Source organism: Streptomyces sp. B93 (assembly GCF_018070565.1).
Classification (GTDB): Bacteria; Actinomycetota; Actinomycetes; order Streptomycetales; family Streptomycetaceae; genus Streptomyces.
Genome location: NZ_JAGPXL010000050.1, coordinates 1 through 47778, shown reverse-complemented (window position 1 = coordinate 47778; position 47778 = coordinate 1). Strand labels below are relative to the sequence as shown.

At 73.3% G+C, this 47778-nt stretch carries 39 protein-coding genes, 2 pseudogenes and 1 riboswitch; of the genes and pseudogenes, 24 read left to right on the top strand and 17 right to left on the bottom strand.

The genetic code is table 11. The features are described 5' to 3' along the window. Positions 1-221: 221 nt before the first annotated feature. Both KBY47_RS31160 and KBY47_RS31155 read right to left on the bottom strand, forming a co-directional pair. A complete protein-coding gene (locus tag KBY47_RS31160) occupies positions 222-980 on the bottom strand; it encodes a hypothetical protein (protein WP_210927074.1) in 759 nt (252 codons plus the stop codon). Between the two features lie 142 nt (positions 981-1122). Next, on the bottom strand, positions 1123-2805 hold the full coding sequence (locus KBY47_RS31155) for a PucR family transcriptional regulator (protein WP_210927072.1): 1683 nt from the start codon (positions 2803-2805) through the stop codon (positions 1123-1125). A gap of 357 nt (positions 2806-3162) precedes the next feature. Here KBY47_RS31155 and KBY47_RS31150 point away from each other — a divergent pair, with 357 nt between their 5' ends. The 5 genes from KBY47_RS31150 (at position 3163) to KBY47_RS31130 (ending at position 9800) form a co-directional block, all read left to right on the top strand. Further along, positions 3163-4053, top strand: a complete 891-nt coding sequence (locus tag KBY47_RS31150; RefSeq protein ID WP_210927070.1) for a xanthine dehydrogenase family protein subunit M — start codon at positions 3163-3165, stop codon at positions 4051-4053. Next, positions 4053-4580, top strand: a complete 528-nt coding sequence (locus KBY47_RS31145) for a (2Fe-2S)-binding protein (protein ID WP_210927068.1) — start codon at positions 4053-4055, stop codon at positions 4578-4580. The genes KBY47_RS31150 and KBY47_RS31145 overlap by 1 nt, the downstream gene beginning before the upstream one ends. A 3-nt stretch (positions 4581-4583) precedes the next feature. Further along, entirely contained in the window at positions 4584-6968 is a 2385-nt protein-coding gene (locus KBY47_RS31140; protein WP_210927066.1) for a xanthine dehydrogenase family protein molybdopterin-binding subunit, read from the top strand. Between the two features lie 169 nt (positions 6969-7137). Beyond that, positions 7138-8595 (top strand): NCS2 family permease, encoded by a 1458-nt coding sequence (locus KBY47_RS31135; protein WP_210927064.1) that lies wholly within the window; start codon positions 7138-7140, stop codon positions 8593-8595. A 53-nt stretch (positions 8596-8648) separates the two neighbouring features. Then, complete coding sequence (locus KBY47_RS31130; RefSeq protein ID WP_210927062.1) at positions 8649-9800, top strand: XdhC family protein; 1152 nt, start codon at positions 8649-8651, stop codon at positions 9798-9800. A 9-nt stretch (positions 9801-9809) separates the two neighbouring features. Here the strand turns inward: KBY47_RS31130 and KBY47_RS31125 are convergent, their stop codons facing one another. Then, positions 9810-11435, bottom strand: a complete 1626-nt coding sequence (locus KBY47_RS31125) for a hypothetical protein (RefSeq protein WP_210927060.1) — start codon at positions 11433-11435, stop codon at positions 9810-9812. Positions 11436-11574: 139 nt separating this feature from the next. On the opposite strand from KBY47_RS31125, the gene KBY47_RS31120 reads away from it, so the two are divergent. From KBY47_RS31120 to KBY47_RS31110, 3 genes are all read left to right on the top strand, one after another. Continuing rightward, complete coding sequence (locus KBY47_RS31120; protein ID WP_210927058.1) at positions 11575-12993, top strand: hypothetical protein; 1419 nt, start codon at positions 11575-11577, stop codon at positions 12991-12993. Positions 12994-13120: 127 nt separating this feature from the next. Further along, positions 13121-13984 carry a hypothetical protein gene (locus KBY47_RS31115; RefSeq protein ID WP_210927056.1) on the top strand — a complete coding sequence of 288 codons (864 nt, stop codon included), beginning with the start codon at positions 13121-13123 and terminating at the stop codon, positions 13982-13984. Next, entirely contained in the window at positions 13981-15519 is a 1539-nt protein-coding gene (locus KBY47_RS31110) for a hypothetical protein (protein WP_210927053.1), read from the top strand. Before KBY47_RS31115 ends, KBY47_RS31110 begins: the two co-directional genes overlap by 4 nt. 4 nt (positions 15520-15523) lie before the next feature. On the opposite strand, the gene KBY47_RS31105 is transcribed toward KBY47_RS31110, so the two are convergent. Beyond that, positions 15524-15964, bottom strand: a complete 441-nt coding sequence (locus tag KBY47_RS31105; protein ID WP_210927051.1) for an SRPBCC family protein — start codon at positions 15962-15964, stop codon at positions 15524-15526. Positions 15965-16137: 173 nt separating this feature from the next. On the opposite strand from KBY47_RS31105, the gene KBY47_RS31100 reads away from it, so the two are divergent. From KBY47_RS31100 to KBY47_RS31085, 4 genes are all read left to right on the top strand, one after another. Continuing rightward, positions 16138-17136: an SDR family oxidoreductase gene (locus KBY47_RS31100; RefSeq protein WP_308405359.1), complete on the top strand. Its 999-nt coding sequence runs from the start codon at positions 16138-16140 to the stop codon at positions 17134-17136. 147 nt (positions 17137-17283) lie between these two features. Beyond that, the gene (locus KBY47_RS31095; protein WP_210927050.1) at positions 17284-18942 is read left to right on the top strand and encodes a carbamoyltransferase C-terminal domain-containing protein; all 1659 of its coding nucleotides are present in this window, start codon (positions 17284-17286) and stop codon (positions 18940-18942) included. Beyond that, a complete protein-coding gene (locus KBY47_RS31090) occupies positions 18939-19937 on the top strand; it encodes a glycosyltransferase family 2 protein (RefSeq protein WP_210927048.1) in 999 nt (332 codons plus the stop codon). Before KBY47_RS31095 ends, KBY47_RS31090 begins: the two co-directional genes overlap by 4 nt. Further along, on the top strand, positions 19934-20470 hold the full coding sequence (locus tag KBY47_RS31085; RefSeq protein ID WP_210927046.1) for an HAD-IIIA family hydrolase: 537 nt from the start codon (positions 19934-19936) through the stop codon (positions 20468-20470). Before KBY47_RS31090 ends, KBY47_RS31085 begins: the two co-directional genes overlap by 4 nt. Before the next feature lie 167 nt (positions 20471-20637). On the opposite strand, the gene KBY47_RS31080 is transcribed toward KBY47_RS31085, so the two are convergent. Then, the gene (locus tag KBY47_RS31080) at positions 20638-20832 is read right to left on the bottom strand and encodes a hypothetical protein (protein ID WP_210927044.1); all 195 of its coding nucleotides are present in this window, start codon (positions 20830-20832) and stop codon (positions 20638-20640) included. A 50-nt stretch (positions 20833-20882) separates the two neighbouring features. Between KBY47_RS31080 and KBY47_RS31075 the strand changes: the two genes are divergently transcribed. From KBY47_RS31075 to KBY47_RS31040, 8 genes and pseudogenes are all read left to right on the top strand, one after another. Next, positions 20883-21869, top strand: coding sequence for a glycosyltransferase family 9 protein (locus tag KBY47_RS31075; protein ID WP_210927042.1), 987 nt, complete (start codon positions 20883-20885; stop codon positions 21867-21869). Further along, positions 21866-22804, top strand: coding sequence for a glycosyltransferase (locus KBY47_RS31070; protein WP_210927040.1), 939 nt, complete (start codon positions 21866-21868; stop codon positions 22802-22804). Before KBY47_RS31075 ends, KBY47_RS31070 begins: the two co-directional genes overlap by 4 nt. Then, positions 22801-24021, top strand: a complete 1221-nt coding sequence (locus KBY47_RS31065) for a glycosyltransferase (RefSeq protein ID WP_210927038.1) — start codon at positions 22801-22803, stop codon at positions 24019-24021. The genes KBY47_RS31070 and KBY47_RS31065 overlap by 4 nt, the downstream gene beginning before the upstream one ends. After that, positions 24021-24617, top strand: coding sequence for an SIS domain-containing protein (locus KBY47_RS31060; RefSeq protein WP_210927036.1), 597 nt, complete (start codon positions 24021-24023; stop codon positions 24615-24617). The genes KBY47_RS31065 and KBY47_RS31060 overlap by 1 nt, the downstream gene beginning before the upstream one ends. Then, positions 24610-25950, top strand: a pseudogene (gene rfaE2 / locus KBY47_RS31055) (D-glycero-beta-D-manno-heptose 1-phosphate adenylyltransferase); the annotation flags it as partial. The gene KBY47_RS31060 and the pseudogene rfaE2, both read left to right, overlap by 8 nt. A gap of 212 nt (positions 25951-26162) precedes the next feature. After that, positions 26163-27152: a glycosyltransferase family 9 protein gene (locus tag KBY47_RS31050; protein ID WP_210927034.1), complete on the top strand. Its 990-nt coding sequence runs from the start codon at positions 26163-26165 to the stop codon at positions 27150-27152. Positions 27153-27427: 275 nt separating this feature from the next. After that, complete coding sequence (locus KBY47_RS31045; RefSeq protein WP_210927031.1) at positions 27428-28315, top strand: glycosyltransferase family 2 protein; 888 nt, start codon at positions 27428-27430, stop codon at positions 28313-28315. Then, the gene (locus tag KBY47_RS31040) at positions 28312-29208 is read left to right on the top strand and encodes a glycosyltransferase family 2 protein (RefSeq protein ID WP_210927029.1); all 897 of its coding nucleotides are present in this window, start codon (positions 28312-28314) and stop codon (positions 29206-29208) included. Before KBY47_RS31045 ends, KBY47_RS31040 begins: the two co-directional genes overlap by 4 nt. A 47-nt stretch (positions 29209-29255) precedes the next feature. Here KBY47_RS31040 and KBY47_RS31035 read toward each other — a convergent pair whose 3' ends face one another. The 3 genes from KBY47_RS31035 to KBY47_RS31025 form a co-directional block, all read right to left on the bottom strand. Continuing rightward, the gene (locus KBY47_RS31035) at positions 29256-29534 is read right to left on the bottom strand and encodes a DUF3040 domain-containing protein (RefSeq protein WP_210927027.1); all 279 of its coding nucleotides are present in this window, start codon (positions 29532-29534) and stop codon (positions 29256-29258) included. A gap of 113 nt (positions 29535-29647) precedes the next feature. Further along, positions 29648-30601, bottom strand: a complete 954-nt coding sequence (locus tag KBY47_RS31030; protein ID WP_308405358.1) for a polysaccharide pyruvyl transferase family protein — start codon at positions 30599-30601, stop codon at positions 29648-29650. Positions 30602-30656: 55 nt separating this feature from the next. After that, complete coding sequence (locus KBY47_RS31025; RefSeq protein WP_210927025.1) at positions 30657-31106, bottom strand: MarR family winged helix-turn-helix transcriptional regulator; 450 nt, start codon at positions 31104-31106, stop codon at positions 30657-30659. A 106-nt stretch (positions 31107-31212) separates the two neighbouring features. Between KBY47_RS31025 and KBY47_RS31020 the strand changes: the two genes are divergently transcribed. Together KBY47_RS31020 and KBY47_RS31015 are read left to right on the top strand one after the other, a co-directional pair. Continuing rightward, positions 31213-31650, top strand: coding sequence for a PaaI family thioesterase (locus KBY47_RS31020; protein WP_210927023.1), 438 nt, complete (start codon positions 31213-31215; stop codon positions 31648-31650). A gap of 116 nt (positions 31651-31766) precedes the next feature. Further along, on the top strand, positions 31767-32636 hold the full coding sequence (locus KBY47_RS31015; protein ID WP_210927076.1) for an SDR family oxidoreductase: 870 nt from the start codon (positions 31767-31769) through the stop codon (positions 32634-32636). Between the two features lie 37 nt (positions 32637-32673). On the opposite strand, the gene KBY47_RS31010 is transcribed toward KBY47_RS31015, so the two are convergent. Continuing rightward, entirely contained in the window at positions 32674-34743 is a 2070-nt protein-coding gene (locus KBY47_RS31010) for a SpoIIE family protein phosphatase (RefSeq protein WP_210927021.1), read from the bottom strand. Positions 34744-35039: 296 nt separating this feature from the next. Here KBY47_RS31010 and KBY47_RS31005 point away from each other — a divergent pair, with 296 nt between their 5' ends. Next, positions 35040-37490: a SpoIIE family protein phosphatase gene (locus tag KBY47_RS31005; RefSeq protein ID WP_210927019.1), complete on the top strand. Its 2451-nt coding sequence runs from the start codon at positions 35040-35042 to the stop codon at positions 37488-37490. 2 nt (positions 37491-37492) lie between these two features. Here the strand turns inward: KBY47_RS31005 and KBY47_RS31000 are convergent, their stop codons facing one another. From KBY47_RS31000 to KBY47_RS30985, 4 genes are read right to left on the bottom strand one after another with little or no spacing between them, the layout of a single operon-like run. Beyond that, on the bottom strand, positions 37493-38344 hold the full coding sequence (locus KBY47_RS31000) for an energy-coupling factor ABC transporter ATP-binding protein (protein ID WP_210927017.1): 852 nt from the start codon (positions 38342-38344) through the stop codon (positions 37493-37495). Beyond that, complete coding sequence (cbiQ, locus tag KBY47_RS30995) at positions 38341-39090, bottom strand: cobalt ECF transporter T component CbiQ (RefSeq protein ID WP_210927015.1); 750 nt, start codon at positions 39088-39090, stop codon at positions 38341-38343. The genes KBY47_RS31000 and cbiQ overlap by 4 nt, the downstream gene beginning before the upstream one ends. After that, a complete protein-coding gene (locus KBY47_RS30990; RefSeq protein ID WP_210927014.1) occupies positions 39091-39429 on the bottom strand; it encodes an energy-coupling factor ABC transporter substrate-binding protein in 339 nt (112 codons plus the stop codon). It lies immediately after the preceding gene. After that, complete coding sequence (locus tag KBY47_RS30985) at positions 39426-40118, bottom strand: energy-coupling factor ABC transporter permease (RefSeq protein ID WP_210927012.1); 693 nt, start codon at positions 40116-40118, stop codon at positions 39426-39428. Before KBY47_RS30985 ends, KBY47_RS30990 begins: the two co-directional genes overlap by 4 nt. Positions 40119-40147: 29 nt before the next feature. Beyond that, a riboswitch (cobalamin riboswitch) is annotated at positions 40148-40335 on the bottom strand. Between the two features lie 216 nt (positions 40336-40551). Here KBY47_RS30985 and KBY47_RS30980 point away from each other — a divergent pair. Next, positions 40552-41466: an aromatic prenyltransferase gene (locus KBY47_RS30980; RefSeq protein WP_210927010.1), complete on the top strand. Its 915-nt coding sequence runs from the start codon at positions 40552-40554 to the stop codon at positions 41464-41466. Positions 41467-41572: 106 nt separating this feature from the next. Here KBY47_RS30980 and lepB read toward each other — a convergent pair whose 3' ends face one another. The 4 genes and pseudogenes from lepB to KBY47_RS30960 all read right to left on the bottom strand — a co-directional run. After that, on the bottom strand, positions 41573-42298 hold the full coding sequence (lepB, locus tag KBY47_RS30975; RefSeq protein ID WP_308405357.1) for a signal peptidase I: 726 nt from the start codon (positions 42296-42298) through the stop codon (positions 41573-41575). Between the two features lie 26 nt (positions 42299-42324). After that, positions 42325-42837, bottom strand: coding sequence for an SMI1/KNR4 family protein (locus tag KBY47_RS30970; RefSeq protein ID WP_210927006.1), 513 nt, complete (start codon positions 42835-42837; stop codon positions 42325-42327). A 95-nt stretch (positions 42838-42932) separates the two neighbouring features. Continuing rightward, positions 42933-43226: a DNA/RNA non-specific endonuclease gene (locus KBY47_RS37415; protein ID WP_374103135.1), complete on the bottom strand. Its 294-nt coding sequence runs from the start codon at positions 43224-43226 to the stop codon at positions 42933-42935. Positions 43227-43700: 474 nt separating this feature from the next. After that, a pseudogene (locus KBY47_RS30960) lies at positions 43701-47778 on the bottom strand (RHS repeat-associated core domain-containing protein); the annotation flags it as partial.

The following is a 47778-nucleotide window of genomic DNA, read 5'->3' as shown; positions in this document are numbered from 1 at the left end:
GGGCCGCGCCGGGGGGTGTCCGTCCTCGGAACCGCGCGGGCTGCCAACTGGGTCCTTACCGGGGTTTTCCGCGCGAACCACTGCGGGCGGACACCCCCCGACACGTCCCCTTCCGTCGTACGGCGACCGCGGGCCGTCGGCGGCTGATCGCCCCAGCTGCGGGCAGTCGTGCCGCTGGGGCCAACGGCCCGGGCCCGCACCCACGCCGGTTACCGGCGGGGTCAGGCCGTTGCTGCCGGTGGGGCGAGTTGGGTGGTGAGCCACGTGGGGACGCCGCCCAGGAGGCGGAACAGGCGGCGGGCCTCCTCGCGGAGGCGGGACGCCTCCGGTTCGGGTTCGGTGGCGGCGAGGGAGACCAGCGCGGGCGCCGTGCCGACGAGGTAGCCCAGCTCCTCCCGGATGCGCAGGGACTCCGAGAAGCCGTGCCGCGCCTCCGCGAGGTCACCGTCGCGCAGGGCGAGCCCTGCGAGGTGGCGCCAGGTGAAGGAGAGGAGGAGGGCGTCGGGGTGCGCCGTGGCGCCCGCGTGGGCGCGTCGGTAGGCCGCGCGGGCGGCCTGGGGGGCGCCCGTGAGGTTCTCGGCCAGCAGGCCCCGGCGGAAGTCGAGGACGGCGCGTCCCGGTGAGCCGGGAGGGATCAGCGCCGCCGCCCGCCCCAGCGCGGCACGCGCCTCGTCGGCGCGGTCGCGGACGCCGTGCAGCGTGGCGGCGTAGGCGAGCTGGCCGCGTTCGCAGGCCGCGGCGCCGCGTTCGTCGTCGGTGTGGGCGAGGGCCTCCGCGGTGCGCAGCGCGTCCTCGGCGTCCTCCCAGCCCTGTTCGGTGTAGAGGCAGCGTTCGACGAGGAGTGCCGCGCGTTGCAGCGCGGATCCCGCGGTGTCCGGGCGGAGGAGGGCCGCCGCGTCGGCCCAGCAGGCCCGCGAGCGCAGCCGCCATACCGCGGTCTGGAGGGGATCGTCTTCAGAGGTCGTTCCAGTACCGGACATGGCGGGATGCGCCACGTTGCCCTCCCCGAGCACGCCATCGAGCTGTTGAGTGGTGGCCGCATTCCAGCACCCTTCGGGGCACTGGGCCAAGGGGGCGGGTGAAGGAATTCACAAAGTGGGGGGAGATCCGGTCGATCAGGTTTCAGCTCATGCGCAGGGCCAGGAAGAAGTCCAGCTTGTCTTCGAGGCGGGACAGGTCACGGCCCGTCAACTGCTCGATGCGGCCCACGCGGTAGCGCAGCGTGTTGACGTGCAGGTGGAGCCGGGACGCGCAGCGGGTCCAGGAGCCGTCGGAGTCGAGGAAGGCCTCCAGGGTGGGGATCAGCTCGGCGCGGTGGCGGTGGTCGTACTCGCGCAGCGGGTCCAGGAGGCGGGCGGTGAAGGCGCGGCGGACGTCGTCGGGGACGAAGGGCAGGAGGAGGACGTGGGAGGCCAGTTCCTGGTGGCCCGCCGCGCAGACGCGGCCGGTGCGGGCCGCGGCCACCCGGCGGGCGTGCCGGGCCTCCTCCAGGGCGCCGCGCAGACCCTCCGCCGAGTGCACGGCGGCGGAGACGCCGAGGGTGAGACGGCCGTCGTCGTTCAGGCCGGCGGTCAGGGGGGCGCGGATCGCGTCCAGGAGGGTGTCGGCCAGGACGCCCTGTTCCGAGCCGTCGTGTTCCGTGGAGACCGCCGGGAGGGGCACCAGGGCGATCGCCTCGTCGCCGGTGTGGGCGACGGCTATGCGGTCGGAGGGTTCGGGGCCGGTGGTGAGGGGGTCGACGAGGATCTCCTCCAGGAGGGACTGGGCGGTGGGGCCCGTCTGGAGGGTGTCGTCCTGCCATTCGACCCGGGCCACGACCACCTGCCAGTGCGGGGCCGCGCCCAGGCCGGGGAGGAGGACGGGGGCGGCGACGCGCAGGCGGGCGGCGATCTCGGCGGGGGCGGCGCCCGTCTGGACCAGTTCCAGGACCTCCTGGGCGAGGCGGCGGCGTACCGTGCGGGCCGCGTCGCGGCGGTCGCGTTCCACGGCGATCAGCTGGGTGACGCCGTAAAGGAGGTCGAGGCGTTCCTCGGGCCAGTCGCCCGCGTCCGCCTCGACGGCGAGCAGCCAGTCCGACAGGACCGTCTCCCGGACGTCCCGGGATGCCTGGGAGGTCTGGGGGGAGCGGGGGGCGGTGCGGATGGGGAAGAGGGAGTAGGGGGTGGCGCCCAGGAGGACGCGGTGGGGGGCCCGGCGGCCCGTGCGGGTCGCCGAGAGGTGTTCCGCCGCCAGTTGGGCGCAGGTGTCCGGGGGGAGCGGAGGGCCGCCCACCTTCGGGCCCGCGATCAGGCGGCCGGTGGGGGAGAGGACCCACGCGCGCAGGTCCAGGTCGGAGCCTAGGAGGTCCAGGACCACGTCGGGGCCGCCGCCCGCGGGCCCCGAGGTCATCATGCGGCGGTGGCGGTCGACGACGGCGGCCAGGTCGCCCGCCCGTTCGCCGGAGACCTGGCGTACGACGTGTTCGGTGATCGTCGCGAAGGCGACGGACTCGTGGACCGCGAAGAGGGGCAGGCGGTGCCGGGCGCAGGCCACGATCAGGTCGTCGGGTACGTCGCCCAGTTCCGCCTCACCGGCCGCGAGGGCCGCCACCCCGGCCTGGGCGAGGATGCGCACGAAAGGGTCCGAGTCGGCGGCGTCGCGGCGCCAGGCGAGGCCCGTGAGGACCAGTTCGCCGCCGGAGAGGTAGCGGCTGGGGTCCCGCAGGTCCGTGGTCATCACGCCGCGCACGGTGCGGTCCAGCTCCTCCTCGCCGCCGAGCAGCCGCAGCCCCAGCGCATCGGTGTCCAGCAGTGCGCGCAGCCGCATGGTTGTCGCCGCCGTTCTTTGTCTCGAAACCTACGATGGATCTTGGGTGGGTGGGTGTGGGTGCGAGGACGGCCGGGGGCCGTCGGGCGTCGGCTCTCGAGGGGCCCCTGGTCAGGGGGCCGTCTCGCACGTTTCCACAGGAGAACGCGGAGGTTACTGATCGCCTCCGTTCATACGAATCTACAAGATGACCGCACTGGCCAGCCAACTCCTTCATGGTTTCCGTGACTGACCCGGGCGGAGGACGGCGCTGTGTACTGGCGTCACCGCGCGTGAACAGCACATGAACGAGCCTCGCCCGCCGCACACGGATTGGCTCAATCCGAATGACCCACGAGACGAAGAAGAGAGCCGGTCATGGACTTCCTTCGCCCCGCCAGTTGGGGGGAGGCGCTCGCCGCGAAAGCCGAGCACCCCACCGCTGTGCCGATTGCGGGTGGCACCGATGTGATGGTCGAGATCAACTTCGATCACCGTCGGCCCGACTGTCTGATGGACCTCAACCGCATTCCCGATCTCTTCGAGTGGGAGGTGGGGCAGGAGCGGGTGCGGCTGGGGGCCTCCGTTCCCTACAGCCGGATCATGGAGCGGCTCCGCGCCGAGCTGCCCGGGCTCGCGCTCGCCTCGCACACCGTCGCCTCCCCGCAGATCCGCAACCGCGGCGGCGTCGGCGGCAACCTCGGCACCGCCTCCCCGGCCGGTGACGCCCACCCGGCGCTGCTCGCCGCCGGGGCCGAGGTGGAGGTCGAGTCGGTGCGTGGCGTGCGGATGATCCCGATCGACCGCTTCTACACCGGCGTGAAGCGCAATGCGCTGGCGCCCGATGAGCTGATTCGCGCCGTCCACATCAAGAAGGCCGAGGGGCCCCAGCAGTACGCGAAGGTGGGCACCCGCAACGCCATGGTGATCGCCGTGTGCGCCTTCGGGCTCGCCCTGCACCCCGGGAGCCGTACGGTGCGCACCGGGATCGGCTCCGCCGCGCCGACGCCCGTGCGCGCGGTCGCCGCCGAGGAGTTCCTGAACGCGGCGCTGGCGGAGGGCGGCTTCTGGGACAACGGCAAGGTGATCACTCCTTCCGTCGCCCGGCAGTTCGCCGAGCTGTGCGCCGGTGCCTGCAACCCGATCGACGACGTGCGGGGCACGGCCGGTTACCGCCGTCACGCCGTGGGCGTCATGGCCCGCCGGACCCTGACCTGGGCCTGGGAGTCGTACCGCGGCACCGCCCGCGCCACGGAGGGAGTCGCCTGATGCGCGTCAATTTCACGGTCAACGGCCGTCCGCAGGAAGCCGACGACGTCTGGGAGGGTGAGTCCCTGCTGTACGTGCTGCGGGAGCGGCTCGGGCTGCCCGGGTCCAAGAACGCCTGTGAGCAGGGTGAGTGCGGTTCGTGCACCGTGCGCCTCGACGGGGTGCCCGTGTGCTCCTGTCTGGTGGCCGCAGGGCAGGCCGAGGGCCGCGAGGTCGTCACCGTCGAGGGGCTCGCCGAGTACGCCAGGCAGCGGGCCTGCGCGGCGGGTGGTACGCCGCCGGACCCGGAGGCCGGTGCGGAACTGTCGCCCGTGCAGCAGGCGTTCATCGACGCCGGCGCCGTGCAGTGCGGTTTCTGCACGCCGGGGCTGCTGGTCGCCGCCGACGAGATGCTGGAGCGCAACCCCAACCCGAGCGACGCGGACATCCGCGAGGCGCTGTCGGGCAACCTGTGCCGCTGCACCGGCTACGAGAAGATCATGGACGCGGTCCGGCTGGCGGCCGCCCGGCAGGGAGAGGCGGTCTGACCCATGCCGACCAACGGTGCACCCACGAAGATCACCCAGGCGTCGCGGACCAGGGGCGGCATCGGTGAGTCGACGCTGCGGCCGGACGGCACCCTCAAGGTCACCGGCGAGTTCGCGTACTCGTCCGACATGTGGCACGAGGACATGCTCTGGGGGCAGATCCTGCGGTCGACCGTCGCGCACGCCGAGATCGTGTCGATTGATACCAGTGAGGCGCTTGCGCTGCCTGGTGTGTACGCCGTCATGACGTACGACGATCTGCCGACCGAGGTGCGGCACTACGGGCTGGAGATCCAGGACACGCCTGTGCTGGCCCACGGCAAGGTGCGGCACCACGGGGAGCCCGTCGCCATCGTCGCCGCCGATCATCCGGAGACCGCACGTCGCGCCGCCGCCAGGATCAGGGTGGAGTACCGGGAGCTGCCCGTCGTCACCGACGAGGCTTCCGCCGTGGCGCCGGACGCCGTTCTCGTGCACGAGGATCGTGATGATCACCATGCCGGGCACGTGCCGCATCCGAACATCGTCCACCGGCAGCCCATCGTGCGCGGTGATGTGACCGAGGCCAGCAAGCGGGCCGATGTCGTCGTGCGCGGCGAGTACGTGTTCGGGATGCAGGACCAGGCCTTCCTCGGGCCCGAGTCCGGGCTCGCGGTGCCCGACGAGGACGGCGGTGTGCAGCTGTACGTCGCCACCCAGTGGCTGCACAGCGATCTGCGGCAGATCGCCCCGGTGCTCGGGCTGCCCGAGGAGAAGGTGCGGATGACGCTCTCCGGGGTCGGCGGCGCGTTCGGCGGGCGGGAGGATCTGTCGATGCAGATCCACGCCTGCCTGCTGGCGCTGCGGACCGGCAAGCCGGTGAAGATCGTCTACAACCGGTTTGAGTCGTTCTTCGGGCACGTCCACCGGCACCCCGCCAAGCTGTCCTACGAGCACGGGGCCACCAAGGACGGCAAGCTCACCCATGTGAAGTGCCGGATCGTGCTGGACGGCGGCGCCTACGCCTCGGCCTCTCCGGCGGTGGTGGGCAATGCCTCGTCGCTCGGGGTCGGGCCGTACGCGGTCGACGACGTGGAGATCGAGGCCATCGCCCTCTACACGAACAACCCGCCCTGCGGGGCCATGCGCGGCTTCGGCGCCGTCCAGGCGTGCTTCGCCTACGAGGCGCAGATGGACAAGGTGGCGAAGCGGCTGGGCATGGATCCGGTGGAGTTCCGGCAGCGCAACGCCATGAAGCAGGGGACCCTCATGCCGACGGGACAGCCCGTCGACTCCCCGGCGCCGGTCGCCGAACTGCTGCGCCGGGTCAAGGCGATGCCGATGCCGCCGGAACGGCAGTGGGAGTCCAGCGAGGGCGCCGACGTACGGCAGCTGCCCGGCGGTCTGTCCAACACCACGCACGGCGAAGGCGTCGTGCGCGGGGTCGGCTACGCGGTCGGCATCAAGAACGTCGGTTTCTCCGAGGGGTTCGACGACTACTCCACCGCCAAGGTGCGCATGGAGGTGGTCGGCGGTGAGCCCGTCGCCGTCGTGCACACGGCGATGGCCGAGGTCGGGCAGGGCGGTGTCACCGTGCACGCCCAGATCGCGCGGACCGAGCTGGGCGTCACCCAGGTCACCATCCACCCGGCGGACACCCAGGTCGGCAGCGCCGGGTCGACGTCCGCGTCCCGGCAGACGTACGTCACCGGGGGTGCCGTGAAGAACGCCTGCGAGATCGTGCGGGAGCGGGTACTGGAGATCGGACGCCGGAAGTTCGGGTCGTACCACCCGGCCTGGGCGACGGCCGAACTGCTGCTGGAGGGCGGCAAGGTCGTCACCGACGCCGGTGAGGTCCTCGCCGACCTGGTGGACGTACTGGAGGACGAGGCCGTCGAGGTGGAGGAGGAGTGGCGGCACCGGCCGACCGAGCCCTTCGACCTGCGCACCGGGCAGGGCAACGGCCATGTCCAGTACTCCTTCGCCGCGCACCGCGCCGTCGTCGAGGTCGACACCGAACTCGGGCTCGTCAAGGTCGTCGAACTGGCCTGCGCCCAGGACGTCGGCAAGGCGCTCAACCCGCTCTCCGTCGTCGGGCAGATCCAGGGCGGCACCCTCCAGGGCATGGGCATCGCCGTGATGGAGGAGATCGTCGTCGATCCCGTGACCGCGAAGGTCCAGAACCCCTCCTTCACGGACTACCTGCTGCCGACCATCCTCGACACGCCGATCATCCCCGTCGACGTGCTCGAACTCGCCGACGAGCACGCCCCGTACGGGCTGCGCGGCGTCGGCGAGGCGCCCACGCTGTCCTCCACCCCGGCCGTCCTCGCGGCGATCCGCGAGGCGACGGGGCTGGAGCTGAACCGTACGCCGGTACGTCCGGAGCACCTCACCGGTACCGCGTGACAGACCCTCCGGGCGGCGCACGGAACGTCACACACTCCGCGCCGCCCGGAGTACCCAGATCGTTCGTCTCGGGCCGTCCCCCGGGTCGTGCGGCCGAAGCACCATCCCAAATCCCGTGACCACGCACGTGGCACACGGGTGCCCCTGTGAACCTTGGGAGTAGGCCCACATGACCCAGCAGTCACTGGAGCCGAAGACCGTCTCGGACGACGCGGGTGCGGGAACCCGCGTCCCCGCCGGACGCTCTTGGCTCGACCGGTACTTCCACATGTCCGACCGTGGATCGACCCTCGCGCGTGAGGTGCGCGGCGGCATCACCACCTTCATGGCGATGGCGTACATCCTCCTGCTCAACCCGCTGATCCTGTCCGGTGAGGACGCGGCCGGGAACACCATGGGCCAGCAGGCCCTGATCACCGCCACCGCGTTCGCCGCGGCGCTCTCCACGCTGCTGATGGGGTTCGTCGGCCGGGTGCCGCTCGCCCTCGCCGCCGGGCTGTCCGTCTCCGGGGTCCTCGCCTCCCAGGTCGCGCCGCAGATGACCTGGCCGCAGGCGATGGGCATGTGTGTGATGTACGGCGTGGTCATCATGCTGCTGGTCGTCACCGGCCTGCGAGAGATGATCATGAACGCGATCCCGCTGGCCCTGAAGCACGCGATCACCATGGGCATCGGGCTGTTCGTCGCCCTCATCGGCTTCTACAAGGCCGGTTTCGTGCACCAGGGCGAGGGCACGCCGGTCACCCTCGGCCCGGCCGGTGAGCTGGCCGGATGGCCCGTGCTGTTGTTCGCCGTCACGCTGCTCGGCATCTTCATGCTCCAGGCCCGCGGCGTCCCCGGCGCCATCCTCATCGGCATCCTCGGCGGCACCGTGCTCGCGGTGCTCCTCAACGTGCTCGACGTCATCGACCCCGGGCAGTGGGCCGGGGGCGCGCCCGAACTGCACGGCAGCGCCGTGTCCATGCCCGACTTCAGCCTCTTCGGCGACGTCGAGTTCGGCGGCTGGGGCGAGGTCGGCGCCATGACGGTCGGCATGATCGTGTTCACTCTGGTCCTCGCCGGGTTCTTCGACGCGATGGCCACCATCATCGGCGTCGGCACCGAGGCCAGGCTCGCCGACGACAAGGGACGGATGCCGGGGCTGTCCAGGGCGCTGTTCGTCGACGGCGCGGGCGGCGCGATCGGCGGGGTCTCCGGCGCCTCCGGGCAGACCGTGTTCGTGGAGTCGGCGACCGGCGTCGGCGAAGGCGCCCGTACCGGCCTGTCGTCGGTGGTCACCGGGCTGTTCTTCGCCGCCTGCCTGTTCTTCACGCCGCTGACGGCGATGGTGCCCGGCGAGGTCGCGGCCGCCGCCCTGGTGGTCATCGGCGCCATGATGATGATGAACGCCCGGCACGTCGACTGGGCCGACCGCGCCACCGCGATCCCCGTCTTCCTCACCGTCGTGATCATGCCGTTCACGTACTCCATCACGGCCGGGGTCGCCGCGGGCGTCATCTCCTATGTGGCGATCAAGGCCGCACAGGGGAAGGCTCGGGAGATCGGCGCCTTCATGTGGGTGCTGACCGTCGTCTTCGTCGTCTACTTCGGCCTCAGCCCGATCGAGAGCTGGCTGGGCGTGCGCTGACGGCTCCCCGAACCCTTTTCCCACACCGCCACCGCTGACAAGGAGACCGAGAGATGCTGGACATCGCCGAGGAGCTGCACCGGTGGGTCGAGCAGGACCGTGACTTCGCCGTGGCCACCGTGGTCGCGGTCGGCGGCAGCGCCCCGCGCCAGCCCGGCGCCGCGCTCGCGGTCGACGCCGAGGGCACGGCGGTCGGCTCGGTCTCCGGCGGCTGTGTGGAGGGCGCGGTCTACGAACTGTGCCAGCAGGCGCTGACCGACGGGGAGCCCGTGCTGGAGCGGTTCGGCTACAGCGACGAGGGCGCCTTCGCCGTCGGCCTCACCTGCGGCGGGGTCATCGACGTCCTGGTGACCCCGGTGCGGGCCGGGGACGCGGTACGGGCGGTGGTGGCCGGTGCGCTGGCCGCCACCGCCGCGGGGGAGACGACCGCCGTGGCGCGGATCGTCTCCGGCCCCGCCGAACTGCGGGGGCGGGCCCTGGTGGTCCACGCGGACGGCTCCCACGACGGCGGCTTCGGCGGACACCCGGAGCTGGACCGCACGGTCGCGGCCGAGGCGCGCGCCTACCTGGACGCCGGACGCACCGGCACCCTGGAGATCGGCGAGCAGGGCTCGCGGTGCGGTGCGCCGCTCACCGTCCTGGTGGAGTCGTCCGTCCCCGCCCCCCGCATGATCGTCTTCGGGGCGATCGACTTCGCGGCGGCGCTGGTACGGGTCGGCAAGTTCCTCGGCTACCACGTGACGGTGTGCGACGCGCGGCCCGTCTTCGCCACCCGGGCACGCTTCCCGGAGGCGGACGAGATCGTCGTCGAGTGGCCCCACGAGTACCTGGAGCGCACCGACGTCGACGCCCGCACCGTGCTGTGCGTCCTCACCCACGACGCCAAGTTCGACGTCCCCCTGCTCCGGCTCGCCCTCAGGCTCCCCGTCGCCTACGTCGGCGCCATGGGCTCCCGCCGCACCCACCTCGACCGCAACGCCCGGCTGCGCGAGGTCGGCGTCACCGACCTGGAGCTGGCCCGGCTGCGGTCACCGATCGGTCTCGACCTGGGCGCGCGCACGCCGGAAGAGACCGCGCTGTCCATCGCCGCGGAGATCGTCGCCAACCGGCGGGGCGGCAGCGGGGCCTCGCTCACCGGTGCGCACACGCCGATCCACCATGACGCGCCGTCGGGTGCGGCGGGGCGGATCGGGTCGGTGGCCTGACGGGGCGGGTCAGGGCAGCCGCCCCTTGGCCTCGCGGACCGTGTCCAGCAGTTCCTCCAGGGCGTCGACGAGATCGCCGAGCACCTTGCGGCCCTTGAAGGCGTCGCCCCGGGCCATCGCCGTCTCCACGTCCCCCGCGCGGTCCGCCACCGCCCGCAACGGCCCCAGGACGTCACTGACCTCCTGGTGGGCGCCCGCGGACGCCATCAGCGCGTTGCGCAGGTCCGTCCCGAAGCGGGCGGCGCGCAGCCGGATGGCCATCGCCGTCGCCATCGGGATCTGCTCCAGCGGCGCCGCGGTCAGCTCGCGCAGGCGCGGCCCGAACGTCCCCCAGATCTCCAGGAGCAGCCTCCGCAGGGCCTGGTCGTCCCCCGGGGTGTCCTGCCGCGCGGGCGGCGGACCGACGTACGCCACGACCGGCGCCGCCGGCTCCGGGGCCGTACGGAGGGACACCGGGGCGCCCTCGACGGGCCGCCTCACCGCCACGTCGTCCAGGTACGCGCCACACGCCTCCGCGGCCAGCCGGAAGAACCACCAGCGGTCGCGGTCCGAGTAGCCCTTACGGCCCAGGAACATCAGCGCGCACGCCTGGAGCGCCAGGTACCACTGGCGCCGCCAGTCGCGCTGGATGCGGTGCCGCTCGCCCCAGCCGGACCAGGCGTCGTGGACCGTAGCCACCAGCGCCGCGAGCCCCTGCGGGACCAGCGTGCCGTCGCAGGGCGTGCGCAGCAGCCCGGGGACCAGCTCGGCGCGAGCCTCGTCGTCCATGTGCGGCAGGTAGGACGCGACCAGGCAGAGCAGCAGGTGTGCCGGGTCGCGGGCCAGCAGCGCGTCGGCGGCGAAGCGGGACAGGTCGATGAGCACGAAGTCGTCGTCCCCGGCCGCCGGTTGCCGCGGCACCATGATGTTGCCGGGGTGCAGATCGCCGTGCGCCCGGCCGCGCTGGGGGACGGCGACCTGGTGCCGGGCCAGGTCGGTGCCGGGGCCGAGGGCGAGGGGGTTGGGCACCGGCCGGTCGGCGCCGGGCAGCGACAGCCACGGCGGGCCCGAGGGCCCGGGGAGCAGGTGACCGGTGACCCACTTGAGCAGGGAGCCCTCGTCAGCGAGACGCCGGTCGAGGATGTCACCGACGAACTCCGCCGCCGTACGCTCCACCACCGTGGGGTCCTCCGGGTTCCAGCCCTCCAGCACCCCGGTGACGATCCGTGCGGCCAGGTGCGGCAGCCGGCGCCGGTCCGCGCCCGCCAGCGTCACCGCGTCCTCGTCACCGGCGGGCAGCTGGAACATCACCCAGGTGCCGTCCACCTTGTGCGGTTCCAGGGCGAGACCGACCAGATGCCCGTCCACGAAGGGCGCGTTCCATTCCGTCCGGGCCAGCAGCGCCGCCTTGTGCCGACCCGGCTCGCCGACCGTCTCGTCCGACGGCGCCAGCATCTTCACGATCATCCGGCCGCCCTGCCGCCCGGGGTCCAGCTCCCGCACGTAGGCCGAGACCAGTACGCCGCCGCTGCCGCCCGCGTCGATCGGGGTGACCGCCTTCAGCTCGCGGTGCGTCTGCCGCTCCCAGTCGGCCAGCGCCTTCCTGACGGCCTCGACGGCGGACACGTCCGGGGCGCCGGTGGAGGAACGATCCATGACCTCAGTATGCGGCGCCCCCACGCACCCGTACCCCGGGCCCCGCCCGCCGTGCCCGGGCGTGACAATTGCCGTACCGGACAAGGGGGATCACCACATGTCAGCTCGCGTACGACGACCACGTCCACGTCGGACACGGGTGCTCGCCGGCACGGTCGACGCCGCCACGCTGCGGGCCGCGATCACCGGGGCGGCGGACTCCGGCGCCGCGATCGCCCACGACGGCCTGCACGTCACCGGCGAACTCGACCTCTCCCACTGCCGCCTGGGCACGCCGCTCGCGCTGACCGGGTGCGTGTTCGACAGCCCGGTGCGGCTGACGGGACTCACGGCCCCGGCACTGGACCTGTCCGGCTCGACGATGCCCTCCCTCCACGCCGACCAGCTCGTCCTCGACGGGGAACTACGGCTGTCCGGCGCACGGCTGGGGGACGGGGAGTGCGAACCCCGGCCGCTGACCGAGCCCGTCGCGGGCGCCGACGGGGGCCGTGCGCCGCGCCGCCTGAGGGAAGGGGCCGCACGGGGAGTCGTCCAGCTCGCGGACGCCCGGGTCGGAGGCAACCTGCTCGTCGAGGGGACCACCGTGACGGGCGGCGGCCCCTGGTCGCTGCTCGCGCCCCGGCTGTCGGTCGGCGGTTCGCTGCACGCCCGCGAACTGCGCACGTCCGGCGCCCTGTACCTGCGCGACGCCCGCGTCACCTACGCCGTGAACCTGCACGCCGCCGACGTCGGCGGCATCGACGCCACCGGTCTGGTGTGCAGCGGCGGCTTCTACGCCGACTGGGGCTTCCGCAGCGCGGGCCAGGTGCTGCTGCGGTCGGCGGACGTCGGGGGCGTCGTCACCTTCCACGACGGCGTCCTCGCCGAACCGGCGGGCGCGCTGCTGCTCAGCAGACTGCGCACATCCCGGCTCCGGGTCGATCTGCGGCAGCCGCCGCACGGCCCGGTGGTCCTCCAGGACGCCACCGTCGACGTACTCGTGGACGCCGAGGACACCTGGGCGTCCCCCGGAGCCCTGCACCTGGAGGGCTTCACCTACCAGCGCCTGGAGAGCGCGCGGCCCGTCACGGTGCGGGCCCGGCTGGAGTGGCTGACCCGTGACCCGCACGCGGGCGCCGGGTCATTCGAACAGCTCGCGAGGTCGTACGAGGCGGCCGGTGACGAACGCGCGGCCCGCACCGTACGGCACGCCCGGGAACGGCATCTGCGGCGTCGGGACAGCCTCACCGGCCGGGTGTGGGGCGTCGTGCAGGACGCGTTGTTCGGGTACGGCTATGTGCCGCGGCGGGCGCTGCTGTGGCTGGTCTCGCTGGCCGCGGCGGGCTCGCTGTGGTTCGCGCGGCACCCGCCGCGCCCGGTCGGCGGGGACGCGCGCCGCGCCTGGGACCCCGTCCTGTACAGCCTCGACCTCCTGGTCCCCGTAGCGAGCCTCGGCCACCGCGGTGCCTGGGACCCGGTGGGCTTCGACAAGGCCGTGGCCGTCTTTCTCACCGTCTGCGGCTGGGTGCTGGCCACGGCGGTGATCGCGGGGGCGCGGCGGGTGCTGTCGCGAGGGTGAGCCGAGGCCGGGGCGCGGGGTGCCCGGTGCGAGTACGCTCGGAGCGGGCGGCGGTCTGTCGGTGACGGCACGTCAGCTTCGGTGGGCGGGGGCGGCGTTGCCGACGAGCGGGGGCCTGGGGCGGTTCATGGGGCACACGGAGTACTGGGTCGCGATCTCCCACGAGGGCACGCTGCTCGGCGGCGGCCTCCTCGTGACCAGGTCCTGCGCGCTGACCTCCACGGCCTGCCTGGGCGGGCGCCGGCCGGGCGACCCGGTCGATGTGCACACGGCGCAGGGCGACCTGTTGCCCGGCAGGGTCGACGAGGTCGCCGACGACGTCGGACTGGCCCTGATCTGCGTGCTCCCGGACCCGCACGTCGACTGCGCGACACCGCGGGCCGACCAAGTCGTCAAGGGCGACAGCTGGCACGCCCCGTTCCGGCCCGCCGTGACCGCGGCCTATCTGGACGGCACCGTGGACGAGGTGGCCCACGACCGGCGCAACGGCGACGGCCGCGCCGTCAGTGTCCTCGAACTCGCCAGCAGCCGACCGGTCGCCGAGTACGACGGCTACGCGGGCGGCCCGGTGGAACGGCGGACAGACGTGGCCGAACCGGCGCTCCTGGGCGTCGTACTCGACTCCGAGGCCGCCGCCCTGCTGCGGGACGGCACGGAGGGTGAGCTGGCCGCCTGTGCCATCGACAGCGCGTTCGGACTGTTCCGGGCCCTGTCCGCGCGGGCCCTGCTGGGCGCGCTCAGGGAGGGGCCCTGGTACCTCCCCGACGCCGCGCCCGCGCCCCGGCGCCCCGCCGAGCGGCGCCGCCCGGAAACCGGGCCGCTCCCGGACGAAGGGCTCGCCCGGTCCCTCGCGGCGACCCGTCATGTGCTGAGCGAGTTCAAGGACATGGCGGACGAAGGGCTGGTCGACCCGCTGTACGTGTCCCCCATGCAGGTCCGGTTGATGGAGTGGGTGGTGCGGACCGCGCAGGGTGAGGAGGAGGCGTTGTGATCGACTCCTTCTCCGCCGCGGCGGACTCCGCCGAGGAGGCGCTGCGCGATCCGACGGGCCTGCGGTTCACCCATCTGCCGGGTCTGATGGCGTTCGTCGCGGGCGTACGCGCCGACGAGTTCCCCGCCGACTGGGGTCCCGACGAACTCGCGGCCGGGGTGCGGCTGTGCCACACCCTGCACGGACTGGGGCTGCGGGGGGAGGCGGAGCGCCTGTTCGAGGTGTTCACCCGGCATCTCTCCGAAAGGGTGCTGCGCGGCGACGAGGTCCTCGGTCCGGCCAACGCCCTGGCGGTGCTGGGCGTGTCGCTCGGGCAGTCGCAACTCGGCTGGCTGGCCTTGCAGGCGGTCTTCGACAGCGACCCGCTGGCGGACGGGCCGCTGGTCGCCGTCGCCTCGGTGAATCTGGCCGCTCTGAGTCTGCTCCACGGTGATCTGGACGGCGCGGACGCGCATGCGCGCAGGGCACGGCAGGCGCTGTCGACCGCCGACCCGTACGAGGTGCGGGAGGCGCGCCGACTGCTGGCCGCCGTGGATCTGCAACTCGCCAGGGCGATCCGGGAACAGCCGGTCGACCGTGGGCTGCGGCGGATGCTGGGCCGTGCCCGGGGCGCGGGCGAGACCGCGCGCTTCGACGAACTCGCCGACAGTGTCGGGAAACTGCTGCGCGACCGGGGCGGGGAGAGTCCGGAGGCCTTTCTCGCCGTGGCCCATCTCGCCGTGGCGCGCGCCCAGACCGAGACCCGGGCGCCCGACGGGCGGCAACTGGAGGCGGCCCTGAGGGTCCTGGAGATCGCCGCCCTGCGACTCGACGCGATGCTGGGCGCCGACCATCCCAAGGTGCTCGCGGTGCGGGCCGATCTCGCGGCCGTGCAGGTGGAGGCGGCGCGGGCCGCCCGGTCCCCCGAGCGGCTGGAGCGGGCCGTGGGGGCGCTGCGGGCCGTCGTCGCACGGCTGGACCTCCGCCTCGGTCCGCGACATCCCCGGTCGGTGGCCGCGCTCGCCAACCTGGTCACCGCGCAGGTGGAGTCGGTGGTCGCCGCGGACGAGCCGGGGAAGGCGGAACGGACCGCGGAACTCCTCGCCGAGCAGGCCGCGCGGTCCGCACGGGTGCTCGGCGCGGGCCATCCGGTCACGCGCCTGGCCCGCGCCTCCTCGGCCACCTGCCGCCGTATGGCCACCGGGGAGGACGACGCCGGAGGGGGCTCCACCATGCTGCTGACCCGGCGGGACATGCCGGGGGAGTGGCTGACCGACGGCACGGCCTACCGCGCCTTCGAGGACGGGATGCGGGAGATGGGCGGGGACGAGGTGGTCCTGCCGTACCTGGAGGACTCCGGCCTCGGCGGGACCGGTCGGCCGACTGCCGTCGTCTACCACCGGGACGTGCCGTCCTGGAAGGGCACCTCCGGACTCACGGTGCACGATGCCCGGGTCAGGCGGTGGCTCAACGCCGTGAGTGTCGGCGTCGGCTCCGGTCTGGGGGCCTCTTTGCCAAGTGCTCAGAAAGAGCCGAGTGCTCAGAAAGAGTTCTGACGCCTCACGGCATCCGCAGCAACCGGTCCGCCGCCCGGCCGAAGACGATCTCGGACGTCCGCTTCAGCGCGGGATCGACGAGGCGGGGCAGGAAGCGCAGGCCGATCTCCTCGCGCCAGGTCACCCGTGACCGGCCGCCCGGTTCGGGTGAGACCTCGATCTCGGCCCAGCCGAGCACGGTCCGGCCCCGCTTCTCCAGGCGGCAGTGGCCCGGGGCGGTGGTCGTCGGGGGCTGCCAGTCCACGACCTCCATGCGGTCGTCGACGGTCAGGGGGCCGACGCCGGAGCGGGCGACGAACAGCGTGCCCGGGCCGGTGGGGGGTGCGGTGAGGACCGTGACGCGGGTGAGGGGGACGACGGCGCCGTGGCGGGTCCAGTCGGTGAGGCGGCGCCAGGCCTCGGGCGGGGGGAGCGGTGCCGTGCGGTGGAGGAGGAAGGTGGCCACGGGAGGAGCTTAGGCAGCGCGGGACGGTGCGGCGCGGGGCGGTACGGCGCCGGGGACGGATGATTCACCATCTGGTGCATAGATATCCAAAAGCGTTTCTTTCGATGCGGAAGGGTGCGGGTGGGGTACTCGCGGCGGCACTTCGGTGACCGCGCGACAGTAAGGAGCCACCCGTGAACGGACGTGCGAATGTGCGGGCGACCGCGGGGACGGAGCGCCCCGCGTGGCGGCGGGTCCTGGTGACGGGCGGCGCCGGGTTCGTCGGGTCGCACCTGTGTGCCCGGCTGCTCGGCACCGGTGCCGAGGTGGTGTGCCTGGACAACCTGTCCACCGGCGCCCGCGCCAACGTCGTCGACCTCGAAGGCCTACGCGGATTCGACTTCGTACGCGCCGACGCCACCGATCCCGCGACCTGGCGGGCCCTGTCCGGCCGCTTCGACCTGATCCTGCACTTCGCCTGCCCGGCCTCGCCCGCCGACTACCTGCGGCTGCCGCTGGAGACCCTCGACGTCGGCAGCAACGGCACCCGGCACGCCCTGGAACGGGCCCGGCGCGACGGTGCCCGGTTCCTGCTCGCCTCCACCTCCGAGGTGTACGGCGACCCGCTGGAGCACCCGCAGCGCGAGACGTACTGGGGCAACGTCAACCCGGTCGGGCCGCGCAGCGTCTACGACGAGTCCAAACGGTTCGCCGAGGCCCTGGTCGCCGCGCACCGCCGGGTGCACGCCACCGACGCGGCCATCGTCCGCATCTTCAACACCTACGGGCCCCGGATGCGCACCGGCGACGGCCGCGCCGTGCCCACCTTCGTCGCCCAGGCGCTGGACGGCGTCCCGCTGACCGTCGCCGGGGACGGCAGCCAGACCCGTTCGCTGTGCTACGTCGACGACACCGTCGACGGGATCCTGGGGCTCGCCGCGTCCGGTGCCCCCGGGCCGGTCAACATCGGCGGCGGTGACGAGATCACCATGCTGGAGCTGGCCCGCCACATCGTCGACCTCACCGGGTCACGGTCCCGCATCCGGTTCGTGGACCGCCCCGTGGACGACCCCGGCCGTCGCCGCCCCGACACCCGGCTGGCCCGGGAGCTGCTGGGCTGGCAGCCGCGCGTCGACTGGCGTGAAGGGCTGGAGCGGACCGTCGGGTGGTTCGCGCGTTCGGTCGCCGCCTGAGCGGTGAACCCCGCCAGCCTCAGTTGTCACAGAAGGTCACACAGCGGCTCATACAGGGAGAAGTTGTCTCCAAGTGTTTGAGACAGCCTCAAACTGGCACCCGCGTTAGCCGAGTCCCCCCGCATGTCGTACGGGACGGAGCCCCCCATGCGCATCCTTGGTATCAACGCCCTGTTCCACGACCCGGCCGCCGCCCTGGTCGTCGACGGCCGGACCGTCGCGGCAGCCGAGGAGGAGCGCTTCAGCCGCCGCAAGCACGGCAAACGCCCGGTGCCGTTCTCGGCCTGGGAGCTGCCCGAGCTGGCCGCCCGCTGGTGCCTCGCGCACGGCGGACTGCGGGCGGACGAGCTGGACGCCGTCACCTACTCCTACGACCCGGCCCTCGCCCGGCCCGCCCGTGACCTGGGCCTGAACGACCCGTGGGACCCCCTGCGCCAGGAGTACGCGCGCCGCGCCCCCGAGTTCCTCGCCGAGACGCTGCCCGGACTCGACCCCGAGAAGGTCGTCTTCGTACCGCACCACGTGGCGCACGCCGCCTCCGCCGGACCCGCCTGCCCGCACCCGGACAGCGCCGTCCTCGTCCTCGACGGGCGCGGCGAGGCCGCCTCCCACCTCGCGGGCCGCTACCAGGAGGGCACCCTGCGCACCCTCGCCGCCCAGTCGCTGCCGGACTCCCTCGGCCTGGTCTACGAGGAGCTGACCGAGCACCTGGGCTTCCTGCGCAGCAGCGACGAGTACAAGGTCATGGCCCTCGCCTCCTACGGCAAGCCGCGCTTCCTGCCCCAGCTGCGCCAGTACGTCCACGCCACCGGCGACGGCGGCTTCCGCGCACACGGCGTGGAGTGGGCCGAGCTGGCCCCCGCCCGCGCCCCGGGCGAGCCGTGGTCGCAGGACCACGCCGACCTGGCCGCCAGTACGCAGGCGGTGCTGGAGGAGACCCTGCTGGAGCTGGTGACCTGGCTGCACACCGAGGCGGGCGGCGACGCCCTCGCCATGGCGGGCGGGGTCGCCCTGAACTGCGTCGCCAACTCGAAGATCGCCGCGCGTGGCCCGTACCGGCACGTGTGGGTGCAGCCCGCCGCGGGGGACGCCGGGACCGCCCTCGGCGGCGCCCTGCACCTGACCCGCGACCCCCAGCCGATGCCCGGCGCCGACCTGGGGCGCGGCTGGAGCGACGAGGAGCTGCGGGCCTGGCTCGACACCGCCGCCGTACCGTACGAGCGGCCCGCCGACATCGCCGAGACGGTCGCGGAGGAGCTGGCCCGGGACGGCGTCGTCGCCTGGTTCCAGGGGCGGAGCGAATACGGGCCGCGCGCGCTCGGACACCGGTCGCTGCTCGCCCACCCCGGGCGCGCCGAGAACCTGGAGCGGCTGAACGGCGTCAAGGGGCGGGAGGAGTTCCGGCCGGTGGCGCCCATGGTGCTGGCCGAGCGGGCGCCGGAGCTGTTCCACGGGCCGATGCCGAGCCCGTACATGCTCTTCGTGCACGACGTCGTACGGGAGTGGCGCGAGCGCATCCCGGCCGTCGTGCACGTCGACGGCACCGCCCGCATCCAGACCGTCGACGAGCGGCGGGAGCCGCTGGTGGCGCGGATGCTGCGCGGCTTCGAGCGGCGCACCGGGCTGCCCGTCGTCGTCAACACCAGCCTCAACACCGCGGGGCGGCCCATGGTCGACGACCCGCGCGACGCCCTGGAGTGCTTCGGCTCGGCACCGGTGGACCTGCTGGCCATCGGACCGTACGCGGTGCGCCGGGGCCGGGCCTACGACGGGACGCGGGCCTACAACGGGGGAGGCGGGGCATGACCGACTACGCCGTGGTGATCCCCACCCTCGTGCGGGACACCCTCGCCGACTGCCTCGCCGCGCTCGCCGCCGCGACCGGTCCCAAGCCCAGGGAGATCGTGCTGGTCGACGACCGGCCCGACCCCGACCGGGCCGACCTCCAGCACCCGCTGAGCGTCCTCGGCGACCTGCGCGAGCGTACGACCGTGCTCCGGGGCGGCGCCCGGGGGCCCGCCGCCGCCCGCAACACCGGCGCCCGCGCCGTCACCGCCCCGTGGGCCGCCTTCCTCGACGACGACGTGCAGGTGGGTCCGCACTGGTGCGAGCAGCTCACCCAGGACCTCGACGAGGCGGGCCCCGACATCGCGGGCGTCCAGGGCGTGATCGCCGTACCCCTGCCGGGGGCGCGCCGCCCCACCGACTGGGAACGCAACACCGCCGCCCTCGCGCAGGCCCGCTGGATCACCGCCGACATGGCCTACCGCACCGACGCCCTCAAGCAGGTCGACGGCTTCGACGAACGCTTCCCGCACGCCTTCCGCGAGGACGCCGACCTCGCGCTGCGGCTGCTCGACGCGGGCTGGCGGATCCGGCAGGGCCGCCGCACCACCCGGCACCCGGTGCGGCCCGCCGACCGGTGGGTGTCGCTGCGCTCGCAGCGCGGCAACGCCGACGACGCGCTGATGCTGAGCCTGCACGGCCCCAACTGGTGGCACCGGGCGGTCGCGCCACGCGGACGGCTGCGCGGCCACCTCGCCGTCACCGGCGCGGGCGCCGCCGCCGTCGTACTGGCGCTGGCCGGACGGCGCGGGGCCGCCGGGGTGGCCGCCGCCGGGTGGGCGCTCGGCACCGCCGAGTTCGCCTGGTCGCGGATCGCGCCCGGGCCGCGCACCCGGTACGAGATCACCACGATGGCCGTCACCAGCGTGCTGATCCCGCCGCTGGCCAGCTGGCACTGGCTCAGCGGACGGTGGCGGTACCGGGACGCGCCGCCCTGGCCGGAGGTGGCGCGATGACCGTGCGGGCCGTGCTGTTCGACCGGGACGGCACCCTCGTCGAGGACGTCCCCTACAACGGGGACCCGGAGCTGGTGCGGCCGGTACCCGGCGCCTGGGCGGCGCTGCGGCTGCTGCGGTCGCGGGGGATCCGCACCGGCGTCGTCACCAACCAGTCGGGTGTCGCCCGAGGGCTGCTCACCGAGGCCCAGGTACGGCAGGTCAACGAGCGGATCGACGACCTCCTCGGGCCGTTCGACGTGTGGGCGGTGTGCCCGCACGGGCCCGACGACGGCTGCCACTGCCGCAAACCCGAGCCGGCGCTCGTGCTGTGGGCCGCGGGACGGCTGTGCACCGACCCCGCCGACTGCGCCGTGGTCGGCGACATCGGCGCCGACGTGGAGGCCGCCCGGCGCGCCGGAGCCCACGGCGTCCTCGTCCCCAACGGCCGCACCCGCCCCGCGGAGATGGCCGCCGCCGCCCACGTGGAACCCGACCTGACCGCCGCGGTCCGGGCCCTGCTCGCCCCCCAGCCGTCCGGGAGGCCGGTGTGAACGCCCTCATCGTCCGGCCGCGCGCCGACGTCGCTCCGGCGGTGCGGGCGCTGTTCGCCGGTCCCGCCGTCCGGACCGCGCCCGTGCGTGCCGGCCTCGCGTCGGCGGTGCGGGGCCTGGTCGGTGGTCCGGCTGTGCGGGTTGAGGCCGTGCGTGGTGGTCATGTCTCAGCGGTGCGGGCCTTGTTCGCCGGTCCGGCTGTCCTGGTTGGGGCCGTGCGCGCCGACGTCGCTCCGGCGGTGCGGGCGCTGTTCGCCGGTCCCGCCGTCCGGACCGCGCCCGTGCGTGCCGGCCTCGCGTCGGCGGTGCGGGGCCTGGTCGGTGGTCCGGCTGTGCGGGCTGGGGCCGTGCGTGGTGGTCATGTCCCGGCGGGGCGGGGCCCGCTTTCCGTCCTGAGCTTCGGGAGGTCGGTGTGAAAGCGCTCGTCGTGCGGCTGGACAGCTTTGGGGACGTGCTGCTCGCCGGGCCCGCCGTTCGGGTCGTCGCCGCGCGGGCCGACTCCGTGACCCTGCTGTGCGGGCCGCTCGGGGCGCCCGCCGCGCGGCTGTTGCCCGGTGTGGACGACGTCGTCGTCTGGGACGCGCCCTGGGCCGGGTTCGCGCCGCCGCCGGTGCGCCCGGCCGAGGTCGCCGAGCTGGTCGGCAGGCTGGACGCCGACACGGCGCTGATCCTGACCTCCTTCCACCAGTCGCCGCTGCCCGCCGCCCTGCTGCTGCGCCTCGCCGGGGTCGCGCACATCGCCGCGGACAGCGAGGACTACCCCGGGTCCCTGCTCGACGTACGGCACCACCGCGCCCCGCACACCCACGAGGTGGAGGCCGCGCTGGAGCTGGCGGCGGCGGCCGGGTTCCCGGCGGTCGACGACGGGCTGCCGCGGGTGCTGCCGCCGCCCGACACCACCGCACTGAGCGGTCCCGGGCCGTACGTCGTCGTCCACCCCGGCGCGAGCGTCCCCGCCCGTGCGTGGAGCGCCGGGCGGTGCGCCGAGGCCGTGGCGGAGCTGACGGCGGCCGGGCACCGGGTGGTGGTGACCGGCGGCGCGGGGGAGCGGGAGCTGACCGCGCGGGTCGCGGGCCCGCACGCGCTCGACCTCGGCGGCCGGACCGGCGCCGCCGAACTCTCCGGCGTCCTCGCCCGCGCCGCCGTCGTCGTCACCGGCAACACCGGCCCCGCCCACCTCGCCGCCGCCGTCGGCACCCCCGTGGTGTCCCTGTTCGCCCCCGTCGTCCCCGCCGAACGCTGGCGGCCCTACGGCGTGCCGTACGTCCTGCTCGGCGACCAGGACGCGCCGTGCGCCGACAGCCGCGCCCGCGAGTGCCCCGTCCCGGGCCACCCGTGCCTGGAGACGGTGACCGCCCAGGACGTCCTGGTCGCAGTGGAGAAGGTGATGCAGCAGTGAGGATCCTCATCTGGCACGTGCACGGCTCCTGGACGACGTCCTTCGTGCGGGGCCCGCACACCTACCTCGTCCCCGTCACCCCCGACCGCGGACCCGACGGCCTCGGCCGCGCCCGCACCTTCGACTGGCCGGACAACGTCGTCGAACTCCCCCCGGACCGGCTGCGGGACACGGACATCGATGTCGTCGTGCTCCAGCGTCCCCACGAACTCGCCCTCGTCGACCAGTGGCTGGGCCGCCGGCCGCCCCTGGTGTACCTGGAGCACAACGCCCCGCACGGGGACGTGCCCGACACCCGCCACCCCGCCGCGGACCTCCCCGGCGTCACCCTCGTCCACGTCACCCACTTCAACCGGCTGATGTGGGACAACGGCACCACCCCCACGGAGGTCATCGAGCACGGCGTCGTCGACCCCGGGCACCGTTGGACCGGAGAGCTGCCCCGGGCCGCCGTCGTCGTCAACGAACCCGTCCGCCGGGGCCGTACCACCGGCACCGACCTGCTGCCCGCCTTCGCCCGCGCCGCCCCCCTCGACGTGTTCGGCATGGGCACCGACCGGCTCACCACCCTGCCCGGACCCTGCCGCACCCATGAACTCGTGCAGGCCGACCTGCACACCGAGATGGCCCGGCGCCGCCTCTACCTGCACCCAGTGCGCTGGACCTCCCTGGGCCTGTCCCTGCTGGAGGCCATGCTGCTCGGCATGCCGGTGGTCGCGCTCGCCACCACCGAGGTCACCGAGGCGGTGCCGCCCGGCGCCGGGGTGGTCTCCAACCGGATCGACGTACTGACCGACGCCGTACGGGACTTCGTCGCCGACCCGCTGCACGCACGCGTCGTCGGCGACGGCGCCCGCGCGGCGGCACTCGCCCGCTACGGGCTGACCCGCTTCCTGGACGACTGGGAGCGACTGCTCAAGGAGGTGACCCGATGAGGATCGCCATGGTGTCCGAGCACGCGAGCCCGCTCGCCGCGCTCGGCGGCCCCGACGCCGGAGGCCAGAACGTGTACGTGGCCCGACTCACCGAGGAGCTGGTGCGCCGCGGCCACGACGTGACCGTCTACACCCGGCGCGACTCCGCCGAACTGCCGGCGCGGGTACCGCTGCCCGGCGGCGGGGTCGTCGAGCACGTGCCCGCCGGACCGGCCGCGCCCCTCCCCAAGGACGACCTGTTCGAGCACATGCCCGGCTTCGGCGCCTATCTGGCGCGCGCCTGGGACCGGGACCGGCCCGACGTGGTCCACGCCCACTTCTGGATGTCCGGCATGGCCGCCCAGATCGGCGCCCACCCGCACGCCATCCCGGTCGTGCAGACCTACCACGCCCTCGGCACCGTCAAGCGGCGCCACCAGGGCCGCCGGGACACCAGCCCGTACGAACGCATCGGTGTCGAGCGGCAGCTCGGCCGCACCTGCCACCGGGTCCTCGCCACCTGCACCGACGAGGTGTACGAACTCGCCGACATGGGCGTGCCGCCCCGGCAGGTGTCCGTCGTGCCCTGCGGGGTGGACGTCGAGCACTTCCGCCCCGGCACCCAGGGGGACCGCCGGGTCCCGGGCCGTCACGCCCGCCACCGGCTGCTCGCCTGCGGGCGCCTGGTCCGCCGCAAGGGCTACGACCAGGCCATCCGCGCCCTCGCCCGCGTCCCGCGCGCCGAACTGCTGATCGCGGGCGGCCCGCCGCCCGGACTCCTCGACACCGAACCCGAGGCCGAACGGCTGCTGCGGCTCGCCGAACGCCACGGCGTCGCCGACCGGGTACGGCTCCTCGGCGCCGTCGACCCGGCCCGGATGCCCGCGCTGATGCGCGGCGCCGACCTGGTGCTGTGCACCCCCGTCTACGAACCCTTCGGCATCGTCCCGCTGGAGGCCATGGCGTGCGGCGTGCCCGTCGTCGCCACCGACGTCGGCGGCCACCGTGACTCCGTCGCCGACGGCGTCACCGGACGGCTCGTCCCCCACGGCGACCCCGGCGCCCTCGCCGCCGTCACCCGGGAACTCCTCGCCGACCCCGGACTGCGCCACCGCTACGGCGACGCGGGCCGCGAACGCGTCCTCGCCCGCTTCACCTGGCAGCGGGTCGCGGACGGCGCCGAACAGGTGTACCGGCACAGCACCGTCGGGCACGCGATGTCGACGGAGGTGGCGTGATGAGCGTCGAGGCCAACGCCCTGGTCGCGCACTGCGATGAACTGAGCGACGCGATCGCGGAGTTCCGCGGGTCGGTGCCGGTCACCCAGCGGTGGGGCGAGGAACTCGCCGCGGTGCTCGGCGGCGGCGGACGGCTGCTCGCCGCGGGCAACGGCGGCAGCGCCGCGCAGGCCCAGCACCTCACCGCCGAGATCGTCGGCCGCTACCGCGCCGACCGGCCGCCGTTCTCCGCCCTCGCCCTGCACGCCGACACCTCCAGCACCACCGCCATCGCCAACGACTACGGAGTGGACGAGGTGTTCGCCCGCCAGGTCCGCGCCCACGGGCGCCCCGGCGACGTGCTGATGCTGCTGTCCACGTCCGGCGCCAGCGCCAACCTGCTGTCCGCCGCCGACGCGGGCCGGGCGGCGGGCCTGCGGGTCTGGGCGCTCACCGGGCCCGCCCCCAACCCGCTGCTCGCGGGCAGCGACGAGGCGCTGTGCGTGGCCGCCGGATCGACGGCCACCGTGCAGGAACTGCACCTGGTCGCCGTACACATGGTGTGCGAGGCCTTCGACGCCGCGCTGGACGGCACCCACGGGAGGTCACATGGCTGACCGCACGCCCCTCGTCGTGGTCGGGGACGCCCTCCTCGACCACGACCTCACCGGCACCGCCGAACGGCTCGCCCCCGACGCACCCGTGCCCGTCGTCGCCGACTGCGCGGAGCGGCTCCGGCCCGGGGGCGCCGCGCTCACCGCGTGGCTCGCCGCCCGTGACGGCCGCCCCGTCACCCTGATCACCGGCGTCGGCGACGACGGGGCCAGCCGAGCCCTGCGCGAACTGCTGCGTGGACGTGTGGAGTTGATCGCGCTGCCGCTGACCGGTCCGCTGCCCGAGAAGACCCGCGTGCTGGCCCAGGACCGGCCCGTGGTCCGGGTGGACCGCGGCGACGGCCGCACCCGCGAGGCCACCGACGCCGCCCGCGCGGCGCTCCGGAACGCCCCGGCCGTTCTCGTCTCCGACTACGGCCGCGGCGCCGCCGACGCCCTGCGCGACACCCTCGCCGCACACCCGCCCCTGGTCTGGGACCCGCACCCGCGCGGCGGCCCGCCCGTCCCCGGCACCCGCCTGGTCACCCCCGCCGAGAAGGAGGCCCGCGCCTTCGCCGGGGTCGGCGAAGGACTGCGGGCGACCGCGCACGGCGCCGCCGAGCTGGTACGGCGCTGGCGGGCCGCCGCCGTCACGGTGACCCTCGGCGCACGCGGCGCCCTGCTCTCCTACGGCGAGCACCCGCTGCTCGTGCCCGCGCCCGCCGCCCACCACGGCGACGCCTGCGGTGCGGGCGACCGGTTCGCCGCGACGGCCGCCGGACTGCTCGCCGACGGGGCGCTGGTCGAGGAGGCCGTCGCCGGAGCGGTCACCGCGGCCAGCGAGTTCGTCGGCGCCGGAGGAGCGGGCGCCGCGCTGCGCGGTGAGCGTCCGCCGCTGCCCGCCACCGACCCCCGCGCCTTCGCCGAACGGGTCCGTGCCACCGGCGGCACCGTCGTCGCCGCGGGCGGCTGCTTCGACCTGCTGCACGCCGGGCACGTCGGCCTCCTCCAGGCCGCCCGCCGCATCGGGGACTGCCTCGTCGTGTGCGTCAACTCCGACGCCTCCGTACGCCGCCGCAAGGGCGACGGCCGCCCCGTCAACCCCCTCGCCGACCGGGTCCGGGTGCTGCGCGCCCTCGCCTGCGTCGACACCGTCGCCGTCTTCGACGAGGACACCCCCGAACGCCTCCTGAGCGACCTGCGCCCCGACGTCTGGGTCAAGGGCGGCGACTACGCGGGCGCGGACCTCCCCGAGGCCGCGCTGCTGGAGGGATGGGGCGGGCAGGCGGTCCTGCTGCCCTACCTCGACGGCCGCTCCTCGACGGCACTGCTGGCACGGGCGCTGGACGGGGCCCGGGAAGGCGTCCCGGGGGGAGGCTCCCCGACGGGGGCGCGTGACGGCGTGGCCTCGTACGGTCGTTCTCGCGGAGGCCCGCGGCCCGGCGTGCCGGAGGGTGTCCCGGCGCACGGCGGGGAGCGGGCCGGGACCGAGGCCGGCTCCCCGACGGGGCGCCGAGCGACGCGGGACGGCGTGCTGCCGTACGGCCGCCACCCGGACGGGGGCGCATCATGAGCGCCCGTCGCCCCCGGCTGCTCGTCCTGCGTGCCCTCGGGCTGGGGGACCTGCTCGCCGGGGTGCCCGCGCTGCGGGGGCTGCGGCGTGGCTTCCCGGAGCACGAGGTGGTGCTGGCCGCGCCCGCCGAACTGGCGCCGCCGGCAGCGGCGACCGGTGCCGTCGACCGGCTGCTGCCCGCCGCCGCGCCGGGCCGCGCCGTGCCGGAGGCGCTCGCCTGGAGCGGCCCGCCGCCCGATGCCGCGGTGGACCTGCACGGCAACGGCCCGCCCAGCCACCGCCTGCTGCAACGCCTGCGCCCCCTGGAGCTGTTCGCGTTCGCGCACCCCGGGACACCGGAGATCGAGGGACCGCCCTGGTACGCCGAGGAACACGAACGGGACCGGTGGTGCAGGCTGCTCGCCGCCTACGGCATCGCCGCCGACCCCGCCGACCTGCGCCTGCCGCGTCCGCCCGGGCCCTCCCCGGCACCCGGCGCCGTCGTGCTGCACCCCGGCGCGGGCGCACCGGCACGACAGTGGCCGGTCGAGCGGTACGCCGTCGTCGCCCGCGCCCTGCGGGAACGGGGGCACCGGGTCGTCGTCACCGGCGGACCCGGCGAGCGCGACCTCGTCGCCGACCTCGCACGGCGGGCCGGGCTCACCGGCGCCGACGTGTTCGACGGCACGCTCACCCTGCCCCGGCTCTCCGCCCTCGTCGCCGACGCGCACACCGTCGTCAGCGGCGACACCGGCATCGCCCATCTCGCGACCGCCCACGCCACCGCCTCCGTCACCCTCTTCGGCCCGACCCCGCCCAGCCGCTGGGGCCCACCCGCGCACCCCCGTCACCAGGTCCTGTGGCACCCCGGCCCGGACGGCGACCCGCACGCCCCCCACCCCGACCCGGCCCTGCTGCGCATCCCTCCGGACGACGTCCTCACGGCCCTCGACCGCGCCACGGCCACCGCCTCCGCTCCCCGGCCCCTGGACCGGCAGCCTTCATGAGCGATCCGCCCGCCCCCGGCTTCCGGCCCGGCCGCCCGACCGGCGAGCGTGCCGCCCGGCCCGCCCGGCCGCCCGCCTGCCTGCCCGGCCGCCTGCCTGCCCGGCCGCCTGCCTGCCCGGCCGCCCGCCTGCCCGGCCGCCCGGCCGCCCGGCCTGCCCGGCCCGCCCGCCCGGCCGCCCGGCCGCCCGGCCGACGAGCGGGCCGAACAGCCCGGACGCCCGGCTGACGACCGCGTCACCGCCCCCAGTCCCCGACCCCTGGACCGGCAACCGTCATGAGCAACCCGTCCATCGGTATCGCCATCGCCACCCGCAACCGCTCCGACCGTCTCGCCGTCACCCTGCGGCAGCTGCGGGCCCTGCCCGAACGGCCGCCCGTCGTCGTCGCCGACAACGCGTCCACCGACGACACCCGTGAGCGCCTCGCCCGGGACTTCCCCGACGTGCGGGTGCTGGCGCTGCCCGCCAACCGGGGTGCCCTCGCCCGTACCCACGCGGTGCGCGCCCTGGACACGCCGTACGTGGCGTTCAGCGACGACGACTCCTGGTGGGCGCCCGGCTCCCTCGGCCGCGCGGTGCAGTACTTCGAGGCGTACCCGAGGCTCGGGCTGCTGGCCGCCCGGACGCTCGTCGGGCCCGAGGAGGCCCCCGACCCGCTGAACGACGCCCTCGCCCACTCGCCGCTCGGCCCGGCGACCGATCTGCCGGGCACCCAGGTGCTGGGGTTCCTCGGCTGCGCCGCCGTGGTGCGCCGCGAGGCCTACCTGGACGCGGGCGGCTTCCACCACCTGCTGTTCATCGGCGGTGAGGAGACCCTGCTCGCCTACGACCTCGCCGCGCGCGGCTGGGGCGTCGTCCACTGCCCCGACGTGACCGCGCACCACCACCCGGCGCCCGCCGCGCGCCCGGAGCGCCCCGCGATGGTCCGCCGCAACGAACTCCTCACCGCCTGGCTGCGCCGCCCCGTGCCGCACGCCCTCGCCCGCACCTGCCGGCTGGCCGCCGACGCCCGCCGTGAGGCACCGGCCCGGCGCGCCCTGCGGGAGACCGTCACCCGGCTGCCCGCCGCCCTGCGGGCCCGCAGCCCGCTGCCCCCGCACCTGGAGCGGGCGGCGCGGCTGCTGGAGGAGACCGGCGCGGACAAGGAGGCGGCGCTGTCATGACCGACCCCCGCACCACCGTCGTGGTCATCACCCACAACCGCCGCGCCGAACTCCTGCGCACCCTCGACCGGCTCGCCGGACTCCCCGAGCGGCCCGAGGTGATCGTCACCGACAACGCCTCCACGGACGGCACCGCCGCCGCCGTACGCCGCCACCACCCGCGGGTACGGCTGCTGCGGGCCGCCCGCAACCTCGGCGCCGTCGGCCGCAACGCCGCCGTCCGCCACGTCCGCACGCCGTACGTGGCGTTCTGCGACGACGACTCCTGGTGGGCGCCCGGCTCCCTGTCCGGCGCCGCCGACCTGCTCGACCGGTATCCCGCGCTCGCCACCGTCACCGCACGGATCGTCGTCGAACCCGAGGGCACCGACGACCCCATCGTCGAGGAACTGCGCGGCTCGCCCGTGCCCGGCCCTCGCTGGCTGCCCGGCCCGGCGCTCGGCTCCTTCCTGGCCGCGGCGACCGTGCTGCGCGCCGACGCCTTCCGTACCGCGGGCGGCTTCCACCCCCGGCTGTGGCTCGGCGGCGAGGAGGAGCTGCTCGCCGCCGACCTGGCGGCGGACGGCTGGTGGCTGACGTACGCCGACGACCTGGCGGTCCATCACCAGCCGTCGGAGCTGCGGGACTCCACCGTCCGGCGGGCGCACGGCATCCGCAACACCCTGTGGTTCACCTGGCTGCGCCGCCCGGCCGGGCGCGCCCTGCGCCGTACCTGGTACCTGGCCCGGACCGTGCCCCGTGACACCACCTCGCTGCGCGGCTTCGCCGAGGCCGCCGCCGCGTGGCCGTGGGTGCTGCGTGAACGCCGGGTGCTGCCCGCCGAGGTGGAGTCCCGGCTGCGCGCCCTCGAACACGCGCAGCGCGCCTCGACCGCCCGCCGCTACGTCGGCTGACCCCGGCTACGCGGACGGGATGACGGACGACCGGCGTGCGCCGCCGGTCACCGTTCCGTCCACCGGCACAGCAGCCGGAACGCCAGGACCAGCGTGGGCGGCCACACCACGGCGAACGCCCAGATCACGGCGGGTTCGGAGGTCCTGATCCCGGCCACCATCAACGCCACGGACACCAGCAGCGGCACGGCGACGGTCCGGGCGCGAGGGTCCCGGGCGGGCTTCAGTGTGCGCAGCTGCCGGTCCAGTCGGCGATCGCGGCGCAGCACGCGCTCCATGTCGTCGAGAACGCGCTGTTCATGAACGGTCAGCGGACCGCTGGGCACGGTGCCTCCTCAGGGTGCCGGGTTCTCCTGTCACGCCCGGCCCGGGTGCCCCGGCCCGGGCGGCGCCAACCGGGGCGGCCCTGCCGGGCGTTCTCCGTCACCCCGTCACCCCGTCAGCCCGTCACCCGCAGCTCCTCCAGCGCCGTCAGCAGCTCGTCCGCGCTGTCGGGGAGGGAGCCCTCCAGGAACTCGGCGCGTACCTGGCGTGCCGCCACGCGGCCGGAGGTCAGGCACCAGTCCCACCAGCGCTCCAGGAGCCGTCCGTCCAGCCGTTCGGCGGCGATCAGCGCGGGCCAGCCGCAGGTGCGGGCCTGGGCCGAGACCTTCGCGCCGCCCTCGACCGGGTCGATGACCAGGGCCGGGGTCCCGGCGCGCAGCGCCAGCACCAGACCGTGCAGCCGGTCGGTGACGACGAGGTCGAGACGGGCCAGTACGGACAGCAGTTGGGCGGGCGTCGCGCTGAGGCGCCAGTCGTGGGTGTCGAGCCGGGTGTCCAGTTCCAGCCGCGCGCAGTCCCGTTCGGCGAGCCAGCGCGTGACCGTGCGGGCGACGTCGTCGTGGCGCCGCTGTGCGCCGTACTCGTGCTGCCCGTGGGTGAGGATCACCCCGACGACGGGCCGTACGGGGACGACGGGCGCGCGGGCCGACAGGTCCTCCACCGGGGAGGCCATGGGGGCGTCGCGCGCGAGGATGCGGTGGAATCCGGTCACGGCCGCGCTGTCGGGGTCGACGACGGAGGTGCCGACGGCGATCCGGGCACAGTGCGCGAACCGCCGGTGCAGCTCCTCGACCTGCGGCCCGTGCACCGGCCCGCACACGAACACCAGGTGCGAGTAGTCCTCGGGCCGCACCTCGTCCAGATGCAGCGCCCCCGCCCGGAACCCGGGGCTCCATACGACGTCGTAGGCGTCCCCCGCCCGGCGCAGCACGTCCTCGACCCGCCGCAGGGCCAGTACGTCCCCGGCGGTGGCCTCCCCGTCCCGGAAGCTGAACCACCCGGCCACGAGAATCCGGCGCCGCGGCAGTCGCTGCCGCACGTCGGGCGGTCGTACGTCGTGCGCACTCACAGTGCCGACCGGGTGCCCAGCCCGCCCCGTCCGCAACCCTCGTGACCAGGTCCCGTCAGGGTTCCCAGTACGCCAGCCGGTGCAGCGCCGCCGCCGTCCGCTCGAAGCCCGTCTCGCCGAGGAGTTCCCGCAGCCGCGCGTTGAACCGCTCGATCTCGGGCCGCGCGGCGGCCAGCGCGGCGGTGCCGTCCTCGGTCAGTTCCAGCACCACGGCCCGGTGCTCCCGGGGATGCGGCCGCCTCGCCACCAGCCCGGCCCGGGTCAGCCGCGCGACCAGCCCGGTCACCGCCGACTCGCGCAGCCCCAGCACCCGGGCCAGCCCCTGCTGGGTGATCCCGGGCTCGTCGTGCACGGCGAACAGCGCGCCCAGCTGTGCGGTGGTGACCCCCGCGGCGGCCAGGCAGCGCCGGTCCACACCGGTGCGCAGCTGGTGCGCCGCCCGCTGGAGCAGGAAGTACAGACGCTGGTCGGGCGGGGGCGGGCCGTCGTGGCGGGGCTCGGACATGGGCCGAATCTTGACAGACGGGGCGAGCGCGCGGGAGGGTCGGAACGTTCTCAGTTCACTAGTGAAGTGATGATGTGCCGGAGCGCGCACGGGAGGCGGGACCGCGATGACCGTGGACACCATCGACGACCTGGAGAGCGCCCGGAAGGTGCTGGCCGCCCAGCCCTTCAGCGAGGTGATCGGCGCCCGGCTGGTCGCCTTCGGCGACGGCGAGGCCGTCCTGGAGCTGGACGTCCGCGACGCGCTCCGCCAGCAGTACGGCTTCCTGCACGGCGGCGTCCTCGGCTACGCCGCCGACAACACCCTCACCTTCGCCGCGGGCACGGTCGCCGGAGCCCGGCTGATCACCGCCGGGTACACCATCGACTACCTCAGGCCCGCCGACGGCGTCCTGCTGCGGGCCCACGCCCGCGTCGTCCGCGCGGGCCGCACCCGCGTGGTCAGCCGCTGCGACCTGACCACCGTGGCGGCCGACGGCGCCGAGACCCTGTGCGCGGTGGCACAGGGCTCCATCGCCGTACTGGGACCGGCCGACGGTTCCTGAGGAGCGGGGCCGTCCGGGCGTACCGCATCCGCGTTCCGCGCGGACCGGGAAGAGTCGATGTGGCGATCGACGGACATTCCCTGACGAGAGGGGCCCCCGTGGCAGTCACCGAGACCGTGCGGAACAGCCCGCTGCGCGACCGCACGGTCGTCGTGACCGGCGCCGCCCGCGGGGTCGGCGCGGCCCTCGCCCGTGCCGCCGCCCTGCGCGGCGCCCGGGTGGCGCTGCTCGGCCACGAACAGCGCGGGCTCGACGCCGTCGCCGCGACACTGCCCGCGCCGACCACGACCGCGGAACTGGACGTCACCGACGCGGCGGCCCTGGAGCAGGCCGCCCGCGAGGTACGCGCCCGCCTGGGCGCACCGTCCGTCGTCGTCGCCAACGCGGGCATCGCCGAGGGCGGCCCGTTCGCGCTGGCGGACCCCGCGCTCTGGCGGCGGGTGATCGACGTCAACCTGACCGGCAGCGCGTTCACGGCCCGCGCCTTCCTCGCGGACCTGGAGGACACCAAGGGCTACTTCCTCCAGGTCGCCTCCATGGCGGCGTTCGGCGCCGCGCCCCTGATGAGCGCCTACTGCGCCTCCAAGTCGGGGGTGGAGGCGTTCGCGCACGCGCTGCGGGCCGAGGTCGCCCACCGGGGGGTCGCCGTCGGCATCGCCTACCTCGGCTGGACCGACACCGACATGATCCGCGACGCCGACCGGCACCCCGTGCTGCGCGAACTGCGGCGGCACATGGGGCCCGCCGGGCGCCTGCACTCCGCCGACGAGGTCGCCGCCCGGCTGGTGCGCACCGTGGAACGCCGCCGCACCGCCGTCTACGTGCCCGGCTGGCTGCGGCTCGGGCAGGCGGCGCGGGCCGCGCTGCCCCCGGTGGTGCTGCGGGTCTCCCGCCACCAGCTGCCGCGGCTCTCCGCCCGCGAGCCGTTCCTCCCCACCGGCAGGCTGGGCGCGGGGGGCCGGGCCGACGCGGGGCGGGACTCCTGACCGCCGGGCGCGGATCCCGCTGCTCGGGCGGGCCCGGCTACTCGGTGCGGGCGACGAGGAGGGCGACGTCGTCGTGGTCGTCGGGATGGCGCAGCCCGAACAGCAGGAGGTCGCAGGTCTCCTCCAGTGAGTCGTGGGGTTCGCCGAGGTAGTCGAGGAGGACGCCCAGCCGGTCGTCGATGGGGTGGTGGCGGGTCTCCACGAGACCGTCGGTGTAGATGACCAGCAGATCGCCGGGGCCGAGGTCGACGGTGGTGGTCTCGAAGGGGACGCCGCCGATGCCGAGCGGGGCGCCGGCGGGCAGGTCTAGCAGGGCGGGCGCGGCGCCGCGGCGGGCCAGCGCGGGCGGCATGTGCCCGGCGTTGGCGACCCGGCACTTCTTGGTGTGCGGGTCGTACACGGCGTAGACGCAGGTGACGATGTAGTGCTCCAGATCGCAGGTGATCTTGTCCAGGTGCTGGAGCACCTCGCCGGGATCGAGGTCCAGGTCCGCGTAGGCGCAGGTCGCCGTGCGCAGCCGGCCCATGGTGGCGGCGGCGTCGATGCCGTTGCCCATGACGTCACCGACGACCAGGGCGGTCTTGTCGTCGGTCAGCTGGATGACGTCGTACCAGTCGCCACCGACCTCGCTGGTGGCCTGCGCGGGCTGGTAGCGGAAGGCGATCTCGAGACCGGGGTGGTGCGGTGAGTGGTCCGGGAGCAGACTGCGCTGAAGGGTGAGGGAGGTGTTGCGCACGCTCTGGAACCAGCGGGCGTTGTCGATGGCCACCGCCGCCCGCCCGGCCAGCTCGGAGGCGAGGACGACATCGTCCTGGTCGAAGGGGACCGGGTTGCGGGTGCGCTTGAGGTCGAGGACGCCCAGCACCTCGCCGTGCGCGATCAGCGGCACCGTGAGGTACGAGTGCACGCCCGCCCGGGACAGCAGCGCGCTCGCCTCGGCGTCCCGCGCGATCCGCGGCAGATCGTGGTCCCCGACGTGCCGCACCAGCACCGGCCGCGCGGTGTGCACGCACAGCGTGACGAGCCGGTCCCCCTCGTACGAGGCCAGGTCGCCCGGCGCGTCGGCGGCGTGCAGCGCCACCGTCGGGTGCGCCGCCTTCAGCGCCAGGGCCCGGAACAGCTCCGGCCCGTTGTCCGGCTGACGGGAGCGGCGGCACGCCAGCGCGGAGTCGAGGACGTCCACGGCGACCACGTCGGCGAGTTCCGCGGTGGCGATCTCGGCCAGCTCACGGGCGGTCTGCTCCACCTCCAGGCTGGTGCCCACCCGCGCCGAGGCGTCGGCGATCAGGGCCAGGCGGCGCCGCGCCCGGTCGGCCTCGGCCGCCGCCCGGTGCCGCTCGGTGACGTCGACGACCGAGGTGGCCGCGCCCAGCACCCGCCCGCCGGGGTCCTCCAGCCGGTAGAAGCACAGCGACCAGGCGTGCTCGTGCTCCGGGTCGGACTGCGGGCGGCCCACGTGGTACTGGTCGAGCAGCGGGGTGCCGGTGGTCAGGACCTGGCGCAGCGCCGACTCGATGGTGTCCACGTCGGGCAGGGCCGGGGTGTCCCGCAGATGACGGCCGATGTGGTCCTCGGCGGGGACGCCGTCGATCCGCTCCAGCGCCGGGTTGACCAGCCGGTAGCGCAGGTCGGGGTCCATCAGCGCGAGACCGATGGGGGACTGGTTGATCAGCCGCTCGCACAGCGCGAGATCGGTCTCGACGCGTTCCAGCAGCGCGTGGTCGGCCGCGATGCCCAGCGCGTAGACGTCACCGAGGTCGTCGGTGAGGCGCATGTTGCGGAACTCGGTGAGCCGGGTGCTGCCGTCCTTGTGCAGCACCGGGAAGGCGCCCGCCCAGCTGCGGCCGGTCTCCAGCACCTCCGCGAACAGGCTCTGCACCGCCTTGAGGTGCTCGGGGTGGATGAACAGCCGCGCCGCGTACTTGCCGAGCGCCTCCTCCGCGCGGTACCCGAACAGGTCCCCGGCCTGCGGCGTCCAGAAGACGATCCGCCCGTCGGCGTCCAGGACCACCGCGGCGACGCTCAGCACGTCGAGCAGACCGGTCGGCCGGGGCGGCAGCGGGTCGCCGTACTCCTCGCCCTGGTCTCGGAAGGATCCGGCAGTCATGGCGGCCCACCTCCTGCGCCGGTCGGCGGCACGACCACGCGCGTCGCACCGCACCACGGGTTCCTGCCACCGGCACTTCCATGCTCCCCCCGGGCATCCGCCTTCCCCAACCCGCGCCCGGCCCCGCCCCGTGGAACCGTGCGGATCGGCCGGAGTGGCAGCACCATGGTGCTGTAGAGGACGAAGCCATGAACCCATCGGAAACACCCCCGGACCATCCCCCGGTGCCACGCCCGGACCATCCCCCCGTGCCGCGCCCGGACCATCCCCCCGTGCCGCGCCCCGACCATCCTCCCGTGCCGCGCCCGGAGGGCCCCGCGTCCGACGACCCCCCGGGCCGGTTCGACGCGTCCACCGACGCCGCCGCCGTCCTCGCCGCGGACGGCGTCGTCGTCGCGTGGACCCGGGGTGCCGAGGAACTGGTCGGCAGGACGGCGGCCGAGGTCGTCGGGGAACCGGCGGGGCGGCTGCTGGCGATGCCCGGGGACCCGGCGCGGGTGGCGGGGATCGCGGAGCGGTGCCGGGGCGGGATGGGCTGGAGCGGGCACATCACGCTGCGGCACCGCGACGGCCGTGCCGTCGACGCCGATCTGCGGGTGTCGGCGTCCTTCCGCATCGGCGGCACCGAGTGCTTCCTGCTCTCGGCGCGGCAGCAGCGGCAGCGCTGGACCGTGGACGGGTTCGTGCCGGACGGGTTCCTCACCCGCTCCCCGGTCGGCATGGCGGTGCTCGACCTCGACCTGCGCTACGTGTGGCTCAACGACACCCTGGAACGCTTCGGCGGCATCCCGCGCGAGCAGCGGCTCGGCCACCGGCTGAGCGAACTGCTGCCCGGCCTCCAGGCGGACACCCTCGAAGGCCTGATGCGCAAGGTCCTGACCACCGGCGTCCCCGTCACCGACTACGAGTACGTCGGCTGGAGCTGGGCCGACCCCCGTCGGCAGCACGCCTACTCCACGTCCTTCTTCCCGCTGGTCGACGCCGACGACTCCGTCACCGGGATCTGCTACATGGTCCTCGACGTCACCGAGCGCTGGAACGCCCGCCGGCTGCTGACGCTCGTCAACGAGGCCGGCACCCGCATCGGCAGGACCCTCGACGTGCTGCGCACCGCGCAGGAACTGGCCGACTTCGCCGTCCCCCGGTTCGCCGACTTCGTCATCGTCGACCTCCTGGAGCCCGTCCTGAGCACCGAGGCGCACGGCTCCTGGCCCGCCGACGCCCGCCCCGACTCCCTCCGGCCGGTGATGCGGCGCGCCGGGATGAAGTCGGTGCGCGAGGGCTGCCCGGAGGCGGTGGCGCGGATCGGGGACCGCGTCGACTTCCTGCCCCCGCCGCACGACCTGCGCCTCCTCATCAGCGGCGACCCCATCCACATCCCCGTCCTCGACCCCGACGACGAGCTGTGGGTGACCGAACAGCCCGAACGGGCCGCCAGCATGAGCGAGTTCGGCCTGCACTCGCTGATCTCCGTGCCGATGCGGGCCCGCCACACCGCCCTCGGCCTCACCACGTTCGTACGGTCCCTCAACCCCACCCCCTTCCAGCCCGACGACGTGCTGCTCGCCCGCGAACTGGTGGCGCGCGCCGCACTGTGCGTCGACAACGCCCGCCGCTACACCAGGGAGCACACCGCGGCGGTCACCCTCCAGCGCAGCCTGCTGCCGCACGCCCTGACCGGCGGCACCGCGCTGGAGGTCGCCTCCTCCTACCTCCCGGCGGACGCGCCCGGCGGCGTCGGCGGCGACTGGTTCGACGTGATCCCGCTGTCCGGCGGCCGGGTGGGCCTGGTCGTCGGCGACGTGGTGGGGCACGGCCTGGCCGCCGCTGCCACCATGGGACGGCTGCGCACCGCCGTACAGACCCTCGCCGACATGGAGATGCCGCCCGACGACCTGCTGGCCCACCTCGACGACCTCGTCCTGCGGCTGGGCGAGGAGGAGTCCCCCGGCGCACCGGCCGACGGGCACAACAGCACCCCGTTCCTCGGCGCGACCTGCCTGTACGCCGTCTACGACCCGGTCACCCGGCGGTGTGCCATGGCCCGCGCCGGACATCCGCCGCCCGTCGTCGTCACCCCCGACGGGCGGGTCTCCTTCCCCGAGCCGCCGGCCGGGCCGCCCCTCGGTCTCGGCGGCATGGCGTTCGAGGCCATGGAGATCGAACTGCCCGAGAACAGCCTGTTCGGCCTCTACACCGACGGTCTGATCGAGGGCGCCGACCACGACATGGAGCGGGGCATGGCCCGCCTCGGGGAGGTGCTCGCCGAGCCCGGCCCCGACCTGAATGCCCTGTGCACCTCCGTGGTCCGGCAACTCGTCCCCGTACCGCAGCCGGACGACATCGCCCTGCTCCTGACCCGCACCCACGCCCTGGGCGCCGAGCAGGTCGTGTCCTGGGAGGTGTCCGCCGACCCGGCCGCCGTCGCCGAGGTCCGGGCCCGCGCCACCCGCCAGATGGAGGCCTGGGGGCTCGGCGAGCTGGCCCTCACCACGGAACTCCTCGTCAGCGAACTGGTCACCAACGCCATCCGCTACGCCGAACCGCCCATCCGGCTACGGCTGCTCCGCGACGCCCGGCTGACCTGCGAGGTCTCCGACGCCAGCAGCACCGCGCCCCGGCTGCGGCACGCCCGCAGCACCGACGAGGGCGGTCGCGGCCTGTTCCTGGTGGCCCAGCTGGCCCACCGCTGGGGCGCCCGCTACACCCCCTGCGGCAAGATCATCTGGGCCGAGCAGGAGATCTGACCTCACCGCGGCGGCGGCGCCACCCCCACCGCGAGGGCGGCCAGGTCCTCCGCCGTGCGCGGCCCCTCCGCGGCCTCGTCCAGCAGACCCTGGGTGCGCAGCAGCCGCGCCGCCGCCACCCCCCAGGGCAGCCGCAGTCCCGCCCGCTCCAGCAGATCGGTGCGGGCCAGCACGACCGCCGTGGGGCCGGTGTGCGCGCCCGACGGGGTGAGCAGGGCGGCGTCGTCGGCCCAGCGCAGCGCCAGGTCCACGTCATGGGTGGCCATCACCACCGTGGTGCCCGTCGCACGCAGCCCGTCCAGGGTGGCCAGCAGCCGTTCCTGGCCGTCCGGGTCGAGGCCCGCGGTCGGCTCGTCGAGGATGAGCACCCGGGGCCGCATCGCCACCGCGCCCGCGATGGTGGTCCGCTTGCGCTGCCCGTAGGAGAGCAGGTGCGTGGGACGGTCGGCGAGAGCGGTGATGTCCAGCGCGGCGAGCGCCTCCGCCACCCGGGCGCGCACCTCGGCGTCGGACAGCCCGAGGTTCAGCGGCCCGAACGACACGTCCTGCGCGACGGACGCGGCGAACAGCTGGTCGTCCGGGTCCTGCACCACCAGTTGCACCGTCGTCCGCAGCCGGGTCAGCCCCTTGCGGTCGTACGCCACCGGCCGCCCCTCGACCGCCAGCGTCCCCGCCCGCGGCCGGAGGCCGCCGCTGAGCAGCCGCATCAGCGTGGTCTTGCCGCTGCCGTTGCGGCCGAGCAGCGCCAGCGCCCGCCCCTCGTGGACGTCGAAGTCGAGGCCGTCGAGGACGGTGGGCCCGTCCTCGTAGGCGAACGAGGCGCCCCGCAGGGCGAGAAGTGCCGACTCCGTCATGTCAGCGGCCTTTCCAGTACGAGGGTGAGGGCGGCCACGGCCACCAGCAGCGCGAGACTCGCGCCGGTGAAGCGGACGGAGATGCGGGCCTCGGGAACCAGCACCCGCAGGGAACCGTCGTAGCCGCGTCCGGCGAGCCCCGCCTGGAGCCGGGCGGCCCGGTCGAAGGCCCGCACGAACGCCGTGGCACCGAGACCGCCGAGGGACCGCCAGGTCGCGGCCCGCGTCGTGTGGCCGAGCCGCGCGGCCTGCGCCGCCCGCACCCGCCGCACCGAGTCCAGCAGCAGGAAGCTCATCCGGTACGTCACCAGCGCCACGTCCACGACCGGCGCGGGCACCCCGGCCCGCTCCAGCCGCGGCAGCAGGTCCGACATCGGCGTGGTGAACGCGAACAGCAGCACCCCGAGGGACGCCGCCGACGTCCGCAGCAGCAACTCCCCGGCCCGCAGCGGCCCGTCGCCGGCGAGGGACACGAACCCGTCCGGGCCGCCGACCTGCACCAGCAGCGTCACGGCCCCGGACACACAGAAACCCAACGGCACCCGGTACGCCCGCCACAGCCTGCGACCCGGCACCCCGGCCGGTCCCAGCAGCAGGGTCAGCGCGGTCAGCAGCACCAGCGCCGCGCCCGGCCAGGGCGGCAGCGAGATCGCCAGCACGGTCAGACCGAGCCCGAGCACGGCCTTGTCCACGGGGTGACGGCGGCGCCAGCGACTGCTGTGCGCCGCCGCGTCGATGGGCAGCACTCAGTCGTCCTGAGGGCTGGCCGGACGGGCGGCCAGGGCCCGCTCCGCGCCCTGCCGCCGCCCGCGGCGCAGCCCGAAGTAGTACGCCAGTACGCCCGTGCCGAGCGACGCCTGCACCGCGAACAGCGCCGACTCGATCTCGCCCGAGGGAGGTTCGTACAGCGGCGAGAACCACGGCTCGTAGTCCGGCTCGATCTCGGTGATGGCCGTCTCCGCCTCACCGTCGGCGCCGGTGAACGGCTCCTCCTTGTGGTCGCCCATGCCGAGCGCCAGCGGCAGCACCGCCAGCGCGGCCACCGCCAGCAGCAGAAGCAGGTTGATCTTCGTGTTCCGCTTCACCGGGCCACCGCCTCCGGCTTCGCGGACTTCGTCAGCAGCACCCCGAGCCGGGTCAGTTCCCCCCTGCTCGACTGCACCAGCAGCCGCATCACCAGCACCGTCAGCAGGCCCTCGCTCACCGCGAGCGGGATCTGGGTGACGGCGAAGATGGAGCCGAACTTGCCGAGCGCGCCCAGGAACCCACTGCTCGGGTCGGGGAAGGCCAGCGCCAGCTGCACGCTGGTGACGCAGTACGTGGACAGGTCGGCGACGAACGCGCCGCAGAACACGGTGACCATCAGCGGCACGTCGTAGCGGCGCAGCAGCCGGTAGACGCCGTAACCCGCCCAGGGGCCCACGATCGCCATGGAGAAGACGTTGGCGCCGAGGGTGGTCAGCCCGCCGTGCGCCAGCAGCAGCGCCTGGAAGAGCAGGGTGATGGTGCCCAGCACCGCCATCACCGGTGGCCTGAACAGGATGGCACCGAGGCCGGTGCCCGTGGGGTGGGAGCAACTGCCGGTGACGGAGGGCAGTTTCAGCGCGGACAGGACGAAGGTGAAGGCGCCGGAGGCACCGAGGAGCAGGGTGCTCTCCGGGTGCTCCCTGACCTCACGGGTGAGTGACCGGACTCCGTGGACGACGAACGGCGCGGACGCGGCGCTCCAGGCGATCGCGTGCGCCGGAGGTAGGAAACCCTCGGCTATGTGCATGGCTCAGCAGACCCTCTCCAGCACCTCGTGGATGGTTGACGCGCCTTGGCCGGTCTCCTGGCTGACGGGTGACACCGCCCGTGCTCCGCCTTCCCGGGTCCCAGGAGGGACCCAGTGGCTGCCCGTGAGGGCTGGAGCCGGACTTCCCGATCACAGTGGCGAGGGCCGCACCGGCATCACACCGGATTTCCCGTTCACCAAGGCGTGGTGACAGTAATCGGCCGCCGGGGGTGGTGACAAGCGGGCATCGGGGGCGCGGAGCCGGGCGCACACCCGCACACCGGCGCACGCGGACGCGTCCGGGAGGGCTCCAGAACGGCTCGCGCAGGACTCGAATTCCCTTGGAGTAAGGGTTGACGGCGAGGTGCGGCCTTGCGGTCCCCGGACCCCGCCCAGAAGGATGGGGTGACAATCAATTTCCTTTGGAGGGTGAATGGCCAGGGGTGTTGGGGCGGAAGAGCTGTACTCGGCCATCGAGAAATCGGCTCAATTGGCGGACACGCCCTGCGCGCGCGAAAAGGTGCTGCCCATTCTGCGCGCGTACGAGGACGCGTTCGTCGTGGACGGTGGAATCGTCTTCAGTGTGCAGACCGGCGGGCAGGAGAGCCGGGATCTCGAATACACCATCCAGCTGTCGGCGTCCGGCGACCCGTATGAACGCGCCCTGTCGGGTGGCTTCGTCACCAGGACGGACCATCCGGTGGGAGCCCTGCTCACCGACCTGCGTGACCGGGTCTCCATCGACCTCTTCGCCGTCGACGGCGGGGTCGTCGGCGGCTTCAAGAAGCTCTACGCCGTGTTCCCCAGGGACCTGCGGAACGTGTCGTCACTGGCGGAGATTCCGTCCATGCCGCGTTCACTCGCCGAGCACTCGGAATACTTCTCCCGGTACGGTCTCGAGGAATCCGCGGTGATCGGGGTCGACTACCGGCGAAGAACCATGAACGTGTACTTCCAACTCCCCGTACCCGGCGCTTTGGAAGCGCGGTCCGTCCGCTCGATGCTCGACGAGATCGGAATACCCGAACCGGATGAGCGAATGGTGGAGTACGCGTGCCGTTCGTACCGCGTCTATGCCACGCTCAGCTGGGACCTCCCGGGCATCCAGCGCATTTCCTTCGCCCCCGCGCCGCGCCGTGGCCTGGACCTGTCCGGGCTCCCGACCCGGCCTGAACCGGAGATCGAGCGGTTCATGAACGAGGCTCCGTACACCTACGAGGGTGACCCCATCCGCACCTCGGTCGTCAAGTGGTCCGCCGACTCCGAACGCCTCGACCTCGGGTCCTACTACCAGATGTCGCCCCTCCAGTTGAAGGCCGTGATGGCGAGCCAGCAGGCACCGGCCTAGCGGGAGCCGTCGAGGTACACCGGGTACGGCGTCGTGGCGCGGGACCGCCGCCGGCGGGGAGCCGTACGGGCTCCCCGCCACCGTACGGGCTCTGCCGCGTCCGGCTTCACGGGTTCCCGTGCACGGTAGACGCCGACGCGCCGCCCTCCGAGTGGGGGCCAGCCCACGGGGGTACGACCGCACCCGCGCTCCGGGCACGCTGCCCGGCCACGTACCCCCCGACGCCCAGCCCGACCCCGGCCAGCGTCAGCAGGGCACCGAAGGCCCCCAGGGCCAGTGGCCCCACCGACGCGGCCGACTCGTCCACGACTCGGCCGCGTACATCGGAGGCCGCGACGCTCCCCGAGTGTTCGCCGAGGAAGTAGCGCGAGTCATTGGCGTTGGCCCGGTGATCACCGAGGAGGAACAGCCGCCCTTCCGGAACGGTCACGTCGTACGAAGGGCCCGCCGAGGCGAACTTGTCGCGCATCACGTACGGTTCGTCGATCTCCTCGCCGTTCACCGCGACGCGCGTACCGTCACGGGACTCCACGTGGTCACCGCCCAGGCCGATCACCCGCTGGAGGACCGGCGCGCCTCCGTACCGCCCCGGCACACTGACGAGGACGACATCACCGCGGCGTATCCCGGCCGCGTCGACGCGCTCGATGGTCAACTGCTCGCCCGGACTGTAGGTGGGCCGCATCGCCTCGCCCGCGACGGTGATCCGCTCCCGGTCCAGGACACCGGTGCCCCCGATCCCTCGCGCGGCCCCCAGCAACAGCACCAGCCCCAGCGGAACCAGCACCCAGGCGGCGACCCGGAGTCCACGGCCCGCACGTCGCGACTGCACGAACGCCCCTCCCTGTCTGTCTGTGCTCAACTCCCGGAAACGGAACGGCCCGGCTCGAAGGTCGGGTCAAGGTTGTACTGCGCGATCCCGAAAGGCTTGAACTCCTCCTCCGCAAGGACTCGGTAGAGAAACTCAGAAGTCGACATGTCATAGGTGCGCCACTCGCCGACGTCACCTCGCGCGAGAACGGAGTACTCGCCAGGACTCTGCGCGTCCACAAGCCAGGCGTATTCATCTGCCCATTCGGTTGCCGCCCACACCATGACGCCCTTTCCTCCCGGAACGTAAACCGGGTGTGCGTCATCGTTTCCGCCTGCCGCGAGGGAGGCCCGCCATTGGGCGAGGAAGTCGAAGGCGTGGGGGCCCGAAGGTCCGAAGAAGTAGACGGACTCACTGAAGACGCCGCCCCCGAAAGCCTCGAAGAGTTCCTTGTAGTCCGCCGGCAGCGGAGCCTGCAACTCCCCCTCGATCGCCTCCCAGTCGACGGAGAGCCGCAACGGCTCCCAACCGGTCAACTCGATCAGCCGCTGAACCCACATAGAAGACCTTTCAGAAATGAAGGGCGCAGGCGGACATCACTGATCGACATCCGCCTGCACCCACTGTTGCCGCGATTCGGTGAAGGTGAACTAACCTACGGCTTCAAGCCGTTGGGGGTGTTCCAGATTGTGATCGGTTCGGCTGGTATCTCCCCGGTATCCAGGTTCAACCAGTTGATCGTGAGATAATCCGGAGCCCCGTTCTTACCCGTGTAGTGGGCGGTGACCTCATAGTAAACCGTCTGGCCACTGTTCACCATGGCGGCGACCTCGCTCTCCACCTTGGCCATGTAGGGCTTCCTGTTGGGTACGCCGTGCAGGGCAACGAGATTCCGGCGGTCCGTACCACTTCCACCCAGCTGATTACCCAGCAGGTGACCACGGTTCATTCCTACGCCATGGATGAAACCCGGGGGCACGGTGTCCGGATGGGCCCTCATCGGCCGGGGAACCGGAGTTCCCGCGATCAGTGAATCGGAGTTGCCCATCTGCTGGCCACTGTCGTTGACCCAGCTGAAGTCACCCTTGTTGAGGCAGGCCCGCACGCCCTGTGCCCGGTCGTACTTGTCGAGGGGCTGATAGAACACCGAGCTTTCGCCGTCGGCGCACGAGTCCTTGGTGAACGGGAACAGCGCTACCGCCGGAACCCAGTCCCACTGCCCGTCGGGCTCGACGAGCCGGCCCTTGCTGAGGTCGCCCGAGTATTCGGACTCGTACCCGTTGGGGGCTGTCTCGTTGTACCAGCCGATGCCCGTCAGGAAGGTGTCGGCGACGGTCTTCCAGCCGCTTCCCGCCTTTTTGACTCCGGCGCCCGCGGCATCCCCGATCGTGTCGAGAACGTCGCCGCACCAGTCACAGCCGAAGATGTGACCGTCCAGTTCGACGAAGCTGGTGGGATTCCCACCGGTGAAGGAGTACCGGTTTCCGGTGTACGGATCGGAACCGAGCGCCATGTCCGCGAGGGCACCGTTGTACATGTCCCGGGTGGTGAACCGGTTGAGCCCGGGGTTGTAGTCCCGGAAGCCCATGTCGTAGGTGCCCGCATGGGCGTCCCACCGCTTGGAGTTGTAGCGGTAGGGGTTGTAGACCTCCTTGGTCGGGTCGGCGGCGTCGGGCTTGTCGATGCCGGTGAACTCGGACTCGTCGTCCGACCCGTAGGCGGTGTAGCCGTAGGTGGACTTGGAGTTGCCGTCCTTGTCGGTCAGCGTCTCGACGTCGGTGTGCGAGTTGTAGCCGTAGTAGCTGTCCTCGCTGGTGCCGTCGGTGTTGTGCTTGACCTGCGAGAGGCGCTCGCCCCAGGGGCTGTACTGGTACGACTTCGTCAGCTCGCCGGCGACCTCCTCACCGAGCACCTCGGTCGACAGTCCCAGGTAGCTGAAGTCGGTGGTCTCGCCGTCGGCCGTCTTGGACGCCGTGCGGTCCAGCGGGTCGAAGGTGTACCTGGTGGACTTCAGCGTGCCCGCGTCGTCCATCTTCTGGGATTCGATCACGTGGTCGAATCCGTCGTACAGTGAGCGCTCGATGACTTGCCGCCGCCGGTGACGGACTCCTGACGACCGAACGGGTCGTAGTTGTACGTCGCCGTCGAGCCGTCCACCGTCGCGGAGACCAGGCGGTTGCGGTCGTAGGCGTACGTCGTGGACGCGCCCTTGACCGTCTGGCTGATGACGTTGGAGTTGTCGTCGTGGACGTATGTCTCGGTGCCCGCACCGTTACCGGTCTTGACCGACTTGGCGAGCCGGTTCGCGGGGTCGTAGGTGTAGTCCGTGGTCGACTCGAGATAGGCCGAGTTGTCGTCGGCGTTCATCTTCTTCGCGATGTCCTGCGCCTTGTTCCCATTGGGGTCGTAGGCGTAGGTGTGCGAGGAGACGAGAGTGCCGTTCGGCTTCTTCTCGACGGTCGTCCTGACCGCACCACTGAGGTAGTAGGTGTAGTCGACCGTGTTCTCGTTGTTCTTGGTCTCCTGGAGCTTCAGACCACGGTCGGTGTACGTGTACGACGTCACCTTCGGCGAGGTGTCGGTGGACGACTTGCCGACCGAAACGGTCTTTACCAGATCCCGTAGGTCGTAGGTGTACTTGGCGAATTGGTCGGGATGGTTGATGGTCTCCGGTTTGCCGTTGACGTCGTACGTGTACGACGTCGACTTCTGCTCGGTCCCGGCCAGCGCTTCGGTGACCTTGGCGACCTGGTTGAGGCCGGTGTAGGCGATCGTGTAGGCATCGATCCTGGCACCGGAGGAGGTGTCGTCGATCGAGGTCAGATTGCCGTTGACGTCGTAGGAGTAGGCGAAGGACTTCTTCTCGGAATCCGTCTCGCCGGAGGCGTCGCGCACCAGCTTGACGCCGTCGGCGACCACGGTGCCGCCGCCGTTCTGCTCCAGCTTCAGCTTGGCGTCATTGCCCTGCTTGAGGCTGTACGAGCCGAGCGGGACCCAGGTGCCGGTGTTGGCGTTCTGGTCCTTGGTGACCGAGGGCTCGCTCGTCGACCCCTGCGACAGCGTGTACTTCGCCGTCGTGGCCGCGCCCGTCACCTTCGGGTACTTCACATACGCGGTGTACGTGCCGTCCTTGGGGATGTTGAGCGTCCATGTGAAGGCGTCCGTGCCCGTACCCGCCGCGTGCGTGCGGTGGTCGTAGCCGTGCTGCCCGGCGAGGTCACCCTTCGCCCAGGTACCGGTCGAAGAGGTGTGGTGGCTGTCGGAGTTGTCCACCAGGACCACCGACTTGCCCACCGGCACCCCGTCGTCCGCCTTGGACTTCAGCTTGCCGTCGGGGTAGTACGACCACGTCATCGTGCGGTCCGAGGAGCCGCCCGCGGAGGTGAGCGTGCGGGCCTTCTGCTGGCCCAGCTCGGTGTAGTCGTACGTGGTGGTGATGTCCCACGGGTCGGTGGACTTCCGCGTCCAGCCGTTGTCGAAGTACTCGAAGACCGTGTCGTTGCGGACCGTCTGGCCCTGCGACGGCGGCAGCGACTTCTTCTGCACGCGGCCCACCGCGTCGTACACGGTCTGCGTGTAGACGTTGGGGCTGTTGTACCGGGAGTCGGCCGGGTCGTACGGCTGGAACTGCTTGACCGGACGGTTCAGCGCGTCGTACTCGGTGCGCGAGGTGAAGTCGTCCGCGGCCGCCGTGGCCGTACCACGCGGGGAGATGACCCTGGTGGTGTTGCCGACCTGGTCGTACTCGTACCGGGTCGTACGGTACGTGGTGCCCTCGTAGGGGGTCCGGACCTCCTTCTTCTTTCCGCGCTCGTCGTAGTCGACGTAGGTGATGTTGCCCTCGGCATCCTTGGTCTGGATGACCAGGGAGTCCTTGTCGTAGGTCGTCGAGACGGAGTTGCCGGCGGCGTCCGTGACCGTGGTGACCCGGTGGTTCAGGTCGTAGGCGGTCTTGGTCAGGTAGTCGGCCGGGTCCGCCGTGGCGTTCTTCTTCGGGTCGATGATCCGGATGACGTTGCCGACGTTGTCGTACTCGTACGAGATCCTGTGCTGCTCGGAGTTCACCACGGAGGTGAGCTGGTAGATCTCGTCGTACGTGTTGGTGGTGACGTGGTCGGTGGCGTCGCCCGTGGTCAGTACACCCTTGGGCTCGGTCGTCGTCCTGAGGTTGCCGACCTTGTCGTAGGTGTAGACCGTCTTCCGCTCGGCGGAAGTGGCGGTGTCCTTCGGTGCGGAGTCCGAGACGACCTGGTCGGCCGCGTCGTAGACCGCCGTGGAGACCGCGCCGTTGGGCGCCGTCGCCTTGGTGACGTTGTCATTCGCGTCGTACTCCGGGGCCGCCAGCGTGATCAGGTCACCGGCCGCCTGGTCCTTCGGCACCGTCTTGGTCAGCGGGCGGCCGAAGGTGTCGTACGTCTGTGTGGTCTTCTTGCCGAGGGCGTCGGTGGACTCGGTGACCTGGCCGCGCTCGTCGTAGACGAAGGATGTCGTGTGCTCGAGCGCGTCGGTGATCTTCGCCGGGTAGCCCGTCGGGCCGAAGTCGGCGTTTCTCGTCGGGTTGCCGTTGGCGTCGGTCGCCTTGGTGAGCTGGCCGTGGGAGTCGTACTCGTAGGACGTGGTGTAGTCCCCGGCGGTCGCGGTGGCGACGCCCTTGGGGTCGGTGACCGTGGTCAGGTTGCCGAAGGTGTCGTAGCCGAACTGCCAGGCGCGGCCCTCGGGTGAGGTCTTGCGGAACAGGTCGGCGGCGTAGCCGTCGGCGCGGGTCTGGTACGCGTACTTCGCCGCGTTGGCCGGGTAGGTGCCGGGCGCGCAGTCGGACTGCGGTGGGACGCCGGTCCTGTTGTTCTCCGCGTCGCGCTGCCAGAGCGGGTAGCCGGTCTTCTGGTCGTAGCAGTACGCGGTCTTGGCGCCGTTGTTCTCCTCCAGGTAGGTGACGTTGTTGTCCGCGTCCCACACCATCTTCGTGGTCTGCGACTTGGCGTTGACCGTCTCGACGGCGCGGCCGAAGTCGTCGGTGACGTACTTGGTGGTGTGGTTCTCGGCGTCGGTCACCGTGATTTTGGTGAAGCCGGTGTTCACGGTGTCCGCGGCGTAGGTGTAGCCGGTGTCGTGGCCGAGCCGGTCGGTGACGGTCTTCGTCCACCAGTGGTACTTGGGGTCGTCGCCGGTCTGCGGGGAGTAGTACGTCAGCCGGGTGGCGTTGCCGCGCGGGTCGGTGGCCTTGACCAGCTTGACGTTCTTGTTGCCCTGGGTGGCGTCGTAGGTGAACCTGAAGACCTTCGGCTGCGGGGAGCCGTCACCGTCGGTGAACTGCCCGAGCAGGCCCTTGTCGGTGTAGTAGAAGGAGATCTTCCGGCCGGAGACATCGGTGAGCGACTTGATGTGGTCGTAGATCTTGGAGTTGGTCAGGTGGGAGCCGGTGACCTTGGCGCCGCTGTCGTCGATGTACTCGTACGACGCGTCGCCCTTCTTGTAGTAGTCGACGGTCAGGGACTGACGGC

Coding starts and splice junctions, on each gene's coding strand:
- KBY47_RS31160 (WP_210927074.1), bottom strand. CDS start 980: ATGTCCGGTACTGGAACGACCTCTGAAGACGATCCCCTCCAGACCGCG.
- KBY47_RS31155 (WP_210927072.1), bottom strand. CDS start 2,805: ATGCGGCTGCGCGCACTGCTGGACACCGATGCGCTGGGGCTGCGGCTG.
- KBY47_RS31150 (WP_210927070.1), top strand. CDS start 3,163: ATGGACTTCCTTCGCCCCGCCAGTTGGGGGGAGGCGCTCGCCGCGAAA.
- KBY47_RS31145 (WP_210927068.1), top strand. CDS start 4,053: ATGCGCGTCAATTTCACGGTCAACGGCCGTCCGCAGGAAGCCGACGAC.
- KBY47_RS31140 (WP_210927066.1), top strand. CDS start 4,584: ATGCCGACCAACGGTGCACCCACGAAGATCACCCAGGCGTCGCGGACC.
- KBY47_RS31135 (WP_210927064.1), top strand. CDS start 7,138: ATGACCCAGCAGTCACTGGAGCCGAAGACCGTCTCGGACGACGCGGGT.
- KBY47_RS31130 (WP_210927062.1), top strand. CDS start 8,649: ATGCTGGACATCGCCGAGGAGCTGCACCGGTGGGTCGAGCAGGACCGT.
- KBY47_RS31125 (WP_210927060.1), bottom strand. CDS start 11,435: ATGGATCGTTCCTCCACCGGCGCCCCGGACGTGTCCGCCGTCGAGGCC.
- KBY47_RS31115 (WP_210927056.1), top strand. CDS start 13,121: ATGGGGCACACGGAGTACTGGGTCGCGATCTCCCACGAGGGCACGCTG.
- KBY47_RS31095 (WP_210927050.1), top strand. CDS start 17,284: ATGCGCATCCTTGGTATCAACGCCCTGTTCCACGACCCGGCCGCCGCC.
- KBY47_RS31090 (WP_210927048.1), top strand. CDS start 18,939: ATGACCGACTACGCCGTGGTGATCCCCACCCTCGTGCGGGACACCCTC.
- KBY47_RS31085 (WP_210927046.1), top strand. CDS start 19,934: ATGACCGTGCGGGCCGTGCTGTTCGACCGGGACGGCACCCTCGTCGAG.
- KBY47_RS31080 (WP_210927044.1), bottom strand. CDS start 20,832: ATGACCACCACGCACGGCCCCAGCCCGCACAGCCGGACCACCGACCAG.
- KBY47_RS31065 (WP_210927038.1), top strand. CDS start 22,801: ATGAGGATCGCCATGGTGTCCGAGCACGCGAGCCCGCTCGCCGCGCTC.
- KBY47_RS31060 (WP_210927036.1), top strand. CDS start 24,021: ATGAGCGTCGAGGCCAACGCCCTGGTCGCGCACTGCGATGAACTGAGC.
- KBY47_RS31050 (WP_210927034.1), top strand. CDS start 26,163: ATGAGCGCCCGTCGCCCCCGGCTGCTCGTCCTGCGTGCCCTCGGGCTG.
- KBY47_RS31045 (WP_210927031.1), top strand. CDS start 27,428: ATGAGCAACCCGTCCATCGGTATCGCCATCGCCACCCGCAACCGCTCC.
- KBY47_RS31040 (WP_210927029.1), top strand. CDS start 28,312: ATGACCGACCCCCGCACCACCGTCGTGGTCATCACCCACAACCGCCGC.
- KBY47_RS31025 (WP_210927025.1), bottom strand. CDS start 31,106: ATGTCCGAGCCCCGCCACGACGGCCCGCCCCCGCCCGACCAGCGTCTG.
- KBY47_RS31020 (WP_210927023.1), top strand. CDS start 31,213: ATGACCGTGGACACCATCGACGACCTGGAGAGCGCCCGGAAGGTGCTG.
- KBY47_RS31010 (WP_210927021.1), bottom strand. CDS start 34,743: ATGACTGCCGGATCCTTCCGAGACCAGGGCGAGGAGTACGGCGACCCG.
- KBY47_RS31000 (WP_210927017.1), bottom strand. CDS start 38,344: ATGACGGAGTCGGCACTTCTCGCCCTGCGGGGCGCCTCGTTCGCCTAC.
- KBY47_RS30985 (WP_210927012.1), bottom strand. CDS start 40,118: ATGCACATAGCCGAGGGTTTCCTACCTCCGGCGCACGCGATCGCCTGG.
- KBY47_RS30980 (WP_210927010.1), top strand. CDS start 40,552: ATGGCCAGGGGTGTTGGGGCGGAAGAGCTGTACTCGGCCATCGAGAAA.
- KBY47_RS30970 (WP_210927006.1), bottom strand. CDS start 42,837: ATGTGGGTTCAGCGGCTGATCGAGTTGACCGGTTGGGAGCCGTTGCGG.
- KBY47_RS37415 (WP_374103135.1), bottom strand. CDS start 43,226: ATGAACCGTGGTCACCTGCTGGGTAATCAGCTGGGTGGAAGTGGTACG.